Here is a 55,564-nt window from a genome sequence, read left to right as displayed (position 1 = left end):
ATCCGGCGGTACTCGGTCTCGCCTTCGGGCGAGGCCAGTGAGAATCCGTCCGGTGCAGACAATCAGCAGGGAAGTCGGTGCAGCAGCCGCTGCGCTTGACCCCTCAGAGACTGAACGCCAGGCACCCGCAATCGCGGGTTGAAGATACAGTCCGTACCCCACGGCGACGTGGGGAACCCGGCGGAAACGACCGGGTCACGGAGAGCGCGCACGCGACCTCCGGGGTAACAGGCAGAGCGAAATTCCTTGTCGGGTAAGTTCCGACCTGCACGAATGGCATAACAACATCTCCACTGTCTCGACCAGGGACTCAGCGAAATTGCATCGGGGGTGAAGATGCCCTCTACCCGCGGAAAGACGGAAAGACCCCATGAACCTTAACTGCAACTTGGCAGTGATTTTCGGGTTGTTCTGCGTAGGATAGGTGGGAGGCTTTGAAGCCGGGCTTCCGGGTTCGGCGGAGCCACCGTTGAAATACCACCCTGGATAATCTGAGAATCTAACCTGCACCCGTGATCCGGGTGAGGAACACTGCCTGGTGGGCAGTTTGACTGGGGCGGTCGCCTCCTAAAACGTAACGGAGGCGTGCGAAGGTTCCCTCAGGCTGATTGGAAACCAGCCGTAGAGTGCAAACGCAGAAGGGAGCTTTACTGTGAGACCGACAGGTCGAGCAGTTGCGAAAGCAGGTGTTAGTGATCCGGTGGTCCCGTATGGAAGGGCCATCGCTCATCGGATAAAAGGTACTCTGGGGATAACAGGCTGATCGCGCCTGAGAGTTCATATCGGCGGCGCGGTTTGGCACCTCGATGTCGGCCCATCGCATCCTGGGGCTGGAGCAGGTCCCAAGGGTTCGGCTGTTCGCCGATTAAAGCGGTACGCGAGCTGGGTTTAAAACGTCGTGAGACAGTTTGGTCTCTATCTTCCGTGGGCGTAGGACACTTGAGAGGAGCTGCCCATAGTACGAGAGGACCTGGGTGGACGTACCTCTGGTGTTCCGGTTGTCACGCCAGTGGCATAGCCGGGTAGCCATGTACGGAACGGATAACCGCTGAAAGCATATAAGCGGGAAGCCGGCCTCAAGACTAGGTGTCCCTGCCGCAAGGCACTAAAGGCCCCTCGTAGACTACGAGGTTGATAGGCCGGGTGTGGAAGCGCTGCAAAGCGCGGAGCTAACCGGTCCTAATAGGCCGTGCGGCTTGATCATCTCTCTAAGGCACAATTGTAGTTGGCGCCCGGAGTCCGGGCGACGAGTCACGACCTCAACGCGAGTTGGAAGTCGCCTCGTCACGCGAAGCCAAGCGCACGTGTGTGTCGCTCCTTCGAGCTCTCGAAGCTCGGAGTCGAGCAGCTGGCTATTGAACGCAAAAACGCCCAACAGGTCACGGTGGCGATATCGAGGAGGCCACACCCGATCCCATCCCGAACTCGGAAGTTAAGCTCCTCGGAGCCGATGGTACTGCACGGTCCCCGTGTGGGAGAGTAGGACGCTGCCGGGTTAATACCCCAAAGGCCCCAAGTTTCACGACTTGGGGCCTTTGCTTTTTGTGGGCTTTTTTCTGATCCGTGATCCAGGGACGTGCGAGCGCGCGGCCGGCGTTTGTCCAGAGTCGGCCCTTTTGGGCCTCGGAGGCGCTCCGGCGTTACGCTCGCGGTGCTCGCATGACACGGCGGACCAAGCTGAAGCTCGGGGGCGGCCTGCTCGGTGCGGCGCTCCTCGCGGGAGCGCTCGCGTTCGGGCCGCTGGTGCGCGCGAAGGCGTCCGAGCAGGCAGCCCGGCGCGGTGCGGCGCTCGAGATCGGCGCAGTCCGGCCGGGGCTCGGACGCGTCTGGCTGCGCGACGTGGCGGTGCGGGTGCCCGAGGTGCCGGCGCTGGAGGTGCGGCTCGATTCCGTGGAGGTGCGGGTCACGGGAGCGCTCGGCGTGCGCGAAGTCCGGGCGCACGGCGGCAGCGCCCGCGTGCGCGGGACCCTCGACGAAGTGCGCGAGCAGGTGGCGCGTTGGCGCGAGAAGCTGCCGGTCTCGAGCGGCGGCGGGGGCGCGACGACGTACTCCGCGGACGGGCTAGCGCTGGACTGGGAGGGCCTGTCGGAGGGCCGCCAGCTCGCCTGGGGTGTGGCCTATTCGCGCTCGGGCGGGCGCGAGGAGCTCTCGGCGGACCTCGTGCGGGCAATGCTGGCGGGGATCTCGCTGGAGGTGCGCGGGGGCCGTGCGGTGCTCGGACGCCGAGACGGGCGGCGCGTGCTCGAGCGGGTCTCGACCGAGGCGGTGGCCTTGGTTGGCGATCTGGGTTCTTCGGCGCCGGACCGGGCGGCGCCGGTGCCGAGCGACGGCGCTGCAAAGGCCAAGCCTGGCGAGCCCGCCGACCGCTGGAACAGCGCCCGGCTCATCGACGCCGAGCGAGGACCGCGGCTGCGCGCGGCGTTCTCGCGTGTCGCGGGCCTGGTCGCTGCCGCATTGCCCGAAGGTTCCGAGCTCGACCTCGGCGGGCTCACCGCTCGGCTGGTGCGCGCAGGCGAGACGCTCAACGTGGGGCCAGCGCGCCTGCGCGTCGTGCGCGCGCCGGACAAGGTGACGGCGTCGCTCCTGCCGGCGCCCGACGCCGAGCACGCGCTCAAGCTGTCGCTCGAGGTGCCGCTCGGTGAGGGGCCGGTGGGCGCGAGCGTCGAGGGTGGTCCGGTGAGCCTGGCGGCCCTGGGGGTTCAGGAGGGGGACTTCGGCCTGCTCGACGTGAACAAGGCCTCCCTCGAGGCGCGCGCCAGCGCGACCTTGTCGGCGGACGGCAAGGAGCTCGGCTTGTCGGGAAACGCGAAGCTCGCGGGGCTCGCCGCCCAGAAGAAGTGGCTCGCCCCGACTCCCGTGCGGGGGCTCGGGCTCGCGGTGCGCGGGCGCGCGGCGTTTTGGCTCGACGGCACGCGACTGCGCATCGACTCGGGCGAGGTCGAGGTCGGCAAGGTGCGCGTCGAGCTGAAAGGTGAGGTCGAGCAGAGCAAGGACCACAAGAAGATCTGGCTGGAGGGCGGCGTGCCGCTCGCGTCCTGTCAATCGATGCTGGACGCGACGCCGGAAGGCCTCATGCCCCTGCTGGCGGGGACCAGGCTAACGGGCACTTTCGCGCTCACCGGCAAGCTGGAGGTGGACACCCGAGCGCTCGACAAGATGCTCACCAAGTGGTCGAGCGTGAACGAGTGCCGCATCACCGGGGCGCCGGCGGAGATCGCTCCCAGCCGCTTCTCGCGCTCTTGGACGCGCGAGGTGCTCGACGTGACCGGGCGCCCCGTGCAGGTTCAGAGCGGGCCGGGCACCATGGGTTGGGTACCGAAGGCGGCCATCTCCAAGCACATGGATACGGCGGTGTTGATCTGCGAGGACGGAGCTTTCTTCCGCCACCACGGCTTCGACGAGGAGGCGATTCGAAACTCGATTCGCGAGAACGTGAAGGCCGGGCGCTTCGTGCGGGGCGCCAGCACCATCAGCATGCAGCTCGCCAAGAACCTGTACTTGTCCCGGGAGAAGACCCTGTCCCGCAAGCTCCAGGAGGCCGTGCTCACGCACCTGCTCGAGCAGGAGCTGACGAAGGACCAGATCCTCGAGCTCTACCTGAACGTGATCGAGTTCGGGCCGGGCATCTACGGCATCGGTCCCGCTGCGGCGCACTACTTCAACTCAACGCCGAGCCAGCTCTCGCTCGGGCAGTCGCTCTACCTGGCGTCGATCTTGCCGAATCCGAAGCGGCAGTACTTCGGCGCCGACGGAGCGGTGACGCCCGGCTGGTCGGAGTACCTGCGCAAGCTGATGCGCATCGCCGTCAAGATCCGCCGCGTCAGCGAGGCCGAGCTCGAGGAGGCACTCGTCGAGCAGGTCTGGTTCAAGAAGCCCAGCTCGCCTCGCATCGACGGCGAGCACGACAGCGGCGGAGCGGAGCTCGAGAGCCCGCCTCTCGAGTCCGAGCAACAGGAGTATTGACTACCGACTACTTCTGCCCGAGCGCGCGCAGCTTGGCGAAGAAGGCGCTCAGGCGCGCGGCGCACTCGTCGCGACGCACGCCCGCGGTGATCGCGAAGCGATGGTTCAAGCGCGGGTCACGCCCGATCTCGAACAGCGTGTCCACCGCGCCCGCCTTGGGATCGGGCGCCCCGTAGACCAAGCGCGCGACACGGGCGTTGACCAGCGCCCCGGCGCACATCGGGCAGGGTTCGAGCGTCGCGTACACGGTGGCGCCGTCCAGGCGCCAGTGGCCGACGACCTTGGAGGCGTCGCGGAGCGCCAGGATCTCCGCGTGGGCGGTCGGGTCGTCGTCGAGCTCGCGGCGGTTGTGCCCACGCGCGAGCAGCTGGCCGGTCGCGCCGACGATCACGCAGCCGATCGGCACGTCCGCGTGGGCCTCGGCCAGGTCCGCCTCGGCCAGGGCCTCACCCATCCAGTCGTCGTCGCTCTGGGTCATGGCCCAGGACCCTGGCGCACCCGGCATGATTCGAACATGCGACCCTCGGTTCCGTAGACCGATGCTCTATCCAGCTGAGCTACGGGTGCTTGGAGGGGCGCTCAATAGCACGAAAACGCCTCGACTCAACTGAACAAACGGGTCCCGCGCTACTCTCCCGGGCCGTGGCGCTCCGGTCCCCCATCACCCTCTGCGGCTCGCTCTCGCTGCACCCGGTCTCCCTGGGCGCAGCCATGCACAGCGCCGGGTATCGGGCCTTGGGGCTGCCCTTCGTCTACGTGCCCTTCGCGCTGGTCGAGGCGGACCTGCCGGCGGCGCTCGCCGGCATGCGCGCGCTCGGCATCCGCGGCTTCGGCGTGTCGATGCCCTTCAAGCTCTCGGTGATGCCCCTGCTCGATCGCCTCGACCCGCTCGCGGAGCGCATCGGGGCCGTCAATACCATCGTCAACGACGACGGCGTGCTCACCGGTCACAACACCGACGCCTGGGGCGCCGCCCGCGCGCTGGCCGAAGCGCTGCCGCTCGCAGGCAAGCGGGTCGTGGTGATCGGAGCCGGGGGCGCGGCCCGCGCCGCCGCCTTCGCCTTCCACGAGGCCGGCATGCGCGTCCACATCGCGAATCGCACGAAGGCGAAGGCCGAGGCGCTGGCGCGCGACATCGCGATCGACATCGACTCGAGCGGCCTCGACGGCTTGGCCGCTCTCGACGGCGTGGACGCCGTCGTCAACTGCTCGTCGGCGGGCATGGACGAGTACGGCGCGGAGGTCGTCGTGCCCGAGGGCCTGCTGCAGCCAGGGCGGGTGATCATGGACATCGTCTACAAGCCCGTTCACACGCGCCTGATCGAGGCGGCCGAGCGCGCTGGAGCGCGCACGGTCCACGGGGGACGCATGTTGCTCCACCAGGCCTGCCGGCAGTTCGAGCTGTACACGGGGCGGGACGCCCCGATCGCCGTGATGCAAGCCGCGCTAGAGGCGGGAATCGGCCAGTAGGCCGGTGCTTTGCAACAATTGCATAGGCACAGGAGGGGCATGACTCGGCTGCCAGGGCGGGTATCGAAGGCTCTCACGCGCCCGAGACGATTGACTCGCCCTTACGGATGGTTACCCGCTTCCCCGGGCTGCTGGCACGGTCACTGCTAAGGGGCAGGCGGCTTGGTTGTCGGCGACTCGCTCGGCGAGCCCGACCTTAATTGCTTGGTCTTGGACGCCCCGGGGATGGGGTGCTGAAAACGTCGGCTTTCTTAGCTTTCTACTTCTTCTTCGTCGCTTAGCTTGTTCGGCTTGGACACGGTTCCTTGCAAACCCCGGCGGTACCCCCGCCGGGTTTTTTGCTTTTGTGCCCCGCGCTAGCGCGGCAGCCCGAACAGGCCCCCGGTGGGCGACTCGGCGTGGCAGCGCTCGCAGAGGGTCAGCACGCCGTGCTCGGCCGTCCGCCCACTCGCCTCGAAGGCCGAGTATTTCCAACCGCTGCCCTGGCGTTCCATCACGTAGATGGGGCCCGGGCGTCCGGTCTTGGCGTCCTTGTGGAAGGCTGCGACCAGCGTGCCGATTGGAAGCGACTGGTCGGGCCTGAGCGCCAGGTAGGCCTCGCGTGCGGCTGGGCTCACCCGCACGTCGATCAGGTAGGCGGAGGCGCCGTGGCCCCGCGATGCGAAGGGCTCCGGGTTCGCGGGCGCCCAGGCCGCGACCTCGTCGAAGCGTGCCCAACGCGGCGCCGGGCGCGGCGCGGTCGCTGCACGTCGAGGCTGGCTCGGCTCGGCTTCGGGAGGCCGTCCGCCCGCGCAGGCCAGCGCGACGAAGCCGAAGAGCACGAGGGTTACGGTGGCTGCGCGCAGGTGAGCTGCATGGTACCACGAGGCTTCGCATGTCGCAGAGCTCGGTCGTGCTCGTCGTCACGCTCGTGAGCTGTGCGGCCGCCGCGCCGCCGCCCAAGCCGGCCTCCACCGCGGCGCACGCCGAGCCGGCGCGCGCGGGGCCGGGCGGCGAGGAGGAACCTCGGATCTCGCCGCGCGGCTGGCTCGGCGTGGAGGTCAGCGTGGCCCCGGACGCCGACGGCGGCGTCCTGGTTCGCAACGTGCTGCGCGGCTCCCCGGCCGAGCGCGCGGGGCTCGAGACGGGGGACCGGATCCTGAAGCTGGATGGTGCGCCCGTGCTGGGGCCGGAGGACGTGGTGCGTCTGGTGGGAGCGCGGGAGCCTGGCGCGCGAGTGCCGCTGGTGGTGCGCCGTGGGGATTCCCAGCGCCTCTTGGCGGCCGAGCTCGGCGCTGCGCCGGACGAGAGCGGGGTGATGAAGCTCTCGTTCGTGGACGCGGCCGCGCCGCGCCTCGAGTCCCTCGAGGCCGTCCAGGGCAGCGTGGAGCCGAGCCTGCCCGCGCTGCGTGGTCGCGTGGTGGTGCTCGAGTTCTGGGCGCCCTGGTGCGGCGTGTGTCGGTTCCTGGTGCCGAAGATGAACGAGTGGCACGAGCGCTATTCGGCCCAGGGCGTGGTCGTGCTCGGGATCACCATGGACGCGGTCGTGCCCGCGACGCACGCCGCGGCGCAGCTCGGCATCGGCTATCCGGTGGCCTCCGATCACAGCGGCAAGACCACGCAGGCCTACCGCGCCAACGCGCTGCCGACCTTGTTCGTGATCGACAAGCGCGGCGTGGTGCGGGACGTCATGGTGGGATATTCGTCGGAACGGCTGGCCGAGCTGGAGCGGCTGGTGCAGAGCCTGACCGACGAGCGCTGACGGGCTAAGCTCCGGCGGGTGCGTTCCGGTCTGATGCTCCGCGCCTCGGCGTGTGTCGTGCTGGTGGCGTCCGCAGCGGTCGCGCAGGTGGACGCGCGCTCGCTCGGGCGCGTGCTGGAGCACAAGTCGCCGGATCGCGCGCTCTCGGTGCTGGTGGAGCTACCGCCGGGCGCGCCGGCGCCGCCGGGGCTGGTGAGCGTCGCCCCCGGTTTTGCCGCCTACCACGGCAACGTCGCCAGCGTGGCGGCCCTAGCCTCCGCTCACCCACACTGGCCGATCACTTGGGCGCCGCCCCGCCGCCCGCTGCTCAACGCCGCCGACGACACCACGCGTGTCGCGCAGTTCCGCGATCTCACCGGCCTCACCGGCACAGGCGTGGTGGTGGGCATCGTCGACACCGGCTTCGATCCGAAGCACCCGGACTTGCGCGACGCCGCCGGCAAGTCCCGCGTCGCCTGGGCGCTGGACTTTTCCATGCAACCCCTGGGGCGTCACCCGGATCTGGAGGCCGACTTCGGCTGCACCGGCAACGGCTACTCCTGCGCGGTGCTCTCGGCAGACGATATCGACGAGCTGATCGCCAGCGACTCGGTGCTCCTGCCCCGCGACACGCTCGGCCACGGCACCCACGTCGCGTCGCTCGCGGCGGGCAACGGCCTGTCGCAGAGCCCTGCCAAATACGTCGGGGTCGCACCCGAGGCGACGATCGTCGGCGTGCGCGTCACGCGCAGCGGGGACGGTGCGATCCTCGATCCCGACGTGCTCTTGGCCACGCGCTTCGTGTTCGAGCGCGCCAAGGAGCTCGGCTCGCCCGCGGTGGTGAACCTGAGCCTGGGCAGCGACTTCGGGGGCCACGACGGGCTCACGCCGCTCGAGCGCGGGCTCGCGGCGTTCGTCGGGCCGGGCACTGTCGGGCGCGCCATCGTCGTCGCCGCGGGCAACAGCGGCGGGGTCTACGGGGCGGTCTACTCCGGATATCCGCAGCCGTTCGGCATCCACACCGAGGTCCACGTGCCGCGCGAGTCGAGCGTGCGCGTGCCCATCATCACGCCGCCGGTGGGAAAGAGCAGCACCAGCGCCACGGTCTACGTTTGGATCAGCGGTCGCCCCGGTGATCGCCTGGAGGTCGGTGTGGACGACTCCGACGGCGAGTGGATCGAGCCCTTGCCGCCGGGAGAGGGCGCCGCCTACTCGGACAAAGGCGTGGAGGTGACGATCCTGAACCAGGTCGTGGGAGCGGGCAGCCCGATCACCCAGGGCTCGAACGGCGCCGTGGTCATCATCGAAGGGACGTGGGCCGCCAGCACCACCTTCGCGCTGCGGCTCGAAGGTCACGGCACCGCGCGGATGTGGCTACAGAGCGAGGGCGACCTCACGCCGGGCGCCGGGTCCCCCGGCGCGCTGTTCCCGCGCGCGAGCAAGGAGGGGACCATCGGCATCCCAGCCTCGAGCTCGGCGCTCATCGCGGTCGGCGCCACGGTCAACCGAGTGCTCTGGGAGGATCGCAACCAGGAGAAGGTCGTGCTGCAAAAGCTCGGCACGATGAGCCCGCCGGTGCCCGACTCGACGGCCTATTTCAGCGGAGCCGGTCCGAGCTCGAGCGGTCAGATGAAGCCGGATCTGGTGGCGCCAGGCGCGTTCGTGATCGGCGCGATGTCCTCGCTGTCCGACCCCGACAAGAACGGCGGCGCGGGCATCTTCGCGGGCGGCAGCGTGTGCGGCGAACGCCCCGGCTGCCTGGTCATCGACGACTTCCACGCGCTCTCCAGCGGCACGTCGATGGCCGCGCCGATCGTGTCCGGCGCCATCGCGCTGCTCTTTCAGCGCGATCCGTCGCTCGACCAGCTCGGCGTGCGGACGTTGCTCCAGGCCGGCTCTCGCGCGCTCGACGGAACGGTGCTGCTCGAGCAACAGGTGGGACCGGGCGAGCTCGACCTGGTCGGCACCCTCGCGGTGATGGATTCGGCGAAGTCGCCGCTCGGGACCGAGCCGGACGCGAGCGAAAGCTGGATCGCGCTCGCGGCCTCCTACGCGCACCCCGATCCCAGCTGGCCCCTCGAGGCGCTGCTCGAGCTGCGCTCCGCCGAGGAGAACATCGTGGACGGTTTCGATCCTTCGAGCCTCGAGCTGGCCGTGGAGGGCGGGCGCGTGGTGACGCCGCTGACCCGGCTGGCACCCGGGCTCTGGCGCTTCGCCGCGGCTGGGGATGCGGGCTCGGGAGGCGGCGAGCTCCGGCTCGCGCTCAGCTTCCGGGGCCAGCCGTTCCTGGCTCGGAGCGTGCCCATCGCGGTGGATCGGGCCCTCGCCGAAGAGGGTGCCGACGCCCGCGGCGGCTGCTCGATCACTGACCGAGGCCTGCACCCCGGCGTGTTTCTGCTGCTCTCGATCTTCTGGGCGCGCCGGCGCAACACAAGGAGCCGGAGCTGATGCACCGCCTCCTCGCGCTCTCGGTCCTGTGTGTGCTCGCTGCTTGCGCCGAGCCGCCGCCTCCTCGGGCTCCCGAGCCGAAGCCGGAGCCGGAGCCCGCGCCGAGCGCGCCCGCGAGCGCTGCGCCCGCCACGCCGAGCGCCGCGCCGCGAGCAGAGAGCCCGGCCGACGCTGCACCACCGCCGCTCTCCTCCCCGAACGCGCCGGCGCTCAAGACCGACGCGAAGGAGCCCGAAGCGCCCGCGGGTGATCCGCGCACCGCAGGCATCCGGCGCATCGGCGTGGCCGCCCAGGATTGTCACGCGCGCCATGCTCTCGGCATCAAGGGTCGCCTGACGCTGCGCATCGCTCCGGATCAGAGCGGCGCCGTCAAGAGCGTCAGCGTAGTTCGCGCGAAGAGCTCGAAGGAGCTCGCGCTGCCGGCCTTCGAGACCTGCGTGCTCGACGCGGTGAAGAAGGAGCGCTTGTCGCCCGCCCGCGACGAGGACGACGAGCTCGAGTTGCCGCTCACGTTCGAGCCGAACCACTGAGTCTAGAGCTTGGTCAGGTACACCGTGCAGCCGTGGGGCTCGAACGGCGCGTAGTCCGGGTCGAACGGATACGCGAGGCCCACGCCGCCCAGGTTCGTGCCGACGATCATCAGGCCGCGAGCACCCTTCAGATCCGAGAGCGCCTGCTCCACTCGAGTGCCGCGCTCGACGAACGGCGCGTAGATGCGCTTCAGCTCTTGCCCTTCCTCGTCGACGCTGACCAGCGCCCACTGGAACGACACCGGGGACTCCCACTCGGCCTGGAATCCGAGCTCCTTGTCCCCGAGATCCTGGTCCAGCTCGAGCCAGACGTACATCACGCCGGTCGGCTCGATGGGTCGCAGCGAGGCCACGCGGCGCGGCAAGCTCGACAGCTTGATGGACCAGTCGAAGCGCGCGCGGCCGAAGGAGCCGGTCCACTCCAGCGCCGGCAGGTGTCCGCCGTCGTCCCGCGCCCCGAGGAACCCGCGGGCGACGGCCAGATCGGCGAACAACATGGCCGCGTCCCGCGGCTTGTCGTCCAGCGCGCGGCGGAGCGCGTCGAACAGATCCGGTGAGTTGTCCCAGAGCAGCGCGCGGGGCTCGGTCTTGCTGACGGCGATGGAGAGCAGGTGGGTGGCGAGCGTGCCCGGGAAGCCCGTGCCGCGGCTCGCGTCGAGGTGCTCGAAGAGCAGCGCCGCGCCCTCCGAAGCCGGTCCCCGCTCGCGGGTCGCGATGGCCCGCTCGGGGTTTGCTTGCACGTCGTCGATGGCCTCCAGATCGGCGCTCACCGGCGGCGCGCCGAGGTGCCAGAGGTGCGTGGCGTAGGCGCGACGCAAGTGTGGTGTCTCGGCGGGATCGAGCGCGAGCGCGATGGCCTCGCCCACACAGAGCGTCGCGTCGCGGCTCGACGGCACCGGGCCGACGCGACAGAACGCAGCAGCGCGGTCGAAGCGCCCGGTGACGATGGGCTCGGCTTCGACCTCCAGGCGCGCCGGCTCCACGCTCAAGTAGAGGTCCAGGGCATCGCTGCCGCCTCGCCCGGCGTCCCACGCTGGGGCGGGCAAGCCGAGCACGTGGACCAAGCGCTGATACGCACCCTCCAGCGCCACCAGCGCCTGCGCTGCCGCGGTCTCGCTGACCCCCGCGCCGCGGTGAACGCAAACGGGGTAGCGAAACGAGCAGCCGGGAGGCTCGACGTCCCCGGGCCTGTCTGGGGCCGAGGGAACCCGCGCGCCCGTGGGCAGCCAGGGGTCTCTCTGGACCGGCGCCTTCTCCGGAATGGGGCCGCCGCCGAAGAGCAGCGGGCGCTCGCGCGGGGGCTGGGCTCGGGCCGGGAGCGTGAGCGCGAGCGCCGCGAAGGCGACCGCGAGGCACCCCACGCCCCGGAGATCCCGCGGAGAATTGACACGCTCGCGCACGGCCGCCCTATACTGGCACACCCGGAGAGGGGCTCCCGCACCACGAGGCAGCATGGCCGTTTCGCGATTCGACCCGTCCCACTCGGTGAAGTTCGACCTGGGGCGAGGATCCGTGCACCTGGAGGGCGCCGGCCCCCGCCTGCTCGTCCCGCCGGACGCGTTGGTCGAGCTGTGCAAGCACGCCGGTACAGAGTCGTTGGCGGACTTCGGGCGCAAGCTCGGGACCGAGGTCGGGCTCCGGATCACGGCGCACTGGGGGGACTCGGGACAGAACATCGGCGTCGAGGGCTTCGTCGAGCACCTGGGGGGCAACCTCGCGCTGCTCGGCTTCGGCTCGCTGTCCCTCGAGCGTTGGGGCAAAGCGCTCGTGTTCGTGATCGAGGGCTCGCCGCTCGGCAGCGCGGGCGACGCGCTCCTGGGTGCGGTGCTCGAGGGCGCGCTCCAGCGCTGCATGGGACGCGACGGGCGGGCGGTCTTGCTCGGTCGCGACGCTGACCACGTTCGCTTCCTGATGGCAGGCACGACCGGCGCCGAGAAGGTGCGGGGCTGGCTGGCGGAGGGCAAGACCTGGGGTGACGCCATCGCGCGCCTTCACGAAGGAAGCGCAGGATGATGAGCACGCAAGATCAGATCGCGCGCCTGCAAGGCCTGCTCGAACGAGTTCAGAAGAACGCGTCGATTCCTCGTGCGAGCGCAGCCGTGGTCGCGCCGATCGCGATGGCTCCGCCGGAACCCGAGCCCGAAGAAGAGCTCGTGCCCATGGACGAGCCGGTCATGATCGCGGAGCCGGAGCCGATGGTGGCAGAGGCCGAGCCTGCGGAAGAGACCTCCATGGTGCGCGCCATCGAGGAGCCGGCCGAAGAGGAGGTCTCGGTCGAGACCGGCGAGGCGTCGATCGAGGATCTCGACCTGCTCGAGGACGAGATCGTGGACATCACCGAGGCGCCTGCCGAGGAAGAGGCGCTCGTCGCCGAGGCCGAGGTCCAGGAGGAAGAGGAGCCCCCGGCGTCCTCCCGCCGCCCCATCGCCGGCAGCATGGGCGAGGCCCTCGCGGGCGCCGCGGACGCCGTCGAGATGGACGAGGGGCGCGAGATCCCGCTCAAGACCCCGCCGCCCGAGTCGGGGCCCCAGGCGGCGCCGCTGCCGCAGGGCATCGCCGCTCCGGCGGTCCCCGACCTCGACGAGCTCCGAGAGGTGGACATCGTCTCGAGGACCCAGCCCACCGCCGCGCAGCTCGGGGCGACGGTCGAGCTCGAGCCCGCGGAGGAGGCCGAGCTCGAGCTCGGGGAGCCCGTTGCCGAAGCGCCGCCGGTTCACGCCGTGCGCGATGAGGCGCCGATGCCGCAGGCAGTACGGGCCGAGGTGGTCGAGCGCCCCGCCATCGCCACCTCGGCACCCGCAGGAGCGTTCGTCTCCGCGGCGCGCTCGTTCCATCCGCAGAGCTTCGCGGAGCTGCTCGACGCCTCACTCGCGCTCGGCAAGAGCTGACGCGAGGTCACCGGCGAACGCGCGCTCGGGCTTGAGCCATTCGACCGGCTGAGCGCGCAGCCAGGTGCGCTGCCGCCGCGCGAACACGCGGGTCGCGCGGTAGATGCGCTCGCGAAGATCGGCGGTGTTGCCGCTGCTGACCGCCTCGCGGATCTGCTTGTAGCCCACCGAGCCCATGGCGCGGGCCTCGCCGAAGCCTTGGGCGATCAGCGCCTCGACCTCCGCCACCCAGCCTGCCTCCAGCATGCGATCGAGGCGCCGCGCGATGCGCGCGTCGAGCGCGTCGGCGGATTGGCGCACGCCGAGCAGCCGGTGCGGGTGACGCACGCGGGCGAAGGCGTGCTCCGCGTGCCAGCGGCTGAGCGGCGCTCCCGACAGCTCGAACACCTCGAGCGCGCGGCTCACTCGGACGAGGTCGTTCGGATTGAGCCGCGCCGCCGAATCCGGATCGACCCGGACGAGCTCGGCGTGGAGCGCGGCGCGTCCTTCGGCCTCGGCGCGCCGCTGGTGAGCTTGGCGAATCTGCGCGTCGGCCGGCGGCGTCTCCGCCAGACCGTAGAGCAGCGCGCGCACCCAGAGGAAGGTGCCGCCGCACACGATGACGCGCCGTCCCCGCGCGGAGATCTCGCGGATCTTTGCCTCCGCGAGCTGGGCCCACTGGGCGGCGTCGAGCGGCTGATTGGGCTCGACCACGTCGATCAGGTGATGCGGCGCGCGCGCCAGCTCCGCGGCGCTGGGCTTGCCGGTGCCGATCTCGAAGCGGGTGTAGACCTGCACGCTGTCGGCGCTGACGACCTCGCCCCCGAGCGCCTCGGCGAGGCGCACCGCGAGCTCGGTCTTGCCGGACGCGGTGGGGCCCACGACGACGAGCAGCTCGTCCGACATCAGCGCCGCCCGACGCGACGGTCCAGCTCGTTCCAGCCCGTGAACGTCACCACCGGGCGCCCGTGCGGGCAGTGCCCGGCGAAGTCGGCCTCGTCGAGCGCGCGGAGCAGCGCCGTGGCCTCGCCGGCGGAGAGCGGATCGCCGGCGCGAATGCTGGCGTGACAGGCCATGGTCGCGAGGGCCAGATCCACCGCGTCCGAGAAGCCGCGGCCGCCGCCGCGCAGGACCTCGCTCAGGAGGTCGCGGACCAGGCGCTCGGGGCTGGCCTTTTGCAGCAGCTTCGGCACGGCGTGGATGCTCAAGGTCTCGGGCCCGCGCACGCGCAGATCGAGCCCGACGGCCGCGATCTCCTCGCCGCGCGTGGCGACCAGGTCGGCTTCGGCGCCGGTCACTTCCATCATGACGGGGAACAGCAGCGCTTGCGAGGAGACCGCGCTCGAGCGATACGCCTTCCGCAGCTTGTCGAACGTCACGCGCTCGGCGGCGGCGTGCTGATCGAGGACGTACAGACCGTCGTCCGCCTCGCAGACCAGGAAGGTGTGGCGCACCTGAGCGACGAAGCGCAGGTTGGCCCAGCGCATCTCGGGCCGCGGGCGGATCGGCGCGCGGGCCGCGTCCTGCACCGCGACCAGGGGCTCCTCCGGCTTGGAGTAGCTCGCCGCCGGCGGGTCAGGCGCGGTCGCCGCGAGCCCCCAAGGATCGGCGGGCTCGGCGGCGGGGGCGGCAGGCTCGGGCGGCGCGGGTGGCGGCGGGGGCGGCGCGACGCGCGCGGGGTTCCAGCGCCGGGCCGGCGGGATGGAAAACGCGCTCGACAGCTCCCGCGACAAAATCGAGTAGAGCGCGTCGTTGACCGCGCGCGGATCGGCGAAGCGCACCTCGGCCTTCTGCGGGTGCACGTTCACGTCCACCAGCGCGGGATCGATGTCCAGGTAGACGACGCCGCGCGGGTAGCGCCCGCGCTCCAGCACGCTGCCGTAGGCCTGCGCGACCGCCAGCGCCAGCGCGCGATCGCGCACCGGACGGTCGTTGACGAAGAGCCGGAGCCCGCCGGCGCCGGCTCGCGCAGTCTCCGGTCGCCCCAGGAACGCCTCCACGGAGAGCGGGCCGCGCTCGCCGGTGCAGCGGGCCAGCTCGGAGTCGCCGAGCACCTGCGCCACGCGCTCGGCGCGGGTCGTCACGTGCAGCCATTCGCGCACCGGTCGCCCATCGCGCACCAGCGTGAAGCTGACGTCCGGGCGCGCCAGCGCCGCGGACTCGACCACGTCGGTCACGTGCCCCGCCTCGGTGCCGGTGGCCCGCAGGAACTTGCGGCGCGCCGGCACGTTGTAGAAGAGGTCGCGGATCGCCACCGTGGTGCCCACCGGCGTGCCGGCGGGGCGCGCCGTCGGGGGCGCCCCAGCCTCGACGACGAGCTCGACGCCGGCGTCGCTCTCTCGTGCGCGGGTCGTCAGCGCAAAGCGGCTGACCGAGGCGATGCTCGGCAGCGCCTCACCCCGAAAGCCGAAGGTCCTGACGTGGCCGAGCTCGGCGAGGGAGCCGATCTTGCTGGTCGCGTGGCGCTCCAGCGCGAGCTTCGCGTCGTCGTCGCTCATGCCGCTGCCGTCGTCGGAGACCCGGATCAGGCCGACGCCGCCGGCTTCGATCTCGACCTGACAGCGGCGCGCCCCGGCATCCAGCGCGTTCTCGAGCAGCTCCTTCACGGCGCTCGACGGGCGCTCGACCACCTCGCCGGCGGCGATCTGGTTCGCGAGCTCCGGGGGCAGGATGCGGACGTTCCCCACGGCCCTCGCTCAACTCTCTTCGGTCGGGCTGGGCTCCGGGCGCGCGAGCACCTCACGGGCCGAGCGACGCGTCACCGCGAAGGCGCCCAAGCCCAGCACGGCCAGCTGGATCCCCAGTCGGAAGCGGAACGTCCACCACGACTTCAGGCGCACGAGCTTGTCGAAGTCGGTCGGAGAGATCGTCGCCGGGCGCTGCTCGACGCCGCTCGCCACGATGGCGTCCACGACCCTCGAGCGCACCGGCTGGTACAGCGCGTAGCCCGCGACGAGCACGGCGATGTTGGCGGCGATGACCTGGAGCGCGAACCACGGCGACGCGCGCCGCGCGAACAGGGCCTTGCTGCTCACCGCGACCAGGAGCGCCCCCAGGATGACGTGCGCGACGCCGAGCGGCAGGGCGACCTTCGAGATCGAGATCACGCCGTCCACGAAGGCTCGGGTCAGGATGTCTTGGGTCGCGTCACCGCGCAGCGAGCCGAACGCGGACGAGAACGGATTCCTGACGATCTCGATGGCGGCGAAGCCCTCCGCCGCCGCCGTCATGCCCACGAGCCAGAGCGTGACCAGCGCGATCACCAAGAAGATGGGCCGCTTCGGGGTGCTGTCTTCGTTCGGGTCCGCCACGCGAGCTCTCGACTAGCATGCCCCAGGGGAGCGTCAGAGCAAACCCGCGCGGCGGGCCGCCTCTTCGATGCCGCCGCCGCTCCAGGCGTCGGCCTCCAGCGTCTCGGTCGCCGCGGCCTTCACCTCGTCCGGTGCTTGGCCCATCGCGTAGCTCCGGCCGGCGGCCTTCAGCATCGAGATGTCGTTCACCCAGTCGCCCACGGCGACGGTCTCCTCCAGCGTCACGCCGTAGTGCTCGGCGATGCGCCCGAGGGCCGTGGCCTTGCTGACGCCCGCCGCGCGCACGACCATGCCCCAGCTCGCGTCGAGATCCTGGCGCGCCACCGAGAAGAAGCCGATCTGGATGTGGTCGCCCACGCGCTCGAAGATGCGCTGCGCGGTGGCGCGGATCTGCGCCTCCTCGCCCAGCGAGACCAGCGCCGCCACCGTGCGATCCTCGGCGAAATGGCTGGGATCGAGCACCCGGGGCAGGCGCACCGAGCGCTTGGACCAGAGGCCCACGAAGGGCAGGAAGGGGTCGCCGCGCTCGTCGTGGAGGATGGTGTCCTCCGCGAACAGGAAGGTGATCGGGTCGAACTCCTCGACGGCGTCGAAGAGCGGCTCCGCGGCCTCGCTGAGGATGGGGTGGGTGGCGATGGAGCTGTCGTCGCGGCAATCCACCACCTGGCTGCCGTCCAGGCAACCGACGGCCCCGGCCACGCCGATGCTGCGGGCGATCTCCCGGGTGCCCGAGTACATGCGCCCCGTGCACACGGAGACGTGGACGCCGCGCTTCGTGAGCTCTGCGATGGCTCGGTAGTCGCTCTCGTGCACCTGACCGCTCGAGTCGAGCAGGGTGCCGTCGAGGTCGGTGACGAGCAGCTTGAAGCGGGTCAGCTTGCCGTCACCGGATAGACGGAGACGCGCTTCTTGTCTTTGGTGGCGAATTCGTAGGCGACGACGCCGTCCACCAAGGCGAACAGCGTGTAGTCGCGGCCGACGCCGACGTTCTTGCCAGGCGCGATCGACTGCCCGACCTGGCGCACCAGGATGCCACCGGCGCGAATCGCTTCGCCGCCGTACACCTTCACGCCGCGGTGCTGCGCGTTCGAGCCGCGACCGTTACGAGTGGAACCGCCACCTTTTTTGTGTGCCATCGCTCAGCCCTCAGCCCTGAATGCCCGTGATCTTGACCGAAGTGAGCTCCTGACGGTGCCCCATCTTGCGGTGGTACTTCTTGCGGCGCTTGAACTTGAAGGTCGTGATCTTCTCACCACGGCCGTGCTCGACGATCTCGGCGCTGACCTTCGCGCCCGCGACGGTGGGCTTGCCCACCTTGATGCTGTCGCCGGAGATCATCAGCACCTCGGTGAACTCCACCTTGGTGCCGGGTTCGCCCGCGAGGTGCTCCACCACGAGGGTGTCGCCCTGGGCCACTCGATATTGCTTGCCGCCGGTGCGGATGACTGCAGTTGCCATCGGAAGGGCGCGGACCCTAGCTCGCAGGTCCGGGCCGCGCAAGACATGAGCGGATTTTCAGGGGAAGTCTCCCCACCGGCCTCCTGGCCGATTCTGCTTGCCCGGATTATGGAGTGAAACTATACAACCGGCATGATCTCGTTCGAGCCCACCGAGGACCAGAAGCTCATCACCGGCACCGTGTCCGATTTCGCGAAGGCGACGCTCTCGCCGCGCGCCCGAGAGTTCGAGAAAGCCCACGCCGTGGCCGCCGATGCTCGCAAGGCGGTGCACGAGATGGGGCTCAGCCTCGCCGCCGTGCCCGAGGCGCTGGGCGGACAAGGCCTTGGCCTGCTGACCGCGGTGATGATCAACGAGGAGCTCGCCTACGGGGATCCCGCCGCGCCCTTCGGGCTGCCGGGCTTCGGGTCCTACCTGCTCGCCGCGCAGGAGCTCGGCTCCGACGAGCAGGCCAAGGAGCTGCTCGCGCCCTTCGCCGATCCGGCCGCTCACGACACCTTCGGTGCCGTCGCCTGGAGCGAGAGGAAGCCGAACCGGGAGCGCGCCGGCTTCGTCACCAGCGCCAAGAAGGTCAGCGGTGGCTGGGAGCTGACCGGCGCCAAGGCCTTCGTCGGCAACGCCGACCTCGCGAAGTCCCTGATCGTGTTCGCACAGGTCGATGCCGCCGCAGGCTGGAACGGCATCGGCGCGTTCGTGGTGAAAAAGGAAAACCCCGGGCTGCGCGTGGCCGGGCGGCACAAGACCCTGGGCCTCGACTGCGGTCACTTCGGCGAGCTGGTGTTCGAGGCCGCCAAGGTCAGTGATGCCGATCGGCTGGAAGGGCGCGGCGACTTCATCGCGGCGTGCACGCGCTTCTTCGCCAAGTACGCGCTGATCGTGGCGTCGCGTCAGGTGGGCCTCGCGCGCCTCGCCTTCGACGTGTCGCGTGAGTACTGCGACATCCGTAAGGCATTCGGCAAGCCCATCGGCCACTTCCAGGCCATCGCCTTCACGCTCGCCGATCGCCACATGGACGCCGAGAGCGCCGGCGAGCTCGTGCGCCGAGCGGCCTGGTTCTGGGACAGCGGCAAGGAACCCGGTCCGTGCCTGCTCGCCACCGCGCAGGCCGTGGCGCACGCGCACCAGGTCGCGATGCGCTGCGCCGACGACGCGGTGCAGCTCCACGGCGGGGCCGGCTTCATGCGCGACGTGATCGTCGAGAAGCTGATGCGGGACGCCAAGCAGATGGCCCTCGCAGGTGCCACCGCCGAGCAGATGGACCAGCTCGCCGCGGCCGTGGAGCTGGGCATCCCGCTCGACCCCGCCCTGGTCTTACCCACCCCCGAGACGCAGGCCGTCCTGACTTGAGCGCCCACGAGGAGACCCGAAAATGATCGACTTCGAGCTGAACACGCAGCAGCGCATGCTCAAGGAAGCCCTGCACGACATGGGCAAGAGCGTCATCCGGCCGCAGAGCCTCGACTGGGATCGCGAGAAGGCCATCGCCCCCGACTTCTTGCGCAACTTCTACATGATGAGCCAGGCCCTCCGCGGGGAGAACAACCCGATGGAGGACTTCAACGAGGGTCCGAAGAACCGCGATCCGAACAAGCCGGTGCAGACCAACCGCACCGCCGCCGTCGGCGCCGAAGAGCTCGCGTGGGCCGACGCCAGCATCATGCTGAGCGTGCCCGGGCCGGGCCTGGGCGGTCCGCCGGTGCGCGCGACCGGCACGCCGGAGCAGCGCGAGCGCTTCTTCTCCATCTTCCGCGACATGAGCGCGGAGCTGCGCTGGGGTGCCTACGGCCTCACCGAGCCGGGCGCCGGCAGCGACGTCGGCGCCATCCGCACGAGCTGCAAGAAGGACGGCGACCACTACATCCTGAACGGCCGCAAGTGCTACATCACCATGGGCGGACGCGCCTCGTGGGTGGTGATCTTCGCCACCGTCGATCCCGCCCTGGGCCGCGCCGGGCACCGCGCGTTCGTGGTCGAGAAGGGCACGCCCGGTTTCTTCGTCGGCAAGATCGAAGAGAAAATGGGCCTGCGCGCCAACGAGACCGCCGAGCTCGTGCTCGAGGACTGCCGCGTCCCCGTCGCGAACCTCTTGGGCGGCGAGGAGAAGTACCAGTCCAAGGAGGGCTTCATGACCGCCATGAAGACCTTCGACAGCACGCGCCCGCTGGTCGCCGCCATGGCCTGCGGCATCGGCCGCGCGGCGTACGAATACGCGCGGGACTTCGTCAAGGACAACTACGTGCTCGGCCGTCCCATCCCGCGCTACGCCGCCATCGCCGAGCGCCTCGCGCGCGTCGGCCGCCAGCTCGAGGCCGCGCGCATGCTCACCTGGAAGGCCGTGTGGATGGCCGATCAGCACGTGCCGAACGCCAAGGAGGCCAGCATGAGCAAGGCCCTCGCGGGCCAGGCCGCCATCAACGCCTGCATCGAGGCCATCGAGATCTGCGGCGCCCACGGCTCGCTGTCCGAGGATCACGCGCTGCTCGAGAAGTGGTTCCGCGACATCAAGGTCTACGACATCTTCGAAGGCACCGGCCAGATCCAGCGCATCGTGATCAGCAAGCGCTTGCTCACGGATTTGAAGGCGTTCTGACTCACGTCGTGCGCTCCCTCGCCGACATCCACTGGCCGACCTGGAAGGCCAAGGACCTGGCCACCCTCTTGTTCGTGGTCCGCGACGGGCAGGTGCTCCTGATCCGCAAGAAGCGCGGGCTGGGCGCGGGCAAGATCAACGGGCCGGGCGGGCGAATGCACCCGGGGGAGACGCCGCTCGATGCGGCAATCCGCGAGGTCGTCGAGGAGGTGTGCGTGACGCCGCACGACATCAGCGAGTGCGGCGAGCTCCGCTTTCAGTTCGTCGATGGCTACTCCATCCACGTGCACGTGTTCCGCGCGGCGGGCTGCACCGGGGAGCCGAGCGAGACCGACGAGGCGATCCCGCTCTGGACTCCCGTTGAAGCCATTCCGTACGACGAGATGTGGGCCGACGACCGCATCTGGCTGCCTCTGATGTTCGCGGGGCGCCGGTTCTCGGGGCGCTTCGTCTTCGACGGCGACGCGATGCTGGATCACGCCCTCGAGACCTGACTCACGGCAAGACCTGCTCGCAGCGGAAGAACTCGAAGCCCGCGCATACGCAGCCCGGCTCGCCGCCCACGCACTTGCAGTCCGGCCCGCAGCTGCAGTCCACGCCCGCGTAGCTCGGCGCGCAGTCGGCGCGACCGATACACGCCGCTTCGCTCTCGAGCTCGCCGCAGGTCTCGTCCGCCGCGGGCAGGCAGCTCTTCTGGGCGACGTCGCAGTTGAAGCCGCCCAGGCAGTCGGACTCCACCGTGCAGCTCGCGGCGGTCGTGCACTGCCCGGAGCCAAACAAGCAGAAGAAGCCCGCGCCGCAGTCCGCGTGGGCCTGGCAGCCGGCGGCGTCGCTCGTGCCGGAGTCCACTCCGTTCGTCGCGGGCGGGCTCTTGCCCGGCGACGTGCAGTCGGACTGCTCCGAGTCGTCGTCGTCGAACGGGCCGTCCCCGTTGTCGTTAGCTTCGATGTAACACCCCGACGACAACAGCAAGCTCCCGAGAAATGCGAACACGAATGGCCTCGACATGATCTCCTCCAGTTCCTGGGCAGGAGACTCAGCAACCGGCGTGCCGCGTGCAGAGTCGCGGACTTGGCGCTCGGCTCGGCCGTCGCTACCCCGCCGCGCGGCAGGGCTCAGCCCTCCATCACCGCGTCACCAGCGCTGGCCCTCGGGCGCGCCCTCGAACGGCCTCGACCCGTTGTCGCGCCTCGCCGGCGCGGCGCCTCAGCGCCGCGTCCAATCTTCGAGCAGGAGACCACGGATGCGAGCCATCTGCCTCACGTTGCCGGTGACGAGAACCGCCCGATTGGCGAGCGCGTGGGCGGCTATCGCGGCGTCGAAGTCCTCGATTCTGGTCCCCGCTGCCTCGAGCGTCGCCTTGATCTCTCCGAAAGCGTCAGTGACACCGTCGGACCACTCGGCTCGCTTGAGCTCCGATCGCACGAGCTCGAAGCGCTCACGCAGCAGCTCTCTGCGCTTGGACCTGGGCAGGCGCGCGATTCCGTAAGCAATCTCCGAGAGCGCAGGCTGTGGGACTCCAACATCGTCCCGGGACAAGGACGCGAGGCGGGCCAGCACGCGGGCGTCACCCTCGAGGAGCGCCGAAACGACGTTCGTGTCGAGAACGTACTTCACAGCTCGACTGGGCGCTTGGAACGCCGGCTCCGTCGCACCACGCTCATGCTGTTTCTGAACGTCTCGAGCGTGTCCGGATCCAGCCGCTGCAGCGCCGCGAAGAAGCCTGGAGACCAACCGCGCGCGTCGACTTCGCGTTCGAGCGCCTGGATGATCAGCCGGTTGCGACTGATGCGCAGCGAACGTGCCTTCTCGTCGACCGCGTCGAGCAAGGGCTTTGGGATGTGAACGCTGGTGGGCATGCTATTTCAAATATACTCGTACTCGAGCACGGAGCAAGGCGGCGCGCTCGTTGCACACCCCGGAGAAGCTGCCCCACCGGACGAACCGCCGCCGCGTGCAGCGGCTCGACCCTCCGTCACCAGCGCTGGCCCTTGGGGGCGCCCTTGAGCGGGACGAGCCCCGGGATGGGCTCGTTGGGGATCTCGCTGGAGAGCTTGTCGTAGAGCTCCTTCATCGCCGCGAAGCGCTCGGGATCGCTCTTGGAGAGATCGTTCTCTTCCTTCGGGTCCTTCATCACGTCGAAGAGCAGCCACTCCGCGTCGTTGCCGAGCTCGATGATCTTCCAGTTGTCGTCGATGACCGCGCGGCGGCGGTCCATGATGTCGCAGCGCGGCAGCTCGGTCACGATGGGGCGGAGCTCCGCCGGCGCGCCGAACACCTCGGGCAAGAGGCTCTTGCCGCGAAACGGCGGGTCGTGGGGCAGGCCCATCAGATCCGCGAAGGTCGGCGCCAGATCGATGTGGCTGCGCGGCGTCTCGATGCGCCGCGGCTCGGCGCCGGGAACGTGGATGATCAGCGGCACGCGAACCAGGCTCTCCCAGACGTCGTAGGCGTGGCGGAAGCGCCCGCGCTCGCCGAAGCCCTCGCCGTGATCCGCCGAGATCACGATGACCGTATCCTTGCCCCAGGGCTGCTTCTGCGCCCAGTCGACCAGGTCGCCCACCCAGCGGTCGGTGAAGTGCACCTCGTTGTCGTAGAGCGCGCGGAGGTCGAGGCCCCAGTCCGGGCTCTCTTTGTGCTGGAAGTAGGTGTAGTGCGGATCGAGGAAGTGGAAGTACGCGAAGAAGCGCTTGCCGTCTTCTTGGCTCACGTTCTTCGGCACGCTCAGCATCGTCTTGGCCAGCTTGTTCAGGGACTCGCTGGTGACGTCCTCGACCCCGTGGATGTCGAGCTCGGTGCCTGGAAGGAGGCGGTAGTCGTCGAAGCCCTGGCCCATGCCCATCACGGGCTTGAAGTAGCCGTGCCCGTGCCCGGACAGCGTGCGGTGCCCAGCCTTCTGCGCGCGCTCGCCGAAGAACAGGTTGTCCGGCCCCCAGATGGTGAAGAAGAAGGCGTCGCGCTGCATCTCGCTCGGGTACTTGCCGACCAGCGCCGGCGCGACGCTCTTCGCGGTGTAGCTCGAGAGCGAGTAGCTGCGCGGATAGAGCGTGCTCTTCTTGGCGAAGGCGTCGAGCCAGGGCGCGATGGGCCGCTCGTAGCCTGTCCAGGGCATGTCCCAGCGCAGGCTGTCGATCAGGATGAACAGCACGTTGTAGGGCGGGCGCGCCTTGGGCTTCTCGACCTCCGGCAGGAGCTCGGGGCCGCTCACCGAGCCGAGGGGCGCCGCCCCGACCGGGGCGACCTCGAGGCTCGGCCCGGCGCTCTCGCGCGGCGTGCTCGGGCCCTTGGAGCAGCCGAAAACGGCGGCCAGCAGGGCGGGAAGGGCGAGGGCGCGGCGCACGGGAAGGGAATTGTGACCCGTCCCGCGCGGAGTGCCGCAATTTTCGTCCCTCAGCCCCTCTGAGACAGCACCGCCATCGTCGCCGCGTGCCGGGCGTCGAGGACCGCGCGGATCGCGTCCATCGCCTTGGCAGCCAGCTCGCTCTGGCTGTCGGCCATCCCCTGAATGTCTTCGCCGTTGGACTTCGCCCGCTCGGCGTTCATCCGAGCGGCGGCGCCGTCGGCCTCGCACTCCTTGGCCCGCGCGTCGTACATGGTCTTGACCGGGTCCGCGAAGTCACGCGCGGTCTTGCTGCCCAACTCGAGCCACTTCGAGGTCTGGCTGGTCGCCGCGGGAGCGTCCGAACCCGCCGGGGGGTTCGCTGGCGCGCTCGGGGTCGCGTTCGCGGGAGCGCTCGGGGTCGTGTTCGCCGGAGCGCTCGGGGTCGTCGGGGCGGAGGCGCTCGGGGTCGCGTTCGCGGGAGCGCTCGGGGTCGTGTTCGCCGGGGCGCTCGGGGTCGTCGGGGCGGAGGCGCTCGGGGTCGTCGGAGCGGGAGCGGTTGGACGGCACGCCTCGGGAGTTTCCTTGGCGGCGGGCTCGCTCGCAGTGCCTGAGCTCGTCGCGAGCGCGAACGCTCCCGCGGTCGCGGAGGCGCCGAGCATGACCCCTTGAACCACGGCACCGGTGCGGATCTCGTCTGCCTGCTCGCGCATCGACTCGACCTCCTTGGCCATCTGAGCCTGTCGAGACGCATCGAAGGCCTTCTTGACCTCCCGCATCCCCTCGCGGCTCTTCTGGAAGAACTCGGCGAGGGCTGCCAGCGCCGCCGTCGTCGCGTCCGTCCACCCCGCGGTCGGCTCCGGCAGAGGCGGAGCGCCCACGGCGCCCGGCGCGGACGGCGCTGCCTCACCGGGCACGCCGTTCACTGCTTTCGAAACGCCTCCGGTCATTGCTCCAATCGGGTTCATGCTCGCACCTCCATCAATCGAACCATCGTGTCGTGACGCTGTTCCATGATCTTGCCGACCGCCTCGCGTACCTTGCGGCGCGTCTCCATCGCGCCGCGGAGGAGGTCGATCTGATCTTCGATCTGGCTCTGCGCCTTGTCGGCGCGGTTGGTCGCTTCTCGCGAGTCGGCGTGGTGCTCGACCGCGTCGGCCTGGGCGTCGCCGGCGCGCACCACGAACACGGCCTGCGCGCCCGTCGCCCCGACGTTGGTGGCCTGGGCGGCTACTCCGGCGACCTGACATGCCTCGGCGGCCGTTCCCGTGGCGACGGTGGAAGTCGAGCCCGCCGCGCCTGCCGCGCCCACTGACCCGCAAGCCACTCCCGCGAGCGCCACGCAGTCGGACAGGTTCAGGTCGAACTCGCTGCCCCCGATGGACAACGTCGCGAGCTTGGTGTCGGCGCCGGTCTCCTTCATGGCGAAGCTGCCTGCGCTGCACGCGACCGCCACGAGGGCGAGCCCTGCCGGCGCTCCGGCTCCGGTTCCGATGGCGGCCGCGGCCGCGACGACGGTAGCGACGGTTGCGACCGTCTTGGCCTTGCTGGCCAGCTTGGACCAGAAGCCTCCCTCGTCCTCCTTCTCCCGGGCGTCGCGCAGCGACTGCTTGGCCTTCTCCAGCGAAGCCTTGCGGTTCGTCGAGAGCTGTTCGGCCCGCGAGCGTCCCGAGGTGAGCTGCATGTCGCCGATCTGCTGTTCGAGCGACGCGATCATGATCTCGGGGTCGGCGCCTCCCACGGCCGCCGGCGCGCTCGGCTGCGCCCCGACTCCTGCGACGGCGCTCATGACGCACCTCCCACCAGCTGCTGAAGGGCCTGCACGCCTGCCGCGATGTGCGGCTCGAGCTCGAGCTCGGCGAGCTCCGCGAGCTTGTCGCGGGCGCCGGACGAGTCTCCGGTCTTGGCCAGCGCGCGAGCGCACAGGAAGCCCAGCGTCGAGTCTTTGCCGCCGAGCCGGAAGCCCGCTTCGTACATCAGCGCGGCGGTCTCGGTGTCGTCGAGCTCCTCGTGGCATTTGCCGAGCCCCTGCCACGCCTCCGCGAACAAGGGCTCGACCAGGACCATGAAGCGGAAGACGTCGGCGGCGCGGCGGAAGTCGCCCTGCTCGAACAGCGCGTGTCCGGCCAAGTACATGGCCTGCAACTCCTCGCTGCTGAGCTCGACGCCCAGCGGGCGCCCTTCGTCGAAAGCGCTGGTGACCATCTCACGACCCCCGGATGTTGCCGATGGCGTTCTTGGCCGGCTCGTTCAGGGCCGCGATCACGTTGCTCGCGAGCTGCAAGACCTGGCTGCGGTGCTGCATGAGCCCCTGAATGCGGATCATGGTGAGCTCGGTGCTCGAGGTGAGCGCCGTCACCTTCGCGTCGACGTCCAGAGCCACGCTCTCGATGAAGTCGGAGGTGCTCGCATCGCCGAAGTTCTTGATGTTGGCTTCGATCTTGGCGAGTCCCTTGGTGAGCAGATCCGCGACGTCGGTCAGTCCAGCCTTGTTCGCCTTCTCGATCAGCTCCTCGAATTTTGCCTTTTGCTCCGGGCCGGTGGAGTTCTTGACGCTGCGGATCCCGGCCGAGATCTCCTGCATCGCTGCGCCCATCTCCTTCTTGAGGGTGATGTCCTTCATGTGCGCGCTGAGCTCGGCGTCCGTGCTCTTGAGCTTCGCCTCTGCGAACAAGTACATCTCTTCGGCGGTCAGGAACGTGCCGATGCCGAGCATCGCGTCGAGCTTGGCGTCGAGCTCGGCGGCCTCGAGCATCGACTTCATCGTCGCCTTCGCGCCCTCGGCGGTGGCAGTGGTGTAAGCGGGCGGTTGGCCCTGCGAGACGTTGTTGGTACCCATGATCGTTCTCCTTCTTTCTTCACGCGCGCACGCCACCCAAGAACACCGGCGTGGCCGGCGCGGTCGTCATCTCCGGAAGCGACTCGACCCAGAGCTCGGCCTTTCCCGCCCTTGCGAGCTCGGGACCGATGGCCTTCCAGGTCGCCTCCTGGGCCTCGCGCTCGCGTTCGACGTTGGCGAGGTCTTCCATGATCTTTGCGAAGCGTGCGTTCGTGCTCATGCGCGGCTCTTCGGGGCCCCGCCGGCCCGAGTTGCGCCTTTTTTTCCCCCCCCTCGCCCACCCCCAGCCTTTCCGGCTATGCTTTGCGTCCGCATGCCCCGCCCCACCCTCGCCTGGGCCCTTGCCCTCGCCCTCGTGGCCGCCGGTGGCGTGGCCCTCACCGGAAGCGACGTCGAGGCGCAGCCGAAGAAGGGCCAGAAGGTGAAGAAGGTCTGGAAGAACGGGAAGCTGGTCCCGGTCGAGGAGAAGGCCGAGGAGCCGAAGGACGCCCCCAAGACCGAGGCCAAGGACACGAAGGAAGCCAAGGCCGAGGGCGCCAAGGAGTCGAAGACCGAGGGAAAGCCCACGACGGGAGCGCCCTCGGTGCTCGAGACCAAGAGCGAAGGCGACGGTGGCGTGAAGACCTACAAGTTCGGTCCCGTCGAGGTCGAAGGCCGGCTGAAGTCCCCGCAGGTCGTCTACTTCATGCGCCGCGTGCGCGCCGAGTTCGCCGCTGGGGCGCTCGGGCACCGTTCCTTCATGCGCGAGCTGAGCGACACGCGCCGAAGCCCCGCCGTAAAGTAAGAGGTCGTCATGGCACTCCCCGCTGCAGCCCCAGTCATCCTTCGCACCGCCGCGGTGTGGGGCACCACCGTGGTCGCCATGCGCCAGCTCGGCGGGGGCCAGTCGCTGGCGTTCGGCGACTTCAAGGAAGCAACCCTGCCCAAGCCGGACGGTAGCCCGATGCCGGACGTGCCGGTGCGCGCGGTGGCCAGCGGTTGGGAGCTCGACGCGCGGGGCGCCACCGGTGGCGTGGTGTTTCTGCGCGGCCGCCGCGAGAACGCGGCGGACCTGGCTCGGGGCGGCGCGCCCGTGCCGATCGTCGCGGGTGACTTCGGCGTCGTGCAGTACGGGCCGACGTTCAGCGTCTTCTTCCAGTTCGCGAACGCGCCGCCGGCGCTGCGCACCAAGCGCCGCGTCGAGTGGGGGCTGATCTTCGCCTTCATCTTCTCGCTGGTCGCCATCTGCGGCGGTCTGGCGATGATCTGGGCGATCACCACGCCGCCGGCGATCCCGAAGCCGCTCGAGCTCACGAGCGCGGCCGAGCTCGCGGTGCAGTTCAACCTGAAGGACGAGCCCGTCGAACCGGAGAAGCAGACCGGCAAGGAAGACTCCGACAAGGGCCAAGGCATCAAGGACCCCGGCGCCAAAGACAAGAAGGACATGGGCGGGGGCAAGAAGATCAAGGGCGCCGAGGGGCAGCTGGGCAAGCAGGGGCCTGCCGACAAGACCGAGCTGAAGGGCGAGATCAAGAGCAGCCTCGGCGGCATGTCCGACGTGCTGAGCAGCGAGGTCGGCGAGGAAGTGAAGAAGACCCTCGGCACCATCAGCTCCGTCGCGGACGCCCTCGGCGGGCTGCGCTCGGACAACATCGTGCTCGGGCGCGGCAGCGGCACCGGGCTCAAGGGCTCCGGTCCCGGCGGCGGCGGCGACGGTGAGGGTGTGCCCTTCGGCTCGGGGACGCTCGACACGGGCTGGGGCCCGGGCAAGGGCGGCGGCTTCGGTAGCGGCAGCGGTGGCCCCGGGGGCAAGGGCCTGGGCGGCTACGGCAAGGGCGGCAAGGGTGGCGGCGACGGCTCGGGTGACGGCTCCGGCTCGGGCCCGGGCGAGAAGAAGGTCGAGGGCAAGGACGTGCCGAAGCCGGGGCAGGGCCTGACCCCCGCTCAGATCTCGCGCGTGGTGATGTCGCGCTACGGTGCGTTCCGCGCTTGCTACGAAGCAGCGGCCTCGTCGAACCCGAGCATGTCGGGCAGCGTGAGCATCGCGTGGAGCATCTCGGCCGGCGGCTCGGTGGCGGGCGCCAGCGTGGGCAGCTCGTCGCTCGGCAACCCACGCGTCGAGGGCTGCATCGTGCGTCAGTTCAGCCGCCTGAGCTTCCCCTCCGCGGACAAGCCCACGAACGCCAGCTGGACGTTCAGCTTCAAGCCCAGCAAGAAGTGAGCGGAGCCGCCCGCGCCGCCGCGCCTTGGAGCGCTGGCACGCCCGTGGCATAGTTGGGCTTCGGCTTTTCTCTAGGGGTCCGAAAATGCAGAAAATCTCGCTGCTCGTGTCCCGTGCGCTGGGGGGTCTCGCCCCCGTCCGTTGGGGTTTGGCGCCCTCGCGCGGTCTCTTCCTGGGTGCCTTCGCGCTGCTGTCGATGGGCTGCTCGGAGGAGGAAGAGACCCGCACCCTCGAGCCCATTCAGCTCGGCATGACCAAGGGCATGGCTGCCATCTACGAGGGCGACGAGATGAGCATGTACGAGGTCAAGAGGGCGGTCGCCGTCCCGATCAAGGCGCCCACGGCTGCGGAGCAGGACGGCTTGAACGGCGCGCCGGTCGCGCCGTACCCGGCCAAGCCCTGGCTCTTGGCGAGCGACCTCAAGGTTCAGGTGTCGTGGACGCTGACCAACCTGGACGAGGAGACCCACAACGTGGAGCTCTTGCTCGATCCTTGGAACGAGTTCGGTCGCTACTGGCCGGGTCTCAGCGTCACGGACGCGCAGCGTGAAGAGCAGATGCCGAACCTCTCGGGCATCGACATCCTGATGGAGCTGCCAGGCACGAAGAGCGGCCGGCCCTCGCGACGCCACGGCACGTTCACCTACGAAGACATGAAGGAGATGAGCATCGACCTGGCGACGGCGATGAACATCATCCTCACCGCGCCCCCGCCCGACCCCGCCCTCGACGCCGAGGACAATCCAGCGGTGGGTCTGGTCAACCACGCCTTCGCGGTCGAGAACCGCTCCTACAACGACAAGCTCGTGCAGCAGTACATCCCGGGCACGATCGCCGGGCTCACCGGCTTCGATCTGGGGCTCAGGACCTACGAAGAAGCCAACGTCGCCATCGAGATCCTGGTCGAGGTGGTCGATACCGGTAGTGGCAAGGTGGTACAGCGCGACGACAAGGACCCCGTGCTCCCCGAGCCCGCTACGTACATCACCATCGGCAACGGCAGCTACTGACTCCGACGGGTGCTTGACACCGCCCGGGCAAGTGAGAGCCTCGGGCGGTGGATCCGGAGCTCGAGCTCGACGCCGTCGTTCCTGCGATCGGCCGCGCGCTCGAGGCGGTGGGCGCGCGGGTGAGCGCCTCCGGCGACGAGGTCAGCGTCACGCTCGAATCCGACGCCAGCGTGGAGGCGGAGCTGCGGCGGTCCGAAGCGCGCTTTCGCGCCCTGGTCGAGGCCATTCCGGAGCCGGTCTTCATCACCGGGCTCGGCGGCATTTCTTACGGCAACCCGGCCGCCGTGCGGCTGTTCGGCTACGACAGTCTGGAAGAGGCCCTGGGCAAGGATCCGCGCAGCGTGGCGCACCCGGACGACGTGGCACAGCTCGAACAGCGCGCCATGGCGATGCTGGTGGAGCGGCGCACGCTGCCGCCGTTCGAGTACCGAGTGTATCGCCGCGACGGTGAGCTGCTCACCATCGAGGTCAGCTCGATCCCCATCGAATACGAGGGCGCGCCGTCGATCCTGACCTTCGCGCGCGACGCCACCGAGCGCAAGCAGGTGGAGGCCGCGCTCTTGCAGGCGGATCGGCTGGCGGTACTCGGGCTGCTCGCCGGCGGGCTGGCCCACGCCATGAACAACCCGTTGTCCTACGTGCTCGTGGATCTCGAGCAGGCCGAGCGCGCCATCGCCGCGGGGCTCGGCAGCGAGGCGGAGCGCGAGGAGGTGCTGAAGCGCCTGCGCGAGGCTCACGAGGGCGCGCAGCGCATCGCAGAAGTGGTGCGGCGCATGCGCTCGCTGTCGCGCATCGACGACGACCGCCGGACCCCGGTGGACGTTCGCGCGGTGCTCGAGGCCGCGCTGGAGCTGATCGGCAACGAGCTCCGGCACAAGGGCCAGCTGTCGATCGAGCTCGAGGACGCACCGCCCGTGATGGCGAGCCGCGGCCGCCTGGAGCAGGTCTTCTTGAACCTGCTCGCGCACGCGGCGCAGTCGCTGCCGGAGACCGGTGAAGGGCGCGTCGAGCTGGTGATGAGGGGCGACGCCGAGCACGTCGTGGTCGAGGTCTTCGACGACGTGCTCTATCGCGAGCCCAGGGACATGGCGCGGATGCTCGAGCCGTTTCCCACGCCCAAGGAAGGTCTCCGGCGCGCGCTGAGCTTGCCCCTCTGCCGCAGCGTGGTGGAGGGGCTCGGAGGCGAGATGTCCGTGGACGACACGGATCGCGGCATGCGCGTGCGCATCGTGCTGCCTGCGGCGGCGAGCCTGGGAAGCGTCACGTTGCCGGCGCGAGGCTCGTCCAATCCCGCACCGCGGCCCACGGCGACCGCTGCCGTTCGGCTCCTGGTCATCGACGACGACGCGGCGGTGGGCTCGGCGCTGCGCCTGATGCTCGAGCCGGACCACTCGATCACCTGCGTGCGCAAGGCCAGGGAGGCCAACGAGGAGCTCCTCTCCGGAGATCAGTTCGACCTCGTGCTCTGCGACGCGACGTTGGTCAGCGTCGGCGCCGAAGAGCTGGTGGAGACGCTGAGCCGGGAGCGCCCCGAGCTGCTCGCGCGCGTGGTGCTGATGACGGGTGGAGCGCCGGACGAGCGGCAACGCGGCTTGATCGAGCGCGTCGCGGGCCGGCACTTGGACAAGCCCTTCGACGCGGAGCGCGTGCGCGGCCTGATCAGCGCTTGCAAGCCTCACTGAGGCGCGGTGGGCTTGGGCTCGTCGTCGAGCAGGAGCGCGAGCAAGAGCTGCTGGAGCTTCCGCGAGTCGAAGTCGAGCGCGAGGCGCACCGCGTTCGGCTCCACGCTCACCTTTGCCGAGGAGACGGGATCGAGCCGAGCCTCTCGGGTGATGCCCGCGCGCAGCTCGCGCTGGGTCTTCTCGACCCACTCGCCGAGCTCCTTGCAGGTGGAGTCGCTTGGGCACGCAAGCAACAGCGTGGCTCGCGGGACGGGCTCGAGGTCCACCCGGAGCGCACCGGCGCGCACCACGCCCAGCGGCGCGGCCCCGGCTTCGTCTCGGGTCACCCAGCGCTCGAGCCAGCCGGGCCGCGTGACGAAGGTCACGCTCAGCGCACCGTGACCACCCACCGCGTCGCGCAGCGTGGCGTGAGCCTCGTCGCCGAGCAGGGTCGGCCCCCGACCGTCGGCGGCGTCGAGCATGGCGCGGAAGTACGCGCCTTCGCCGACGAGCACCGGTCCGCCGGACCGCACCGCTACCTCCGCGCCGTCGCGGCTGCGGTCACGCACAGAAGAGAACTCGCCGAGCTTGCTCTGGGTCGGCGTGCCGCCGCGTCGCGAGATCACCTTGGCCACGCAGCTCAAGATGCGCTCGGGCTCGAAGTCGCCGGTGGCGACGATCCCCAGGGCGGGCTCGTCCCCTGCCGCAGCCGGTGTGGCGAGGGCCAGCTCCTGGATCTGCTCGGTCGGATCGAAGCCGCACAGCTCGGTGAGGCTCCCGAGACCCGTGAGCTCGCGCCCGCCGCCGGTGATGGCGGAGCCCAGGCCGCTCTGCCGGATCCGAACCAGATCGAAGCGCGCGAGCAGCTGCGCGCCGGGCGGCAGCGCCGCGATGGCGGGTGCCCGCCGCTCGGGCTTGCGCTCCGGCAGAGCGGTCGGCGCGGACGGACGCGTGAACCACCACGCGGCCAAGGCGAGCGAGCCGAGCAGGATCCAGAGCTCGGGGCGCCGCAGGTTCATGCCGGAGCCGCGCTCCTCTTGCCAGCTACTCCCGGAGATCGTCGTGCCGCCGGCCCTCGCCGCGCCGCCTGCCCTCCGGGCGCGGCGGGAAGACGCGACGATCGAGCGGCGAGCGCCGCCCCACCAGCGAGCGGGTTCCCTCGGGCTCGGTGAAGAGCCGCCGCATGCCTTCCACGTCGCTCACTCCCGAGCGCCGGAGCTGCTCGGAGTGGGTGGCGCACAGCGCCACGATGCGATCCCCGACCAGCACGCGGCGCACGCGCCGGGGGTCTTCCTCCAGGGTCGTGAGCTTCGCCAAGGACTCGCAGACTTCGCAGGGGCGCGACATGGGGCCGACGCTGGCTCCGCCCGTGCCGAAGGGCCAAGTTCCTGCGGCCGCGCTTATCGAAGCGCAAGCTCAGCGCTCCGCGCGCCGCGACTCGACCCACGCGATCACTTCCTGCTCCACCGGCCTGCCGAGGAACCGCGACAGCTGCTGGATGCCGGTGGGGCTGGTGACGTTGACCTCGATCAGCTTCTCGCCGATCAGGTCGAGCCCGACGAACCACAGGCCGTGCGCGCGGAGCCGCGCTCCCACCTCGCGCACCAGCTGATCTTCAGCCGGCGTCAGCTCCGTGGGCTGCGCGTTCCCGCCGACGTGGATGTTGGCGCGGAAGTCGTCGGCGCGCGGCACGCGCAGGATGGCGCCGAGCGGCTCGCCGTCGAGCACCAGCACGCGTTTGTCGCCCGCCACCACGTCCGGCAGAAACTCCTGCACCAGCGCCAGCTCCTGGCCCTCGCGCGTGAGCAGATCCGCGAGCGCTCGCGCGTTGCGGTCGCCGGTGCTCAGGGTCACGACGCCCACGCCGCCGGCGCCGTCCAGCGGCTTCAGCACCGCGCGGTCGCCCACCGACTTGACGAACTCCAGGATGCGCGCCGGATCCGAGCTCACCAGCGAGCGTGGCATGTGCGACGCGAAGTGGAACGCGAACAGCTTTTCGTTCGCGTCCCGCAGGCCCCGGGGGTCGTTGACCACCAGTGTGCGGCCCTTCACCAGGTCGAGCTGCTGCGTGAGGTGGGCGTAGGCGGGGTCGAAGGGCGGGTCCTTGCGGATGAAGACCGCGTCCAGGCCCGCCAGCTCCACCTCCTCCGCTGCGCCCATCTGCACGTGAGGCGGCTGGTCCGACACGGCGATCGGTCGGGCCAAGGCGCGCACCTCGGCGCCGTAGTTCATCAGCTCGCGCGGCTCGCAGTGCAGGCACTCGTGGCCGCGGGCCCGGGCCGCGCGCATGAACGCGAAGCTCGTGTCCTTGTCCGGGAGCATCTTCTCGGCTGGATCCATCACGAACAGGAAGCGCACGGCGATCGTCCCTTTGCAGACTGGCCGCGGGATCGTATCAGACAAGGGGTGAGCGTGCGTCGCGGGGTTTCGCTTTCGCTGGGCCTTCTCTGGGCGGTCGTGCTGGTGCTCGCGGCGCCGCGCGCCCCGGCTCAGCGCGCTGCTCGCGCGGCGGCCGCCACGGAGAACGAGCTCGCGACGCGGGAGGCGCTGGCGCAAATGCGCGCCGGCGGCAACGCCGTGGACGCAGCGGTCACGGCCGCGCTGGTGGCCGGCGTGGCCAGCCCGACGTCGAGCGGCATCGGCGGCGGCGGCTTCGCGCTGGTCTGGATGGCCGCCGACAAGAAGGTGACCACGCTCGACTTCCGCGAGACCGCGCCGAAGGGCGTGGACGCGCCGGCGTTCGAGAAGCGACCGCTGCCGCCGGCGGAGCGCGCCAAGCTCACCGGCGTGCCGGGTGAGGTCGCGGGGCTGTTCGAGCTGCACCGCCGTCACGGCAAGCGCAGCTGGAAGGAGGTGGTCGAGCCGGCGGTGCGCGTGGCGAAGAACGGCTTCGCGGTGAACCCGCACCTCGGGGCGATGCTCAAGGGCTCCGAGAAGGATCTGAAGGCGGACGCCGGCATCGGCGCGCTCTTCTACCCCGGGGGCAAGCCGGCGGCGGTCGGCGCGCTGGTGAAGAACGAGAAGCTCTCGGCCACGCTCGCGAAGATCGCGGCCGAGGGTCCGCCGGGCTTCTACCAGGGCGCGGTCTCCGCGGATCTGGTGGCGGCGGCGCGCGCGCACGGCGGCGCGCTGACCCAGGCCGATCTCGACGCCTACAAGCCCGTCGAGCGCAACGCCATCAAGGTGAGCTGGGAAGGCCACGACGTCTACACCATGCCGGCGCCGTCCGCCGGCGGGATGCTGCTCGCGCAGGTGCTCAGGCTCTTCCCCAAGGCGGAGCTCGTGAAGCACGGCTACCAGAGCGGCGTGTACCAGCACGTCCTGGCCGAGGGCATGCGCGGCGCCGTCGCCGATCGCATGCGCTACCTGAGCGACCCGGACCAGCAGAAGGTCGATCTCGACGGGCTGATCGGCGAGAAGCGCTTGGCCGCCCGCAAGAAGACCATCGCGCTCGACCGCACGCACGCCATCCCGCGCTTCGGCCTGGAGGAGCACGGCACCCATCACCTGGTGACCGCCGACGCAGCAGGGAACGTCGTCTCCCTCACCACCACCGTGAACCGCGTCTTCGGCACCAAGCTCACCGGCAGCGCGAGTGGAGTGGTCCTGAACGACGAGCTCGACGACTTCACCAAGCAGAAGGACGTCGCGCCCTTCGGCATGAAGGAGAGCCCCAACCGTCCCCGACCCGGCGCGCGGCCCGTCTCCAGCATGACGCCCACGCTGGTGGTCAAGGACGGCCAGGTGGTGCTGGCCCTGGGCGGCTCCGGCGGCACCACCATCGGCACCAACGTGACCCAGCTCCTGCTCGGTCGCCTGGCCTTTGGCAAATCACCCGCGGAATTGGTCAAGAGCCCGCGCTTCTACATCCCGACCCAGGGCTCCAGCATCCTGCTCGAGAAAGGCGCCGCGCCGAGCCTGATCGAGGATCTGAAGTGGCGCGGCGAGGTCGTGGGCACCATGCCCTTCACCTCCAGCGGCGTGCAGATGATCGCCATCGAGAATGGCCGCAAGCTGCCCGCCTCGGATCCGCGCAAGCACGGCAGCGCGAAGGCGGAGTGAATGACGAGGAGAGCCTTGGCCGCGGTCGCCCTCGCCGCCGCGTGCGCGTGCTCGGGGAAGACCGAGACTGGGGACGAGTCTGCCTGCGAGAAGATCGTTCAGCAGATCTGCGCGAAGTGGATTCAGGACATGGGGCCGGACTCCGGGAAGGAGCCCTGCGACCCACCCGCCACGTCCCCGACCGACTTCACCGTGGCTTGCAAGAAGGCCGACGAGAAGTGCTCGGCGCCGGCAGCGTCGATCGCGTGTCCATCGCCGTAGGGGGTTCGCTCACTGTCGTTGCTTACGCCCGTTACGCCTCTTCGTAGGCTCGCTCGAGGGCCGCAACGTCGAGCTTCACCATCGTCATCATGGCCTCCATCACGGCCTTCACTCTCCTGGCATCCTCGTCGCGGATCAGCTCGATGAATCGCCGTGGAACGATCTGCCACGAGAGGCCGAACTGATCCTTGATCCAGCCGCACTGGGTAGGCGTTGCCCCGGCCTTGACCAGCTTGTCCCAATACTCGTCGACTTCGGCCTGGTCCTCGCAGTCGACGTAGAGCGAGAGGCCTTCGGAGAACGTGAAGTACGGGCCCCCGTTGTAGCCCATGAAGACTTGACCACCGACGACGAACTCGGCGGAGGTGATCGGACCGTCCTTGCCGGTGCGGGCGACGTTCCTGATTTCGGAGCCCGGGAAGGTGGCGGTGTAGAACTCCATGGCCGCCTCGAGCTGATCGTTGAACATCAGGAACGGTGTCACCTTGCTCATCGGAGATCCTCCTTCGTCGCGAGCGATGGTAACCGAATGCCAATCGCCTGGCTCATGGAGCCGCGCTCCGGCGAGCGCTCGGCGCAATACGGGCGCTGCGGCGGACTGCGCTCACGGGACGCACAGACCGGTCTGGCAGCTCTGAGAGCAACACTCCTTCCAACCGAAGCAGCTCTGCCCGTTCGGTTTGCACGGCGGAGCCGAACCGACGCAGAAGCCAGCCTGACACTTCTCCGAGCAGCAGGTGCTCCAGCTCGCGCACGGGGCACCGCCGGGGTAGCAGAACCCGGCCTCGAAATCGTGATGGCACTTGCCGGCCAGGCACTCCTGGTAGCAGCACTGCCCATCGCTGCTGCACGAATCGCCGAGCCCCTTGCACACTCCGGCGTCGACCGCTGACTTGTTGGACACGCAGAACGCCGAGCAGCAATCGGCGTCGCCCCAGCACCACGCGCCGTTGCCGGCGCACACGCCTGCGTCGGGCGACGCCTGGCAGACGCCCTGGAAGCAGCCACCCGTGCAACACTCGGTCGGGCTCGAGCAGGACGCGCCGACGGGCTTGCAGAAGATGCCTCCTTCGGGCCCGCACACGCCGCCGGAGCAAGACCCTGTGCAGCACTGCCACGGGAAGCTGCACAGCTGCCCATCGACCTGGCAGCCGCCGCCGTCGTAGCCGCAGACGCCGGCGTTGCAGGTCGCGGAACAGCACTCCCACCCGGCATTGCAGTAGTCGCCGTCGAGCTTGCAGCCGGCCTCGCCGCTCCAGCCGCAGAGGCCGTTGGCGCAGACCCCGGCGCAGCACTCCCACGATCCAATGCAGGCTAGACCGTCGTACTTGCAGTAGACGTCGGGCGGTCCACCCTCCGAGAGCCCGCAGACGCCACCGGTGCACGCGCCCGCGCAACACTCCGACGCCCAGCTGCAGAGCTGGCCGTCGTACTTGCAGACTGCCCCCTCGAACGGGGCGCAGACGCCTCCTGAGCAGAAGCCCGTGCAGCACGAATAGTCCGCGGCGCACGGCGCACCGAGCGGCTCGCACGTGACGACGTCCGGGGCGCCAAATTGGCAGACGCCATAGGCGCATGCGGAAGAGCAGCAGTCCGAGTAGCTGGAGCACGCCGCACCAGCGGGCGAGCACGACCCGGTGCCCCCCACGCTGACGTCGCTCGCCGCGCTGCCGCCGCCGCCATCGGGACTGCCCGCCTGTCCGCCGCTTCCCGCTTCCGAGTCCGAGTCCGAAGTGCCGCCGCAGCCATTGGGCAGGACGACAGGGGCGGAGACCAAGAAACCCAAGGAGACCAGTAGTCGCCGCACGCCCAAAGACTACGCCCTCGACCGGACTGTGACCTGGTGCGCTGGACGCGATACGGCGTTCGGTGGCTGGTGCGGCGCTCCTGTGAGAGGCCTGCACCGTGCTCCCGTCTCTTCGGCGGCGACCAGTAGTCGGGGAGCGCCCTCTAGGTTGGCCGCTCGCCGGTGTGTTCGACGAGGTCATGCAATGCCCCGGGAGTCTGTCCAACGAACGGCGTTCACCCGCGAACGCCAGACTCCAAGACGACAGAGCGCGAGGCGCTACTCACGCGGGCGCGTGCCGCTGAACAATGGGCGCCCGCGGTAGCGGAACGGACGGTGGGGCAAGGCCAGACCGGCGTTCGGCGGGTGGAACGTCGAGTTAGACAGCGGCGCGTGCTAGATGGCGAAAATTCGAATTTGCTTGAAGGGCGAAGCAAGCCGCCGCATGTCCGAGGGGTTTCCGGTCGCGATCACGGAAGCGTCGAAGAGTAGCGCGGTTGCCACGACGAACGCGTCCACAGCGTGGGCGGAGGAGAGCTTGGCGCGTCCTAGCAGATGGCCTGCCCGCTTGGCGACCGTCTGGGTAAGGTCACAAACGACGATCCCCCGAGAGGCGAGGAGGTGGTCAATGGGAGGGTCGTACCGAGGGCCTCGGCACACTTCAGCGAGTACGGGTGCGGGGACGCGGACGAGCGCGCCACGTTCATACGCCACGGTGAGGATGGCTCGGGCTCTCTCCGCCAGCACGCCGCGCTCGGTCGCATTTGCCAGCGCGTTGACCGCCTCCGAATCCAGAATCAGCGCTTCGGCCATGCTCTGCGAGCGCTGGAGAGGGTTGCCTTCGGGAGCGAGCCGAGGTCCCGATCGAGCTCAACCAAGAACGCCCCGAGTTGTTCGCGCTCAAGCTCGTGCGCGATGGCACGCGCAACGAACCCCGAAAGCCCGCGAGGCCCGACCCGTCGCCGTACCGCCTTCGCCAGGTCGCTAGGGACGCTCACTGAGAGCTTGGCTGCAGCTGTCTCCGCCACAGGTGATTCCTACCAGAGTAGGATTCGCCATGCAAGTCGCCACAGGGGCCTCTGTCGTCCCCTTCGTCGGTCTAAGGAGACACACCTTCACCCGCGAACGCCGAGCGTCAAGTCGTCAGTCGGCAAGGCGCCGCAGAGGCGGGCGAGTGCCGCATCACAATGGTCGCCCGCCGGAGCGGAACGGACGGTGAAACTCGGCATGGCCGGCGTTCGGCGGGTGCAACGTCGAGTTAGCCAGCGTTGAAAATCGACGGTGAAGGTCCGTGCTTCGTCGGATCCTGACGGTGAAACGGGCGACAGCGTGATGGACCGCGAGCAGCGCCGGTACGGTACTGGCGGCACCGCCACCAGCGGCAAGACCTCCGGGCTGATAGAGACGCGTGGGAACGCGTAAGGGACGTTCGCCTTCAACCGCGGGCAAGGCGCCGTGGGTCGGCGGCGCTGCATGACAGCGCGCAAAAGTGCGGCTGGATAACGGGATGTTAGCGGGCACCTGAAAGCGCGGAATTCTGGGCGTCCCGCCCCGGCGACGTAGTTGGCCCTTCCGCGTGAGCCGCCGGACGATCCGCACCACCGGCGGGCGCGTGCCGCATCAGTGTGTCGCCCGCGGGCGCGGAACGGACGGTGAAACTCGCTATGGCCGGCGTTCGGCGGGTGGAACGGCAGTTATGCAGCTTGGGGAATGCGTCTGTCCGGCGCCGGGTTGACGCCATCAGTGTTTGCCCCCGCGCGCCTTATGCTGTGCTGCTCAGTTCCGACTCTTGCCCTCGCCGCAAGCACACCAGTCGACCTGGCAAATCCGCCGACGTCCTTCGAATCGCCGGGGGAGTCCGCGCGCCTCGTCTTCGAGCACACGGAGCGGCGTGCTCGCCGGTGCGGAGACGGCCGCAGCGACAACTGCTGGCCTTCCTACCTTCGCCAGCCGATCGTCACCGCGCTCCAACTCGAGGCCGTACCAATTCCCGCTCCGCGGCTCGGGCAGAAGGACGTTCGTCGACCCAAGGCCATCAGCATTCCCGCGGGCCGTGCTCCCAGTCGTGCGGAGCTCCGGCTCGCTCCCGGTACCTGGGAGCTTCGAGTCCACCGCGGGCGCACACGGCGCATTGGTCTGCAAGGCGGTGACGCACTCAGTCTCGAAGTATGGACGCTCATCGGCATGTGCGTGCGCAGCGAGCGGACTTGCCTCTTTCAGCGTGACTTCATGTGGCGCTGGATCCAGCCCCCATGACCGCGCACTGCATAACTGGCCGTTGCACCCGCCGAACGCCGGTAGTGGCGAGTTTCACCGTCCGTTCCGCTTCCGCGGGCGGGAATCGATCTGGTTGCACGCCCGGGTGATCATCCAGCACCGCCCGGCGGCCTGCAACCGCCACCACGGCTGAGGTTGCGCCGGCCGAGTTCGCCCACACTGCGGAGCACGAGACAGGCGGGGCGTTGGTGATCTTGCGTGAGCGTTTTCGGTCGGAAAACAGCGGTATAACGAACGGCGTTCACCCGCGAACGCCGGAGATCATCGTACCAGATCGCGTGGCGCAGTAGAGCGGGCGCAATGCCGCAGACAGAGAGAGCGCCCGCGACGCGGAACGCACGGTGAAGCCGGCGAGGCCGGCGTTCGGCGGGTGGAACGGCCAGTTGCAACGTGCGGCGCAAGCGTCTCTAGTCTCCATCGACACGGACGATCCGCATCACCGTGCTGGCGCGAAGTTCGCACGAGTGGTCGGCCATGAAAACGCACGTGCCGAGGAGGGTAATGATGCCTAGCGCATGGTCTTCGCCGTCCTTGAGGGAGAGTCGCCTTGGCGAAGAAGCTGGCGTTTCAACGTCCCAAAGTCCCGGAGCGAGTCGGAGCCGTGCAACGGCGAGCTTCTCGCTGGCCGTGAGGGTCAACGATACGGGTTGGCGCAGGTCCTTTGTTCCGGGCCGCGGCACCGAGACCGGAAGGAAGCGCAGGGTCAGGGCTGTCGTACGGGAATCTGCGCGTTTGGCCCAGCAGAAGTCTCTGCGTAACGAGCAGCCAACAGTGCGCTTTTCTTGGTGGAAGACCTCGATGTTCGAACCCGGCGCGTCCGGCTCAAGAGAGTTGGGCGGATCTGTAACGGGGACTACGAACGGAGCGAGGACGGCAAGCAAAGTCGGACGCACGCAGGGCAACCACCGATCCGCTACCGACATTCCGCTCCGCAGCGGGCGGCAGCGCGTGCAGGGGCTTGCATAACGAATTGGCGTTCACCCGCGAACGCCGGCTCCAGAGTTTAACAGAGAGCGAGGCGCTGCAGCGGCGGGCGAGCGCCGAAGACAGTGTCTTCGCCCGCCGGCGCGGAACGGACGGTGAAGCGAGCCATGGCCGGCGTTCGGCGGGTGAAACGCCCAGTTATGCAACGGAGGGCACTGTGGTTCTGGTTGGGACAGTTGCCTGCTCGCGGCGGAGCGCGACGTCGCGAGCTCGGAGCTCGGCCGCGACGCGGGACTCTTCGTGGGCACGACAGGCCGCATGGCGCGTGGGGTCGCGGATGCAGCGCGTCGTCAGTCGCCATCGCGTCGAGAGCGATCACGGTCGGGGCTCGGCGAGACGCGTGGGTACGCGTGAGAGGCTTCCGTCGTCATCAGTGCGCACGGCGGTTGGGGCTTGGAAGCGCTGCCCACAAGCGAAGGTGCGACGGTTGAATACCATTATGCCGCGAAGCGTCCTCGCGGACCTCCACGATCACAACCCCGCCCCTCCGTTATGCGTGGCTGGATAACCAGGCGACCCGGAACCGCGATCCTCTGTCTTGTCGCGCACTTCGCTTGCGCGGCCTTGGCATTATGCGGAACTCGATAGCGCATCGCGGACTCGCGCCAGCGCCTCCGGCAGCGCGCGCATCACCAGGCCGGCGTCGATGCGCAGCACCCGGTAGCCCATCTTCGCGAGCTTGCGGTCGCGCCGGGCGTCCGCGGTGGCGCGCCTTCGGTGGTAGCCGCCGTCCACCTCGATGACGAGCCGCGCCGAAGGCACGACGAAGTCGGCGATGAATTCGCCGAGCACCACCTGGCGGCGGACCTCGACCCCGAGCTTGCCGGCCCGGAGCTCGCGCCACAGCGCCGCCTCCGACCGGGTGGGCGCCGCCCGCATGCCGGCGGCGCGCGCGGACATGAGCTCTTGGCGACGAAGCTGAGCGAGTTGGCGAGCGGACATGGGTTCCTCCGAGGCCCGGCGTGGTGGGAGGGCTTCGCGACCCAGGGCGCACGATCTGTGACACGCCGCCCGAGTTGCACTCGCGTCTTGCGTCGCGCGCGACTCGAGCTCACCTCGCGCGAAGGTACGCGGCGTGGCGCAGAGCGTGCGCCGACGAGCGGAGCCCGACCGCCGCGCCGGGCCGAGGAACACGCGTGCCGCTCGCCTCGAGTCAGAGCGGCGCCATCACACTCGGAGGGGCCCGTCCCCCCCATTCGCGCGCAGCGCGAATTTGGGGGGGACCGCCGAGCGCAGCGAGGCGAGGGGGGGCAGGGTCAGTGCATCGACGCCACGACCAGCTCCGCGCTCTCGCGGTCGTCGAGGTCGGTGGCCACGGCGTAGCCGACGCCGCGCTTCTCGACGGCGGCGACGCTGTAGCCGCGGCGCGAGCCGACGTACACGGGCGTGTTGCGCACCACGCGGGGCTCGAGCGTCGCGCGCAGCGGGAACCGCGCGGAGTTGTACACGTAGAGCGTGACGCGATGGCCGTCGAAGGTGTAGCGGAGCGACGCCGCGCGCTGGTTGAGCTGGCGCACGGGGACGACGCTGGCGCCCTCCCAGCGCAGGCCGTACTGCTGCAGGCTGGGCACGCGCACCGGCACGCCGACCTCCGGCTCCAGCTTGTTCACCATCGAAGGCTCCATCACCTCGGGGTCCTTCGACTGCGCGTGGTGGCTGACGAACTCGTCCACCATCTGCTCGAGCGAGGCGGTCACCACCGGCGTGCTGGTCGCCATGTTGGTGGAGACGCCGCCTTCGTAGCCTGGGGCCTTGCCCTGCTGCTCCAGCGCGCCCCACGCCAGCGTGGCGCCGGCGGCCGCGGCGACCGGCACGATGAAGCGCCAGGCCAGCGGCCTGCCTCGCTCCTGGGCCTCTCGGCGCTCCTCCCGCGCTTCCTGTCGCTCGCGCTCGGCGCTGAGAGCTCGCGCGACGCGCTCGGCGAATTCGGAGGACGGCTCGGCTTCCGCCTGCACGGCGCGGCGCAGGCTCAGCTTCAGCGACTGGTTGAGCTCGACGGACTCACGACAGCACGCGCAGTCCGCGATGTGCGTCTCCACCTCGACGACCCGGTCCGCGGCCAGCTCGCCGTCGGAGAATGGCTCGAGCAGCGGCGCCGCGCGGCGACAGGGAGAGCTCATCTCGCTGCCCCCTTCTTGGCGCGGTAGGCCGCCAAGCTCACGGGCTCTTCACGCTGTCCCACAGCCGACTCCGGGCTGACGATTCCCATGTCGAGCGCGTGCTCGTAGAGGCGGGACTTCAGCAAGCGGCGTCCACGATGCAAGCGCGACATGACGGTGCCGATGGGGCATCCCATGATATCTGCGATCTCGCGGTACGACAGCTCTTCCACATCTGCGAGAACAACCGCCAGGCGGAACTCTTCCGGCAGCTCGTCGAGGGCGGTTCGGATCTCGGCTTCGAGCACCGGGCGCAGCGCCGCGGACTCCGGGTCGCGCATCGACGCCATGGTCGAAGCGCTGACCCAACCGTCCGCGAGCGGGTCGGCGTCCGGGCCTTCGAGCACGGCCTTCTCGAGCCCGCCGCGGCGGTAGCGGTTGATGAAGGTGTTGGTCAGGATGCGCAAGAGCCAGGCGCGCATGTTGGTGCCCGCCTCGAACTGCTCGCGGGCGCGCATCGCCTTGACCAGGGTGTCCTGCACCAGGTCCTCCGCCTCCGTCGCGTTGCGGGTCATGCGCGTGGCCACCGCCAGCAGCGCGCCCAAGTGCTGCACCGCCTCGCGCTCGAACTCCGCGGTGGACGCCGACTTCGGCCTCGAAGAAGAAGAAAAGAGCTTCACCGGTTACGCTTCCAACCGGGGGAGTATGGGGTCTATTCCTTGCGACCGCTCGAGCTGTCGAGGCGTTTTTCGAGGGCGTCGAGCCGCTCCGAGAGCCGTTTGACCTCCGCCTGGAGCTCGCTGAAGGCAGAAAAGCTAGGCAATACCGCGCGGATGCGCTCGTCCACGGTGTGCTGCCACTGCTCGATGGTCGCGCGGAAGCCTTTGTTCTGGTCTTTGTCGGTCACGTCTTCCTCCGGCTCGGGCGGCGGGGGCGGAGGCTCACTGGAAGCGCCCCCTTCCTTGGGGATGAGACGCCCGATGGGGCCCTCCCTGAGCGACGACAAGAGCTTCTCGCCGCGATGACGGATCAGCGCCTTGAGGGTCGTGAGCGGGATGCCGCGCGGCCGCGCTTTCAGCTCCTCCGAGATGATCAGCGCGAGGGTGACGTCGGTTTTGTCTTCCTTGCTCGCGTTGTCGATGATCTGGACGTCTTCCCCCGCCCGCACCATTTCGGCGATCTGGAGCAGCGTGACGTACCGGCTGTCCTTCGTGTCGTAGAGCTTGCGGTTGGAATAACGCTTGATGACGCGCCGCTCCGCCGGGACGCCTTCTTCTGTGCCCTCGGTCGACATCTGCTCCTGCCCCATGGAAGCAAGGATGCCGCAGAGCGTCAAGCCCGGGTAAACCCGGAATTTTCTGCGCTCAGGGGGAGACCCGGTCCCGGGACGAGTCGAGCTCGGCCTGGCAGAGCTCGCAGATCATCTCCAGGAAGTCTCGGAAGCTGGAGCGCCGGAGCCCGATCTCGTTGATCCAGGCGATGACTTCCATCTCGCCCCGGGCGTCGACGTTGGCGGGGTTGAACACGAACAGGGTGGTCGCACCGGGATCGATGCCGAAGGGGATGAGCAGGCGGGGCCGAGTGCGCGACGGCGGGCCGTAGTCCGGAACCGGCGTTTCGGCGGCCTCGAAGGTCGCGCGCGCCGCGTCGGCGTGGACGCGTTGACCCAAGCTGGCGGCGCCGAGCAACGTGGCGCCGTCGTAGAAGCGCGACCAGCCGTCGTGGAGCATCAGGAACTCGCGGTAGCTCGGCGGCAGCGCGCGACCCAGGCGCTGCTCGGCGGCGACGATCGCGGCGCCGGTGGCGGCCGGGTTCGGCTTCAGGCCGAAGTCTCGGTAGGGCGCGATGCGCAGGATCTCGCGCTGAACTCGCTGGATGTCCCGGAGCAGGATGCGGAAGTCGGCCATGGCGGAGCCGAACCTACGCGCACGGCCGCACGTCGGCCCAGAAAGTGGGACTAAGCTGACTCGGGTGAGCGACGTGACGCCGGCCATCGAAGCGCGCGCGGTGAGCGCGGGCTACGGGCGTTCGCGCGTGCTCTCGGAGGTGTCGATCGCGGCTCGCGCCGGCGAGCTGGTCGCCGTGCTCGGCCCCAACGGGGCGGGGAAATCCACGCTGATGCGCGTGCTGGCGGGCACCCTCGCGCCGGACGCTGGGGCTGTGCTTCTGTCGGGTCGCGATCTCACGACGCTGTCTCGGGCGGAGATCGCGCGGGTGCTCGGGGTGGTGCCGCAGGACAGCGACGTGGCGTTCGGGTTCAGCGTGCGCGACGTGGTGACCATGGGCCGGGCGCCGCACCAATCGGGCCTCTTGTGGGCGCGGCCCGAGGACGAGCGGGCGGTCGAGCGCGCCCTCTCGCGCTGCGACATCGCGGGGCTCGGGAGCCGGCGGGTCGCGGAGCTCTCCGGGGGCGAGCGGCGCCGGGTGACCATCGCCCGAGCGCTGGCGCAGGAGCCGAGGGTGCTGCTGCTCGACGAGCCAGCGGCGCACCTGGACGCACGCCACGCGGTGAGCGTGGGAGATCTGGTGAAGGGTGAGGTCGTGGAGCGGGGCGTCGCGTGTATCGCCGTGATGCACGACCTGGCCGCGGCCGCCCGCTGGGCGGATCGCATCGTGCTGCTCACGGAGGGCCGAGTGCGCGCCGATGGACCGCCGGCGGAGGTGCTGGAGGCGGCGCTGCTCGAGTCCGTGTTCGAGATCCCGATCCGCGTCGGCGAAGACGCCGAGACGCGGTTGCCCTACGTGGTCACCGGGCGCTTATCGAAGTAGCGCTTTTTCGCCTGAGCTCTAGGGCTCTGATAAGGCACGGGGCATGCGCCCGGGCAAACCCCTCGCGGTGGTCGTGACGCTCGTGGCGCTCGCGGGGTGCAGCTTCGAGCAACCCGCGGCGCTGGTCTCGGCCGTGGACTTCTCGCCGCGGGAGGCGGAGATCGGCGACCGGCTGGAGGTCATCGGCTCCGGGTTTCCGGAGGGCAAGGCCGCGACCTTGAGCTTCAAGGGCGACCTCCACCGACCGGGGCAGGAGCCGCAGAGGGGCGTCGAGATCGTGGTGCCCGCGGTCAGCACGTCCGCGAATCGCGTGTCGTTGCTCCTGACCGAGCAGCTGCAAGGTGACCTGTGCGGCAAGGGCGACGGCGCCGACCACACCACCTTCCGCGGCGAGGTGACCGTGGCGTTTGCGGCCCGGACCACCGGCGCGCCGCCCATCACCGGTGTCGTGCCCAACGTGGTGCTCGACGTGCAGGGACCCGCGGTGCCGACCGAGCTGGCGCGGGCGCGCGAGGCCGAGTCGCGGCGCGCGCTCGACTTCATCGGCGTGTCGATCGACCCGAAGGCCGCGCTGCCGCCGTTCGTCGTCACCGCGGTGTTGCCCGGGAGCCGCGCCGAGCGCGCGGGGATCCTGGCGTCGGACGCGATCGTGGCCGTGGACGGCGTGAACGCGCGCTCGCCGAGCGACTTCACCTTCGCGGGAGATCGCAGCGCGACCTTCACGCTGGCGCGCGGCCGCTTGAAGGAGCCCATCGAGCGCAGCGTGGACGTGCAGGGCTTCCGCGAGCGCGCGCCCAAGGAGCTGGCGCTGAGCGGAGTGCTGATCGGCGTCGTGGTGATGCTGTTCGCGCTCTGGCTCGCTCCAGTGGCGCGGATGCTCGGCTGGATCGAGCGGCGCGTGGCCGCGCGCCTGCGCGAGCGCCTGTCCACCAAGAAGACGCTGGGCAACCGGCCGCGGCGGCTGTGGTCCGTCGTACAGGCTTCGATCGCGGACGAAGTCACGCCCGCGGGCGAGCCGCTGTTCGTGCGGCTCTTGCCCTACGTGCTGTTCCTGGCCACGAGCGCGGGTGCGACCACGATCGCGTTCGGCAAGCCGCTGGTGAGCGTGGACCTCGACTTCGCCATCGCTGCGGGCTCGAGTCTCACGCTGCTCGTGGTGGTTGCGCTGATGAACGCCGGTTGGCACGCCAAGGGGCACTGGTCCATCGGCGCCGGCTTGAAGGGCGCGCTGGCTACGCTGGCGCTCCAGCTGCCGGTGATGGTGGGGCTCGGTTGCGTGGTGCTCGCCACCGGGAGCGTGCGCTTGGGCGACATCGTGCACGGGCAGGGCGTGACACCGTGGAGCTGGAATGCGTTCCGGAACCCGGCGTTGTTCCTGGCGTTCTGGCTGATCCTGTTCGCCTCCTTTCCTGAGGCCCGCCGTCCCAAGCAGCGCCTGCCCGAGGCCGACCTGGACGAACCCGGGGCGCGCGGCGGCTTGATGTTCTACGTCGAGTGGGGGCACCTGCTCGTGGTGGGCACCCTCACCGCGATGCTGTTTCTGGGCGGCTGGAAGCTGCCCCACCCGCCGGCCCCGGGCGGAGTCCTCTGGCCCGCGCTCGGCGCGCTCCTGCTTCAGGTCAAGTGCTGGGGCGTGGTCGGAATGGTGGTGGCGCTGCGCTGGGCGCTGCCGCGGGTCCACACCGACCAGATGATTGGTGTGTTGTTCCGCTACGTGGCGCCTGCCGCGCTCTTCACCTTGGCGGGTAGCGCGGCGTGGGCCTCGTGGCGCGAGAGTCCCGCGTGGCGTGCCGTGGACCCGGTCTTGGGGTACGTGCTGTTCGGGCTGGCGGTGGGGGCCGTCCTCAAGTTCGCGCGCGCCGTGAGCGGCCACGTGCGCGCACCGAGCGCGCCCATGCACGTGAATCCCTGGTTGTGAGCTTGATAAGGCGAACGCCCGCGGTTAGCGTGCCGCGCGGCTCATGCCCGAGTACTCCGGCTCGCTCCAATCCTTCGAGCTCGCGGTGGCCTTGTGGCTGGCGCCGCTCTTGCCACTCGTGGCCGCGATCTACTCCGGCATCGGTGGCTACATCGGCGGCGGAGACGACAGCCAGCTGCCGAAGAGCTTCCGGCCGCGCTTCGTCGCGCTGCTCGCCGGGCTGAGCGCGCTCGGCCTGATCGGTTTTCACCTGGTGGTGCTGCTCGGCCTGCCGGGGGACCAGCGCCAGCTCGTGTCGCACGCCTGGGGCATGCAGCGCATCGGCTCGCTCGACACGAGCTTCACCTTCTCCGCCGAGCCGAGCACGCTGTGCCTGGCGCTCGCGCTCTGCCTCGCGGCGGTGGTCGGGGTGGTGCTCGCGGGGCGCGAGCCTGCCGAGCACGAGCGCCGCCTGAGCGCGGGCGTCGGTCTCGCGCTCTCGGGCGGGCTGTGCCTGGTGCTGGGCGACGACCTCGTGCTGGTCGCCGCCGGCTCGGTGCTGAGCGGCGTCGGCGCGCTGTTGCTCGCGTCCGCCGGAGGCGCCGCGCGCGCGGCGCGGGGCTTCGTGCTGTCCCGTATCGGCGACGCAGCCCTGGTCGGCGCGGCCGCGGCGCTCCTGTGGGGCCTGTCCGGCAGCTGGACGGGCGACGGCGACTACGTGCCCGACTTCCGGGCGCGGCTCGTGGCGGTGCAGGTCGGCGACGTGCCGCCGCCCACTGCGGATAAGGAGCGCGGCCGCGCGGTGAAGGACGCCTTCGGGTCCATCAGCATGGCGGCGCTGCCCGGGGCCACGCTGCTGATCGGCGGCGCCGAGCTGTGCGCGAGCGACGCGGACGGCAAGCGCGGTGGCGTGGGCACCAGCGGAAGGCCGTGTCGCGAGGTCGCGCGCTCGCCGTTCTCGCGCCTGCCTCTGCCGGTCGCGCTGCACGACATCGAGGTCAGGACCGGGCCGGGCACGCACGATCTCCTGGTCGAGAAGACCCGCATCGGCACCGGGCTCGAGACGCTGATCACGGTCGCCGGGGCCACCACGGTGGTGCGCGAGATGCGCGATCAGCTGGCGATTCGCGACGGGAGCGGCGCATTCCCGCTGCGCGCCGCGCTGACCAAGCGGCAGCTCCTGGGGCAGCCGCTGCTCGGGCTGGTAGCTGGGCTGCTCTCGCTGTTCGTGCTCTTGCGCGCGCTCTCCGCGGCGTTCGCGCTCACGCAGCGGGCCGCCGCCGGGAGCGGCGCGGTGGCGCTCGCGGTGCTCGGCGGAGGGATGGAGCTCTGCGCGGGCGTCGCGGTGCTGGCGCGCCTGGACTTCCTCATGGCGTTCGTGCCGGGCACGTCGACCGGCCTCGCGCTGGTCGCAGCGCTGGCGGCGCTCTGGGCCGCGGCGCGGGCTGCTCACGGCTTCGACCTCCGCGCATCGCTCGTGCTCGTAGCCGTCGCCAACGCGGGCCTGTGCACGGCGGCAGCGGCGCTCGGCGCGCACTCCGCGGCCGTGGTCGGGCTCAGCGTGACGGCGCTCGCCGTGCTCTCGCTCGCGACCGCAGTTGCCGCGGACGAGGGCGATCTCCGCGAGCTCGCGGGACGCTGGGCCGGGCGCCGCGCGCCGCTCCTGGCGGCGCTCGCGCTGGCCGGCGCGCCGCTGCCCGGGGTCGGAGCGTTCTGGGCGCGCGACGGAGCGCTGGCGGCGTCCGCTTCCGCCGGCTCTTCGCTCGGCTACGCGGTGCTGCTCGTGGCCGCGGTGTCGAGCGGTCTGCTCGCGTTCGCGGTCTGGCGGCTGGTCTTCCTGCTCGTCGCGGGCAAGGCCAGCGCCAAGCCCGCCGAGCTGCGCTTCGAGTCGGCGGCACAGGCGCTCGCGCTGGCGGCGCTCGTGGTCGGCGCGCTCGGCTATGCGCGCGCGGTCATCGGCGAAGGCGCGCCGAGCCTGCTCGAGGGTTGGCTGGCATCGACGGTTGCAGCGGACTCGCGCGGTGTCCCCTTGGAGCGCAGCGTGCGCCTGGGCGTCGCTGCCCTGGCTTTCGTGGCGGCGCTCGTGGGCTTCGCGCTCGCCCGCGCGCGATATGGCGCCTCGCGGGACAAGGACTGGGCGAAGGCCGAGTCGAGCCGGGTGCTCGCGGGCCAGCTCGGCGCCCCGCGCGAGCTGTTCGATGCGGTCCTGCTCGCGCCGGCGCTCGCGGTCGGGCGTTTGGTGCAGCGCTTCGACGGCGCGCTGGAGCTGCTGCTCGTCGGAGCGCCGGCTGCGGCGCTACCTGCGACGGAGCCGGAGCCCGAGGCGCCCGAGGCCGACGAGCCCGTGGCCGACGCAGCGAAACCAAAGAAGAAGAAGAAGCCCAAGCCGGAGGAGCGCTCGTGAAGCGCTGGCTCATCGCGCTGTGTTGGCTGGTCGGCGTCCTCGTCGGCCTGCCGACCGTGGCTCGGGCAGCGCCCATCGAGGTGCGCGCTGCCGCGGGCAAGCTGCCCCTCGAGCTGGCGGCCAAGGGCGGCAGCTTCAGCGCGAAGCTCGTGGTGGAGAACCGCGGCGCCGAGCCGACCAGCGTGGAGGTCGCGCTGCGCGAGGGCTCGGACACCGATCCGCGCCTGCCCGTCGGGCTGAGCGTGAGGTTCGTCGGCGCCGACAAGACGGTGAGGCTCGAGCCCGGACAACCGCGCGAAGTCGAGATCGAGCTGAACCCGGTCCGAGGCCGGCGCTTTCACGAGGTGTACGGCCACGTCCTGGTCACGCCCGAGGGCGGCGCGCCGATCGCGGCGGGCTTCCATGCCGCCCTGCCAGGTGCCGAGGTCGGGCCGAGCGGACGCCTGCTGTCTCTCGCCTGGCTCGTGCCGCTGCTCGGCGCGCTGATCCTGTTCGGCCTGCGGGGCCGCGAGCCGCGTCCGGGGGCCGGGCGCGCGCTGTGGGTGGGAGCGACGGCCGTTCAGCTCGGGCTCCTGGCCTGGGCGGTGTCGCGCTTCGACGTGCTGCACACGCGATTTGCCGGCAGTGAAGGCGCGCAGCTCGTCGAGCGGATGCCGCTCATGCGCAGCCTGGGCGTCGAATATTACCTGGGCGTGGACGGCACCACACTGGTCCTGACCCTGTGCGTGTCGTTGCTCGGTCTGCTCGCCGCGCTGCTGGCCGAAGGGGACCAGGCTGCGCGCTTCGGCGGGTTCGCGCTGCTGATCGACGCGGGGCTCGCTGGCGCCTTCGTCTCGCTGGACCTCGGCTTGATGCTGGTGTTCTGGCTGCTGGTGGTCGTCGCCTCGTCGGTGGCGCTCGCCCGCACGGGTGATGCTCGCCTGGGCCGCGGCACCGCCATCGCGCTGGGGCTGGGTTTCTTGCTGGTCGCGTTCGCCGTCTGGCAGCTCTCGGGGACGGCCAGCGCGGCCTACCTGCTCGACGGTGCGCCGGCGCCGCGCGTGTTCTCACTCACCGAGCTGGCGCACGGTGGCTTCGTCCCGCGGCAGAGCGCGCTGCTCGGCGCCCACCCGACCAAGGTCGTGTACGTCTGCTTGTTCCTCGGCGCGGCGCTCACGCTCGGCGCAGCTCCGTTCGGGGGCTGGCTCGCCGCGGTCACGGCTCGAGCTCCGACCTTCCTGGCGCTCTTGATCGGGGGCGGCGTGACGCTCTTGGGCGTCTACGCGCTCTGCCGCATCGGCTTCCCGGCGCTGCCCGACGGCGCGCGTTGGGCATCGCTCGCGGTGGCGGTGTTCGGTCTGCTCGGCACGCTGTACGCGTCGCTGGTGGCGCTGGTCTCTGACGAGCCGCGCCGCTTCGCCGCGCACGCGCTCTCGGCGACTGCGGGCGTGCTCTTGCTCGGGAGCGCCGCGCTCACGGCGGCGGGGTTGCAGGGCGCGCTGCTCCTGGCGCTCGGTCGGGCGCTCACGCTCGCGCTCCTGCTCGGCGTGCTCGGGATGGCGCGGGCGCCCGACGGCAGCTCGCTCGCCGGTCGCATCGCGCGCGGTTCGCCCATGCTCGCGGCGCTCGGCGCCGTGGCCTGGCTGGGGGCGGCCCTCGGGCCCGGTACGCTGGCGTTCGCCGGGGCGATCTCCGCGCTGTTCGGCGGGCTGCCCACGCTGCGCGCCGTGGCTCTGGTCGAGGCCTTCGCGCTGGTGCTGCTCGCGGCGGCGGCGGTGCGCTCCTACCGCCGCACCTTCCTGGGCGTCGATACGGGCCCGCGCGTTGCGGCGGCGCTCCCGGCAGAGCGCGAGCTGTCCGTCACGCTGGCCGCGGCCATCTTGCTGGTGGTGCTCGGCCTCTGGCCGCGCCCGCTGCTCCGGCTCATCGACTCGAGCTGCCTCGACCAGGCCGAGCAGGTCAACCCGCCGGGCGCGCTGGAGGTGGTGCAAGCGCCGCGCGGAACGCCGGAACGGCTGGCGAGCTCGCGCTAGAGCGCGCTCAGGCGCCGTACCAGGCCTTCGTCTCGGGCTTGAGCCAGTAGATGATCAGCGGAATGCACGCGGGCAAACACGCGCAGCTGGTGAAGCCCAGGCAGATCAGCCCGAGGTGCAAGTACCAGACGTACTTCTTGCGTCCGGCAAACGCGCCCCAGGTGGTGGGGATCGCGAAGGCGATGCCGAGCAGCAGGTAGATGATGCCCATCAGCGTCGCAGGCAAAGCGTCCTTCGTGCCGGGTGCGACGGCGACGCCCATCACCAGCACGAACACGCCGAGCGCGGCCACGAGCAGGTACACCAGCGCGAGCGCTCCCGCGTAGATCCGCGCCCAGAGCACGACGGGTGGAGCGGTCTCGGGCGGGAGGTCCGGCGTGTACGCGGAGGTCATGCCTCGGCCATGGTAGAACGGTTCAGGGGCGCGGGCGTGCTAAGGTGATCGAGATGCGCGTTGCACGGCGAGACTACGACCACGCGCGAGCGTCCAAGGTGACGTATTGGGCTGGCCTGACCCCCGCGGAGCGAATTCGGCTGGCCGATGACCTCCGCCGTCACGCGCTCCTCTTGCACCCCGAATGGCCGACCGACGAGCAGCGCGCGCTCGACGTCGAGAGTCACATCCAAGTCTCGGAGCGTCTGGAACGTGCCGCGGCGGCCCGCAAGCGTTGAGGTCCTCGCGGCGCTGAAGAAGGTCCTCGGTCCCCGGAGGATCCGCTGGTACGTGTTCGGCGCTCAAGCCGCCCTCGTCTACGGGAGCGCGCGTATGACGCTGGACGTCGACGTCACCATTTCGCTGAAGCAGGAAAGAGTCCGACCGCTGGTGGCCGCGCTGCTGAAGGGCGGTTTCGGCTCGCGAACCGATGACCTCGAGGCGTTCTTCACACGTTCGCGGGTCGTTCCTCTCTTTCACGAACGGACTCGAATGCCGCTCGATCTCGTCGTCGCCCGGGATTCGCTCGAGCTGACCTTCCTGGAGCGGGCCAGGCTGATCGACATCGGCGGCGTGACCGTTCCCGTCATCTCTCCCGAGGATCTCGTGGTCGCGAAGCTGTTCGCCGGTCGTCCTCGCGATCTCGAAGACGTGCGCTCGGTCCTGGGAGCGACGGGCGAGTCGATGGATCTCCGCTACGTCCGCGCGCTCCTGGGGCAGTTGGACGAGGCCGAGGATCGAGCGGACTTGCTGCCGGCGCTGGAGCGACTCCTCGAGGAGGCACGCGGCGAATCGGCTGACTAGGGTCGGTCGGCCGAGCCCGACGACATCGCCAACCGGATCAGCTCTTCGTGCGCTACGCGGTTTGGGGGCGCAAGATGCCGAACGCTCGCTGCTCGAGCGCGGGGGAGAGCGCCCAGAGGGAGCGCGAGGCCTGGAACAGCAGGCGTTTGGCCAGGCGCGCGGCGCGCGAGCTCCGCCTGAGGTCGTGCAGCCACATGAACTCGAACACGTCCTCGATCTTGCGCCGCACCTCCGGCGAGTAGTGGAAGAAGTCGGCGTCCAGCACCGCCCCGCGGCTGAAGAGCTGCGTCTGGTAGTGGGCGTGGCGCCCCCGGTCCGGGGCGTCGAAGCTGCGTTCCTTGCTCAGCCACCAGTCCGTCAGGCCGAACTGGTCCTTGTAGCGCTCGTAGATCTCGGTGCCCGGGAACGGGATCAAGATCGAAGCGATGGCCGGGTGAAAGCGCGCCACGTAGGGCGCGAGCTCGGCCATCAGCCTCTGGGTCTCGTCGATCGACTGCAACGTGTCCCAGGGGAAGCCGAGGATGAAGAACACGTACGGTCGGATCCCGGCCGCCGCCGTCGCCTCCACGATGCGCCGGGCACGGGCCACGTCGTGCGGCTTGTGGATGCGCTTCAGGGTCTCGGGGTGTCCGCTCTCGATGCCGTAGTCGATTTGAACGCAGCCGGCGCGGCGCAACGTGAGGAGGAGCGCCTCGTCCACGCGATCGACGCGGGTCATCATGCTCCAGGTCAGGCCGAGCCCGTTAGTCTCCAGGCCCTCGCAGATGGCGAGCATGCGCTCGCGGTTCACCGTCATGGCGTCATCCATGAAGTGGAAGTGACGGGTGCCGAAGCGCGCGTGCACTTCGGCCATCTCGCCGAGCACGCTGGCCGCCGAGCGGAAGCGGAAGCGACGGCCGAACAGCCCGCCGGCGCAGTAGGCGCACTTCGCGGGGCAGCCCCGCGACGAGAACAGGTTCATGTGCAGCGCGGCGTTGTCGGGGCCGCCGTACTCGCGGGCGTCCACCAGGTGGCGGGCCGGCGGCGGGAGCGCGTCGAGATCGGCGACCGGCGCGCGCGGCGGTCCGTGGCGCAGCACGCCCGAATCGTCGCGGTACACCCAGCCCGCGACCTGGTCCTTGGGCATCCGACCGGCCAGCGCCTCGACCGCCTCGACGATGGTCGGCTCGCCTTCGCCCACGACCGTCGCGTCGAAGCCGTGCTCGACGGGCTCTTCGGGCAGGAGCGTGGCGTGGGGACCTCCGGCGAGCAGCTTCGCGCCGCTGTCCCCGAGCAGGGACACGAGTCGGTAGGCCTCGCGCGCGATCGGCGTGACCAACGTCATCCCGATCACGTCGGGGCGTTCTTCGCGAGCGATGCGGGCGATGTCCTCGCTGCTTCGCCTGCGCGCCGCGGCGTTGGCGTCCAGCAAGCGCACCTCGTGCCCCGCGCGCTCCAGCACGGCGGCCAGCATGGTCATGCCCCCGGGGCACCCCTCGTGGCTCTGTGTGCGTGAAGGTGGGTAGACGAGCAGGACCTTCGACGGCATGGCACTGCGAGAGCGCAAGGTCCATTCCAACGTGGAATCAGCGCTCGTGGGCAACCACCGGGCGCAAGGCGATCGGTTGCGCCGGATGGCGCGGCAAAAATCGCGCGCTCCGCCCGCGCGCTATCCCTCCGCCGCCTCGAGCTCCGCGCGCAGGCGCTTCTCTTCCTGACCCAAGCCGCCGATGACCTGCATGCAGCGGTCGGCGGCCGACTTGTAGACGCGAACCGAGCCGCGCCGCTGGTACAGGTCCGAGAAGTCGATGGGCTCACCGAACACCACGAACACGGGGCGGCCGGTGCCGTCGTAGTTGCTGGTGACCTGGCGCCGGAGGTCGTTGATCAGGCCGTTCACGAACACCGGGATGACCGGCACCTTGGCGGCGTGGATGATCTTGCCGACGCCGGGTTGAGCGGGCAGGAACGAGTACGGGTCGTCGTCCTTCTTGCGCGTGCCCTCCGGGTGCAGGCCGGCGAACAGGCCGCCCTGCTGGAGCAGCCACACCAGCTCGTCCAGGCTGGTGACGTTGAGCGCCTGCTGCTTCTTCTCCCGGAAGATGGGCGGGTACATCGCGAAGAAGCTCATCACGCCGTTCACGAACAGGCCGGCGGGGGAGTCGTAGAAGAAGCTCGACCGCACCGGGAACGCGATGCGGTGCGGCAGCCCGCGCCGCACCAGATCTCCGGTCACCACGTAGAGGTCGAAGAAGCTCCGGTGGTTCGACACCAGAATGAAGCTCTGGACGGGATCGAGGGCCGGCAGGCGCTCGAGGCCGTGGACGTGGCGCAGGTGCTTGGTGAAATGGTGGATCCAGGTCGAGCCGATGTGGTGCTGGCACCAGCGGATGGCCCGCTCGGCGCGCCCTG

The 55,564-nt window shown here is 70.1% G+C and carries 54 protein-coding genes, 1 tRNA gene, 1 rRNA gene and 2 other annotated features (2 of these 58 cut by a window edge); of the genes, 23 read left to right on the top strand and 33 right to left on the bottom strand.

Annotation, left to right across the window (positions count from 1 at the left end):
* Nucleotides 1-74, top strand: a sequence feature (possible 23S ribosomal RNA but 16S or 23S rRNA prediction is too short) (it extends 28 nt beyond the left edge of the window).
* A gap of 161 nt (nt 75-235) precedes the next feature.
* Nucleotides 236-1,210 (top strand) — a sequence feature (possible 23S ribosomal RNA but 16S or 23S rRNA prediction is too short).
* A gap of 170 nt (nt 1,211-1,380) precedes the next feature.
* Nucleotides 1,381-1,496 (top strand): 5S ribosomal RNA (rrf, locus tag HS104_23465).
* A gap of 163 nt (nt 1,497-1,659) precedes the next feature.
* Nucleotides 1,660-3,963 carry a transglycosylase domain-containing protein gene (locus HS104_23460; protein ID MBE7482922.1) on the top strand — a complete coding sequence of 768 codons (2,304 nt, stop codon included), beginning with the start codon at nt 1,660-1,662 and terminating at the stop codon, nt 3,961-3,963.
* Between the two features lie 7 nt (nt 3,964-3,970).
* Here HS104_23460 and HS104_23455 read toward each other — a convergent pair whose 3' ends face one another.
* Nucleotides 3,971-4,417 carry a nucleoside deaminase gene (locus HS104_23455; protein MBE7482921.1) on the bottom strand — a complete coding sequence of 149 codons (447 nt, stop codon included), beginning with the start codon at nt 4,415-4,417 and terminating at the stop codon, nt 3,971-3,973.
* Between the two features lie 36 nt (nt 4,418-4,453).
* Nucleotides 4,454-4,530 (bottom strand) — tRNA-Arg (locus tag HS104_23450).
* A gap of 144 nt (nt 4,531-4,674) precedes the next feature.
* Here HS104_23450 and HS104_23445 point away from each other — a divergent pair.
* Nucleotides 4,675-5,433, top strand: a complete 759-nt coding sequence (locus HS104_23445) for a shikimate dehydrogenase (GenBank protein ID MBE7482920.1) — start codon at nt 4,675-4,677, stop codon at nt 5,431-5,433.
* A gap of 356 nt (nt 5,434-5,789) precedes the next feature.
* Here the strand turns inward: HS104_23445 and HS104_23440 are convergent, their stop codons facing one another.
* Nucleotides 5,790-6,254 (bottom strand): hypothetical protein, encoded by a 465-nt coding sequence (locus HS104_23440; GenBank protein MBE7482919.1) that lies wholly within the window; start codon nt 6,252-6,254, stop codon nt 5,790-5,792.
* Nucleotides 6,255-6,307: 53 nt separating this feature from the next.
* On the opposite strand from HS104_23440, the gene HS104_23435 reads away from it, so the two are divergent.
* The 3 genes from HS104_23435 to HS104_23425 are packed head-to-tail and all read left to right on the top strand — an operon-like array spanning nt 6,308 to nt 10,131.
* A complete protein-coding gene (locus HS104_23435; protein MBE7482918.1) occupies nt 6,308-7,174 on the top strand; it encodes a redoxin domain-containing protein in 867 nt (288 codons plus the stop codon).
* 18 nt (nt 7,175-7,192) lie between these two features.
* The gene (locus tag HS104_23430; GenBank protein ID MBE7482917.1) at nt 7,193-9,601 is read left to right on the top strand and encodes a S8 family serine peptidase; all 2,409 of its coding nucleotides are present in this window, start codon (nt 7,193-7,195) and stop codon (nt 9,599-9,601) included.
* The gene (locus tag HS104_23425) at nt 9,601-10,131 is read left to right on the top strand and encodes a hypothetical protein (GenBank protein ID MBE7482916.1); all 531 of its coding nucleotides are present in this window, start codon (nt 9,601-9,603) and stop codon (nt 10,129-10,131) included. The genes HS104_23430 and HS104_23425 overlap by 1 nt, the downstream gene beginning before the upstream one ends.
* Before the next feature lie 2 nt (nt 10,132-10,133).
* On the opposite strand, the gene HS104_23420 is transcribed toward HS104_23425, so the two are convergent.
* The gene (locus HS104_23420) at nt 10,134-11,531 is read right to left on the bottom strand and encodes a hypothetical protein (GenBank protein ID MBE7482915.1); all 1,398 of its coding nucleotides are present in this window, start codon (nt 11,529-11,531) and stop codon (nt 10,134-10,136) included.
* Nucleotides 11,532-11,583: 52 nt separating this feature from the next.
* Between HS104_23420 and HS104_23415 the strand changes: the two genes are divergently transcribed.
* Nucleotides 11,584-12,144 carry a hypothetical protein gene (locus tag HS104_23415; protein ID MBE7482914.1) on the top strand — a complete coding sequence of 187 codons (561 nt, stop codon included), beginning with the start codon at nt 11,584-11,586 and terminating at the stop codon, nt 12,142-12,144.
* Nucleotides 12,144-13,019 (top strand): hypothetical protein, encoded by an 876-nt coding sequence (locus HS104_23410; GenBank protein ID MBE7482913.1) that lies wholly within the window; start codon nt 12,144-12,146, stop codon nt 13,017-13,019. Before HS104_23415 ends, HS104_23410 begins: the two co-directional genes overlap by 1 nt.
* Here the strand turns inward: HS104_23410 and miaA are convergent.
* Genes miaA through rplU form a run of 6 tightly spaced genes read right to left on the bottom strand, consistent with a single transcriptional unit; the run spans nt 12,996 to nt 17,767 of the window.
* The gene (gene miaA / locus HS104_23405) at nt 12,996-13,904 is read right to left on the bottom strand and encodes a tRNA (adenosine(37)-N6)-dimethylallyltransferase MiaA (protein ID MBE7482912.1); all 909 of its coding nucleotides are present in this window, start codon (nt 13,902-13,904) and stop codon (nt 12,996-12,998) included. The genes HS104_23410 and miaA overlap by 24 nt on opposite strands.
* Nucleotides 13,904-15,685 carry a DNA mismatch repair endonuclease MutL gene (gene mutL / locus HS104_23400; protein ID MBE7482911.1) on the bottom strand — a complete coding sequence of 594 codons (1,782 nt, stop codon included), beginning with the start codon at nt 15,683-15,685 and terminating at the stop codon, nt 13,904-13,906. The genes miaA and mutL overlap by 1 nt, the downstream gene beginning before the upstream one ends.
* A 9-nt stretch (nt 15,686-15,694) precedes the next feature.
* Entirely contained in the window at nt 15,695-16,309 is a 615-nt protein-coding gene (locus tag HS104_23395) for a hypothetical protein (GenBank protein ID MBE7482910.1), read from the bottom strand.
* Nucleotides 16,310-16,342: 33 nt separating this feature from the next.
* Nucleotides 16,343-17,236 (bottom strand): HAD family hydrolase, encoded by an 894-nt coding sequence (locus HS104_23390; protein MBE7482909.1) that lies wholly within the window; start codon nt 17,234-17,236, stop codon nt 16,343-16,345.
* On the bottom strand, nt 17,182-17,445 hold the full coding sequence (gene rpmA, locus HS104_23385; GenBank protein ID MBE7482908.1) for a 50S ribosomal protein L27: 264 nt from the start codon (nt 17,443-17,445) through the stop codon (nt 17,182-17,184). Before rpmA ends, HS104_23390 begins: the two co-directional genes overlap by 55 nt.
* 10 nt (nt 17,446-17,455) lie before the next feature.
* Entirely contained in the window at nt 17,456-17,767 is a 312-nt protein-coding gene (rplU, locus tag HS104_23380; protein ID MBE7482907.1) for a 50S ribosomal protein L21, read from the bottom strand.
* Between the two features lie 132 nt (nt 17,768-17,899).
* Between rplU and HS104_23375 the strand changes: the two genes are divergently transcribed.
* From HS104_23375 to HS104_23365, 3 genes are read left to right on the top strand one after another with little or no spacing between them, the layout of a single operon-like run.
* Complete coding sequence (locus HS104_23375) at nt 17,900-19,114, top strand: acyl-CoA dehydrogenase family protein (protein MBE7482906.1); 1,215 nt, start codon at nt 17,900-17,902, stop codon at nt 19,112-19,114.
* Between the two features lie 22 nt (nt 19,115-19,136).
* Nucleotides 19,137-20,357, top strand: coding sequence for an acyl-CoA dehydrogenase family protein (locus HS104_23370; protein ID MBE7482905.1), 1,221 nt, complete (start codon nt 19,137-19,139; stop codon nt 20,355-20,357).
* A gap of 8 nt (nt 20,358-20,365) precedes the next feature.
* Nucleotides 20,366-20,851, top strand: a complete 486-nt coding sequence (locus tag HS104_23365) for an 8-oxo-dGTP diphosphatase (GenBank protein ID MBE7482904.1) — start codon at nt 20,366-20,368, stop codon at nt 20,849-20,851.
* 1 nt (nt 20,852) lies between these two features.
* Here HS104_23365 and HS104_23360 read toward each other — a convergent pair whose 3' ends face one another.
* The 9 genes from HS104_23360 to HS104_23320 form a co-directional block, all read right to left on the bottom strand.
* On the bottom strand, nt 20,853-21,365 hold the full coding sequence (locus HS104_23360) for a hypothetical protein (protein MBE7482903.1): 513 nt from the start codon (nt 21,363-21,365) through the stop codon (nt 20,853-20,855).
* 198 nt (nt 21,366-21,563) lie between these two features.
* A complete protein-coding gene (locus HS104_23355; GenBank protein MBE7482902.1) occupies nt 21,564-21,974 on the bottom strand; it encodes a PIN domain-containing protein in 411 nt (136 codons plus the stop codon).
* Nucleotides 21,971-22,186, bottom strand: a complete 216-nt coding sequence (locus tag HS104_23350; protein ID MBE7482901.1) for a hypothetical protein — start codon at nt 22,184-22,186, stop codon at nt 21,971-21,973. Before HS104_23350 ends, HS104_23355 begins: the two co-directional genes overlap by 4 nt.
* A 146-nt stretch (nt 22,187-22,332) precedes the next feature.
* Nucleotides 22,333-23,697: a sulfatase gene (locus tag HS104_23345; protein MBE7482900.1), complete on the bottom strand. Its 1,365-nt coding sequence runs from the start codon at nt 23,695-23,697 to the stop codon at nt 22,333-22,335.
* Between the two features lie 50 nt (nt 23,698-23,747).
* Nucleotides 23,748-24,644 carry a hypothetical protein gene (locus tag HS104_23340; GenBank protein ID MBE7482899.1) on the bottom strand — a complete coding sequence of 299 codons (897 nt, stop codon included), beginning with the start codon at nt 24,642-24,644 and terminating at the stop codon, nt 23,748-23,750.
* Nucleotides 24,641-25,465, bottom strand: coding sequence for a hypothetical protein (locus HS104_23335; protein MBE7482898.1), 825 nt, complete (start codon nt 25,463-25,465; stop codon nt 24,641-24,643). Before HS104_23335 ends, HS104_23340 begins: the two co-directional genes overlap by 4 nt.
* Entirely contained in the window at nt 25,462-25,881 is a 420-nt protein-coding gene (locus tag HS104_23330) for a hypothetical protein (protein ID MBE7482897.1), read from the bottom strand. Before HS104_23330 ends, HS104_23335 begins: the two co-directional genes overlap by 4 nt.
* Before the next feature lies 1 nt (nt 25,882).
* Nucleotides 25,883-26,515, bottom strand: coding sequence for a hypothetical protein (locus HS104_23325; GenBank protein MBE7482896.1), 633 nt, complete (start codon nt 26,513-26,515; stop codon nt 25,883-25,885).
* A gap of 19 nt (nt 26,516-26,534) precedes the next feature.
* Nucleotides 26,535-26,735 (bottom strand): hypothetical protein, encoded by a 201-nt coding sequence (locus HS104_23320; protein MBE7482895.1) that lies wholly within the window; start codon nt 26,733-26,735, stop codon nt 26,535-26,537.
* A 93-nt stretch (nt 26,736-26,828) separates the two neighbouring features.
* On the opposite strand from HS104_23320, the gene HS104_23315 reads away from it, so the two are divergent.
* The 4 genes from HS104_23315 to HS104_23300 all read left to right on the top strand — a co-directional run bounded on the left by HS104_23315 (nt 26,829) and on the right by HS104_23300 (nt 31,406).
* Nucleotides 26,829-27,299, top strand: coding sequence for a hypothetical protein (locus HS104_23315; protein MBE7482894.1), 471 nt, complete (start codon nt 26,829-26,831; stop codon nt 27,297-27,299).
* A gap of 9 nt (nt 27,300-27,308) precedes the next feature.
* Complete coding sequence (locus HS104_23310; GenBank protein MBE7482893.1) at nt 27,309-28,715, top strand: AgmX/PglI C-terminal domain-containing protein; 1,407 nt, start codon at nt 27,309-27,311, stop codon at nt 28,713-28,715.
* A gap of 85 nt (nt 28,716-28,800) precedes the next feature.
* Complete coding sequence (locus HS104_23305) at nt 28,801-29,724, top strand: hypothetical protein (GenBank protein ID MBE7482892.1); 924 nt, start codon at nt 28,801-28,803, stop codon at nt 29,722-29,724.
* A gap of 47 nt (nt 29,725-29,771) precedes the next feature.
* The gene (locus HS104_23300) at nt 29,772-31,406 is read left to right on the top strand and encodes a PAS domain S-box protein (GenBank protein MBE7482891.1); all 1,635 of its coding nucleotides are present in this window, start codon (nt 29,772-29,774) and stop codon (nt 31,404-31,406) included.
* Here HS104_23300 and HS104_23295 read toward each other — a convergent pair.
* The 3 genes from HS104_23295 to gshB all read right to left on the bottom strand — a co-directional run bounded on the left by HS104_23295 (nt 31,400) and on the right by gshB (nt 33,743).
* The gene (locus tag HS104_23295) at nt 31,400-32,404 is read right to left on the bottom strand and encodes a hypothetical protein (GenBank protein MBE7482890.1); all 1,005 of its coding nucleotides are present in this window, start codon (nt 32,402-32,404) and stop codon (nt 31,400-31,402) included. The two genes, HS104_23300 and HS104_23295, sit on opposite strands and share 7 nt — an antisense overlap.
* A gap of 25 nt (nt 32,405-32,429) precedes the next feature.
* The gene (locus tag HS104_23290; GenBank protein ID MBE7482889.1) at nt 32,430-32,732 is read right to left on the bottom strand and encodes a hypothetical protein; all 303 of its coding nucleotides are present in this window, start codon (nt 32,730-32,732) and stop codon (nt 32,430-32,432) included.
* A 69-nt stretch (nt 32,733-32,801) separates the two neighbouring features.
* Entirely contained in the window at nt 32,802-33,743 is a 942-nt protein-coding gene (gshB, locus tag HS104_23285) for a glutathione synthase (GenBank protein ID MBE7482888.1), read from the bottom strand.
* A 54-nt stretch (nt 33,744-33,797) separates the two neighbouring features.
* On the opposite strand from gshB, the gene ggt reads away from it, so the two are divergent.
* Both ggt and HS104_23275 read left to right on the top strand, forming a co-directional pair.
* On the top strand, nt 33,798-35,447 hold the full coding sequence (gene ggt, locus HS104_23280; protein ID MBE7482887.1) for a gamma-glutamyltransferase: 1,650 nt from the start codon (nt 33,798-33,800) through the stop codon (nt 35,445-35,447).
* Nucleotides 35,448-35,708, top strand: a complete 261-nt coding sequence (locus HS104_23275; protein MBE7482886.1) for a hypothetical protein — start codon at nt 35,448-35,450, stop codon at nt 35,706-35,708.
* Between the two features lie 31 nt (nt 35,709-35,739).
* Here the strand turns inward: HS104_23275 and HS104_23270 are convergent, their stop codons facing one another.
* The 8 genes from HS104_23270 to HS104_23235 all read right to left on the bottom strand — a co-directional run bounded on the left by HS104_23270 (nt 35,740) and on the right by HS104_23235 (nt 44,761).
* Nucleotides 35,740-36,201: a VOC family protein gene (locus tag HS104_23270; protein MBE7482885.1), complete on the bottom strand. Its 462-nt coding sequence runs from the start codon at nt 36,199-36,201 to the stop codon at nt 35,740-35,742.
* A gap of 111 nt (nt 36,202-36,312) precedes the next feature.
* Nucleotides 36,313-37,515: a hypothetical protein gene (locus HS104_23265; GenBank protein MBE7482884.1), complete on the bottom strand. Its 1,203-nt coding sequence runs from the start codon at nt 37,513-37,515 to the stop codon at nt 36,313-36,315.
* Nucleotides 37,516-37,890: 375 nt separating this feature from the next.
* Complete coding sequence (locus HS104_23260; protein MBE7482883.1) at nt 37,891-38,307, bottom strand: PIN domain-containing protein; 417 nt, start codon at nt 38,305-38,307, stop codon at nt 37,891-37,893.
* Nucleotides 38,308-41,325: 3,018 nt separating this feature from the next.
* Entirely contained in the window at nt 41,326-41,655 is a 330-nt protein-coding gene (locus HS104_23255) for a DUF559 domain-containing protein (GenBank protein ID MBE7482882.1), read from the bottom strand.
* 356 nt (nt 41,656-42,011) lie between these two features.
* The gene (locus tag HS104_23250) at nt 42,012-42,875 is read right to left on the bottom strand and encodes a hypothetical protein (GenBank protein MBE7482881.1); all 864 of its coding nucleotides are present in this window, start codon (nt 42,873-42,875) and stop codon (nt 42,012-42,014) included.
* Entirely contained in the window at nt 42,872-43,429 is a 558-nt protein-coding gene (locus HS104_23245; GenBank protein MBE7482880.1) for a sigma-70 family RNA polymerase sigma factor, read from the bottom strand. The genes HS104_23250 and HS104_23245 overlap by 4 nt, the downstream gene beginning before the upstream one ends.
* Nucleotides 43,430-43,566: 137 nt before the next feature.
* A complete protein-coding gene (locus HS104_23240) occupies nt 43,567-44,148 on the bottom strand; it encodes a hypothetical protein (protein MBE7482879.1) in 582 nt (193 codons plus the stop codon).
* A gap of 70 nt (nt 44,149-44,218) precedes the next feature.
* A complete protein-coding gene (locus HS104_23235) occupies nt 44,219-44,761 on the bottom strand; it encodes an SMI1/KNR4 family protein (protein ID MBE7482878.1) in 543 nt (180 codons plus the stop codon).
* Here HS104_23235 and HS104_23230 point away from each other — a divergent pair.
* From HS104_23230 to HS104_23215, 4 genes are read left to right on the top strand one after another with little or no spacing between them, the layout of a single operon-like run.
* On the top strand, nt 44,760-45,623 hold the full coding sequence (locus HS104_23230; GenBank protein MBE7482877.1) for a heme ABC transporter ATP-binding protein: 864 nt from the start codon (nt 44,760-44,762) through the stop codon (nt 45,621-45,623). The genes HS104_23235 and HS104_23230 overlap by 2 nt on opposite strands.
* 43 nt (nt 45,624-45,666) lie before the next feature.
* Nucleotides 45,667-47,541: an NADH-quinone oxidoreductase subunit H gene (locus HS104_23225; protein MBE7482876.1), complete on the top strand. Its 1,875-nt coding sequence runs from the start codon at nt 45,667-45,669 to the stop codon at nt 47,539-47,541.
* Between the two features lie 43 nt (nt 47,542-47,584).
* On the top strand, nt 47,585-49,924 hold the full coding sequence (locus HS104_23220; GenBank protein MBE7482875.1) for a hypothetical protein: 2,340 nt from the start codon (nt 47,585-47,587) through the stop codon (nt 49,922-49,924).
* Nucleotides 49,921-51,936, top strand: a complete 2,016-nt coding sequence (locus HS104_23215; GenBank protein MBE7482874.1) for a hypothetical protein — start codon at nt 49,921-49,923, stop codon at nt 51,934-51,936. The genes HS104_23220 and HS104_23215 overlap by 4 nt, the downstream gene beginning before the upstream one ends.
* Nucleotides 51,937-51,943: 7 nt before the next feature.
* Here the strand turns inward: HS104_23215 and HS104_23210 are convergent, their stop codons facing one another.
* The gene (locus HS104_23210) at nt 51,944-52,330 is read right to left on the bottom strand and encodes a hypothetical protein (protein ID MBE7482873.1); all 387 of its coding nucleotides are present in this window, start codon (nt 52,328-52,330) and stop codon (nt 51,944-51,946) included.
* A gap of 53 nt (nt 52,331-52,383) precedes the next feature.
* Between HS104_23210 and HS104_23205 the strand changes: the two genes are divergently transcribed.
* Together HS104_23205 and HS104_23200 are read left to right on the top strand one after the other, a co-directional pair.
* Entirely contained in the window at nt 52,384-52,608 is a 225-nt protein-coding gene (locus HS104_23205) for a hypothetical protein (GenBank protein ID MBE7482872.1), read from the top strand.
* 94 nt (nt 52,609-52,702) lie between these two features.
* Nucleotides 52,703-53,173, top strand: a complete 471-nt coding sequence (locus tag HS104_23200; protein MBE7482871.1) for a nucleotidyltransferase — start codon at nt 52,703-52,705, stop codon at nt 53,171-53,173.
* Between the two features lie 52 nt (nt 53,174-53,225).
* Here HS104_23200 and HS104_23195 read toward each other — a convergent pair whose 3' ends face one another.
* Both HS104_23195 and HS104_23190 read right to left on the bottom strand, forming a co-directional pair.
* Complete coding sequence (locus HS104_23195) at nt 53,226-54,701, bottom strand: cobalamin B12-binding domain-containing protein (protein ID MBE7482870.1); 1,476 nt, start codon at nt 54,699-54,701, stop codon at nt 53,226-53,228.
* A 120-nt stretch (nt 54,702-54,821) separates the two neighbouring features.
* On the bottom strand, nt 54,822-55,564 hold the 3' portion of the coding sequence (locus HS104_23190; GenBank protein MBE7482869.1) for a 1-acyl-sn-glycerol-3-phosphate acyltransferase. 91 nt of this gene lie beyond the right edge of the window; only the last 743 of its 834 coding nucleotides appear in the window; its start codon lies beyond the right edge, outside the window — the gene reads right to left on this strand; it ends in the stop codon at nt 54,822-54,824.

Source organism: Polyangiaceae bacterium (assembly GCA_015075635.1).
In the GTDB taxonomy this organism is placed as follows: Bacteria; Myxococcota_A; Polyangia; order Polyangiales; family Polyangiaceae; genus JADJKB01.
The sequence above is the reverse complement of the archived record's forward strand: the minus strand, read 5'-3'. Positions and strand labels throughout refer to the sequence as shown.

Excerpts from the sequence above, each read along its gene's own strand:
- HS104_23445 (MBE7482920.1), top strand. The coding sequence starts at position 4,675 with ATGCACAGCGCCGGGTATCGGGCCTTGGGGCTGCCCTTCGTCTACGTG.
- HS104_23230 (MBE7482877.1), top strand. The coding sequence starts at position 44,760 with ATGGCGGAGCCGAACCTACGCGCACGGCCGCACGTCGGCCCAGAAAGT.
- HS104_23245 (MBE7482880.1), bottom strand. The coding sequence starts at position 43,429 with ATGACCCGCAACGCGACGGAGGCGGAGGACCTGGTGCAGGACACCCTG.
- HS104_23210 (MBE7482873.1), bottom strand. The coding sequence starts at position 52,330 with ATGACCTCCGCGTACACGCCGGACCTCCCGCCCGAGACCGCTCCACCC.
- HS104_23335 (MBE7482898.1), bottom strand. The coding sequence starts at position 25,465 with ATGAGCGCCGTCGCAGGAGTCGGGGCGCAGCCGAGCGCGCCGGCGGCC.
- HS104_23375 (MBE7482906.1), top strand. The coding sequence starts at position 17,900 with ATGATCTCGTTCGAGCCCACCGAGGACCAGAAGCTCATCACCGGCACC.
- rpmA (MBE7482908.1), bottom strand. The coding sequence starts at position 17,445 with ATGGCACACAAAAAAGGTGGCGGTTCCACTCGTAACGGTCGCGGCTCG.
- HS104_23425 (MBE7482916.1), top strand. The coding sequence starts at position 9,601 with ATGCACCGCCTCCTCGCGCTCTCGGTCCTGTGTGTGCTCGCTGCTTGC.
- HS104_23200 (MBE7482871.1), top strand. The coding sequence starts at position 52,703 with ATGACGCTGGACGTCGACGTCACCATTTCGCTGAAGCAGGAAAGAGTC.
- HS104_23460 (MBE7482922.1), top strand. The coding sequence starts at position 1,660 with ATGACACGGCGGACCAAGCTGAAGCTCGGGGGCGGCCTGCTCGGTGCG.
- HS104_23410 (MBE7482913.1), top strand. The coding sequence starts at position 12,144 with ATGAGCACGCAAGATCAGATCGCGCGCCTGCAAGGCCTGCTCGAACGA.
- HS104_23320 (MBE7482895.1), bottom strand. The coding sequence starts at position 26,735 with ATGAGCACGAACGCACGCTTCGCAAAGATCATGGAAGACCTCGCCAAC.
- HS104_23415 (MBE7482914.1), top strand. The coding sequence starts at position 11,584 with ATGGCCGTTTCGCGATTCGACCCGTCCCACTCGGTGAAGTTCGACCTG.
- HS104_23250 (MBE7482881.1), bottom strand. The coding sequence starts at position 42,875 with ATGAGCTCTCCCTGTCGCCGCGCGGCGCCGCTGCTCGAGCCATTCTCC.
- HS104_23225 (MBE7482876.1), top strand. The coding sequence starts at position 45,667 with ATGCGCCCGGGCAAACCCCTCGCGGTGGTCGTGACGCTCGTGGCGCTC.
- HS104_23255 (MBE7482882.1), bottom strand. The coding sequence starts at position 41,655 with ATGTCCGCGCGCGCCGCCGGCATGCGGGCGGCGCCCACCCGGTCGGAG.
- HS104_23195 (MBE7482870.1), bottom strand. The coding sequence starts at position 54,701 with ATGCCGTCGAAGGTCCTGCTCGTCTACCCACCTTCACGCACACAGAGC.
- HS104_23370 (MBE7482905.1), top strand. The coding sequence starts at position 19,137 with ATGATCGACTTCGAGCTGAACACGCAGCAGCGCATGCTCAAGGAAGCC.
- HS104_23315 (MBE7482894.1), top strand. The coding sequence starts at position 26,829 with ATGCCCCGCCCCACCCTCGCCTGGGCCCTTGCCCTCGCCCTCGTGGCC.
- HS104_23275 (MBE7482886.1), top strand. The coding sequence starts at position 35,448 with ATGACGAGGAGAGCCTTGGCCGCGGTCGCCCTCGCCGCCGCGTGCGCG.
- HS104_23295 (MBE7482890.1), bottom strand. The coding sequence starts at position 32,404 with ATGAACCTGCGGCGCCCCGAGCTCTGGATCCTGCTCGGCTCGCTCGCC.
- rplU (MBE7482907.1), bottom strand. The coding sequence starts at position 17,767 with ATGGCAACTGCAGTCATCCGCACCGGCGGCAAGCAATATCGAGTGGCC.
- HS104_23360 (MBE7482903.1), bottom strand. The coding sequence starts at position 21,365 with ATGTCGAGGCCATTCGTGTTCGCATTTCTCGGGAGCTTGCTGTTGTCG.
- HS104_23340 (MBE7482899.1), bottom strand. The coding sequence starts at position 24,644 with ATGAACCCGATTGGAGCAATGACCGGAGGCGTTTCGAAAGCAGTGAAC.
- HS104_23325 (MBE7482896.1), bottom strand. The coding sequence starts at position 26,515 with ATGGGTACCAACAACGTCTCGCAGGGCCAACCGCCCGCTTACACCACT.
- HS104_23290 (MBE7482889.1), bottom strand. The coding sequence starts at position 32,732 with ATGTCGCGCCCCTGCGAAGTCTGCGAGTCCTTGGCGAAGCTCACGACC.
- HS104_23220 (MBE7482875.1), top strand. The coding sequence starts at position 47,585 with ATGCCCGAGTACTCCGGCTCGCTCCAATCCTTCGAGCTCGCGGTGGCC.
- miaA (MBE7482912.1), bottom strand. The coding sequence starts at position 13,904 with ATGTCGGACGAGCTGCTCGTCGTCGTGGGCCCCACCGCGTCCGGCAAG.
- HS104_23260 (MBE7482883.1), bottom strand. The coding sequence starts at position 38,307 with ATGGCCGAAGCGCTGATTCTGGATTCGGAGGCGGTCAACGCGCTGGCA.
- HS104_23205 (MBE7482872.1), top strand. The coding sequence starts at position 52,384 with ATGCGCGTTGCACGGCGAGACTACGACCACGCGCGAGCGTCCAAGGTG.
- HS104_23455 (MBE7482921.1), bottom strand. The coding sequence starts at position 4,417 with ATGGGTGAGGCCCTGGCCGAGGCGGACCTGGCCGAGGCCCACGCGGAC.
- HS104_23270 (MBE7482885.1), bottom strand. The coding sequence starts at position 36,201 with ATGAGCAAGGTGACACCGTTCCTGATGTTCAACGATCAGCTCGAGGCG.
- HS104_23235 (MBE7482878.1), bottom strand. The coding sequence starts at position 44,761 with ATGGCCGACTTCCGCATCCTGCTCCGGGACATCCAGCGAGTTCAGCGC.
- HS104_23240 (MBE7482879.1), bottom strand. The coding sequence starts at position 44,148 with ATGTCGACCGAGGGCACAGAAGAAGGCGTCCCGGCGGAGCGGCGCGTC.
- HS104_23330 (MBE7482897.1), bottom strand. The coding sequence starts at position 25,881 with ATGGTCACCAGCGCTTTCGACGAAGGGCGCCCGCTGGGCGTCGAGCTC.
- HS104_23310 (MBE7482893.1), top strand. The coding sequence starts at position 27,309 with ATGGCACTCCCCGCTGCAGCCCCAGTCATCCTTCGCACCGCCGCGGTG.
- HS104_23305 (MBE7482892.1), top strand. The coding sequence starts at position 28,801 with ATGCAGAAAATCTCGCTGCTCGTGTCCCGTGCGCTGGGGGGTCTCGCC.
- HS104_23435 (MBE7482918.1), top strand. The coding sequence starts at position 6,308 with ATGTCGCAGAGCTCGGTCGTGCTCGTCGTCACGCTCGTGAGCTGTGCG.